The sequence below is a fragment of the Pseudomonas sp. FW305-70 genome, assembly GCF_058783925.1.
In genome coordinates this window covers 12252-56217 of the sequence record NZ_JBYSYZ010000041.1, presented here as the reverse complement: position 1 = coordinate 56217, position 43966 = coordinate 12252, and the positions used below count along the sequence as shown (strand labels likewise).

The 43966-nt window shown below is 60.5% G+C and carries 38 protein-coding genes and 2 pseudogenes; 16 read left to right on the top strand and 24 right to left on the bottom strand.

The window, feature by feature from the left end:
* Positions 1–82: 82 nt before the first annotated feature.
* Both AC3WN7_RS23845 and AC3WN7_RS23840 read right to left on the bottom strand, forming a co-directional pair.
* On the bottom strand, positions 83–874 hold the full coding sequence (locus tag AC3WN7_RS23845) for a phosphate/phosphite/phosphonate ABC transporter substrate-binding protein (RefSeq protein ID WP_102675620.1): 792 nt from the start codon (positions 872–874) through the stop codon (positions 83–85).
* Positions 875–1014: 140 nt separating this feature from the next.
* Complete coding sequence (locus AC3WN7_RS23840; protein WP_102675618.1) at positions 1015–1956, bottom strand: fatty acid desaturase; 942 nt, start codon at positions 1954–1956, stop codon at positions 1015–1017.
* A gap of 328 nt (positions 1957–2284) precedes the next feature.
* On the opposite strand from AC3WN7_RS23840, the gene AC3WN7_RS23835 reads away from it, so the two are divergent.
* Positions 2285–2704 carry a GNAT family N-acetyltransferase gene (locus AC3WN7_RS23835; RefSeq protein WP_102675619.1) on the top strand — a complete coding sequence of 140 codons (420 nt, stop codon included), beginning with the start codon at positions 2285–2287 and terminating at the stop codon, positions 2702–2704.
* Positions 2705–2827: 123 nt separating this feature from the next.
* Here the strand turns inward: AC3WN7_RS23835 and def are convergent, their stop codons facing one another.
* From def to AC3WN7_RS23820, 3 genes are all read right to left on the bottom strand, one after another.
* Entirely contained in the window at positions 2828–3367 is a 540-nt protein-coding gene (gene def, locus AC3WN7_RS23830) for a peptide deformylase (protein ID WP_015096556.1), read from the bottom strand.
* Between the two features lie 2 nt (positions 3368–3369).
* Positions 3370–4326: a YihY/virulence factor BrkB family protein gene (locus AC3WN7_RS23825; RefSeq protein ID WP_095967923.1), complete on the bottom strand. Its 957-nt coding sequence runs from the start codon at positions 4324–4326 to the stop codon at positions 3370–3372.
* A 176-nt stretch (positions 4327–4502) separates the two neighbouring features.
* Positions 4503–4694 (bottom strand): CsbD family protein, encoded by a 192-nt coding sequence (locus AC3WN7_RS23820; protein ID WP_102675617.1) that lies wholly within the window; start codon positions 4692–4694, stop codon positions 4503–4505.
* 202 nt (positions 4695–4896) lie between these two features.
* Here AC3WN7_RS23820 and AC3WN7_RS23815 point away from each other — a divergent pair, with 202 nt between their 5' ends.
* The gene (locus tag AC3WN7_RS23815) at positions 4897–5274 is read left to right on the top strand and encodes a hypothetical protein (RefSeq protein WP_008054262.1); all 378 of its coding nucleotides are present in this window, start codon (positions 4897–4899) and stop codon (positions 5272–5274) included.
* A 209-nt stretch (positions 5275–5483) separates the two neighbouring features.
* Here the strand turns inward: AC3WN7_RS23815 and fadD1 are convergent, their stop codons facing one another.
* On the bottom strand, positions 5484–7184 hold the full coding sequence (gene fadD1, locus AC3WN7_RS23810) for a long-chain-fatty-acid--CoA ligase FadD1 (protein ID WP_102675616.1): 1701 nt from the start codon (positions 7182–7184) through the stop codon (positions 5484–5486).
* Positions 7185–7565: 381 nt separating this feature from the next.
* Positions 7566–9254: a long-chain-fatty-acid--CoA ligase FadD2 gene (gene fadD2, locus AC3WN7_RS23805; protein WP_095967926.1), complete on the bottom strand. Its 1689-nt coding sequence runs from the start codon at positions 9252–9254 to the stop codon at positions 7566–7568.
* A 239-nt stretch (positions 9255–9493) separates the two neighbouring features.
* Between fadD2 and AC3WN7_RS23800 the strand changes: the two genes are divergently transcribed.
* Together AC3WN7_RS23800 and AC3WN7_RS23795 are read left to right on the top strand one after the other, a co-directional pair.
* Positions 9494–10438, top strand: coding sequence for an alpha/beta hydrolase (locus AC3WN7_RS23800; RefSeq protein WP_102675615.1), 945 nt, complete (start codon positions 9494–9496; stop codon positions 10436–10438).
* Positions 10439–10479: 41 nt separating this feature from the next.
* Positions 10480–10950: a MaoC family dehydratase gene (locus tag AC3WN7_RS23795; RefSeq protein WP_095967928.1), complete on the top strand. Its 471-nt coding sequence runs from the start codon at positions 10480–10482 to the stop codon at positions 10948–10950.
* Between the two features lie 146 nt (positions 10951–11096).
* On the opposite strand, the gene AC3WN7_RS23790 is transcribed toward AC3WN7_RS23795, so the two are convergent.
* The gene (locus AC3WN7_RS23790; RefSeq protein WP_095967929.1) at positions 11097–11564 is read right to left on the bottom strand and encodes a ferritin-like domain-containing protein; all 468 of its coding nucleotides are present in this window, start codon (positions 11562–11564) and stop codon (positions 11097–11099) included.
* A gap of 202 nt (positions 11565–11766) precedes the next feature.
* Between AC3WN7_RS23790 and AC3WN7_RS23785 the strand changes: the two genes are divergently transcribed.
* Complete coding sequence (locus AC3WN7_RS23785) at positions 11767–12003, top strand: DUF3820 family protein (protein WP_003227425.1); 237 nt, start codon at positions 11767–11769, stop codon at positions 12001–12003.
* Positions 12004–12023: 20 nt separating this feature from the next.
* Positions 12024–13205: an aminotransferase class V-fold PLP-dependent enzyme gene (locus tag AC3WN7_RS23780; RefSeq protein ID WP_102675614.1), complete on the top strand. Its 1182-nt coding sequence runs from the start codon at positions 12024–12026 to the stop codon at positions 13203–13205.
* A gap of 314 nt (positions 13206–13519) precedes the next feature.
* On the opposite strand, the gene AC3WN7_RS23775 is transcribed toward AC3WN7_RS23780, so the two are convergent.
* Genes AC3WN7_RS23775 through zwf form a run of 3 tightly spaced genes read right to left on the bottom strand, consistent with a single transcriptional unit; the run spans position 13520 to position 16372 of the window.
* Entirely contained in the window at positions 13520–14185 is a 666-nt protein-coding gene (locus AC3WN7_RS23775; protein WP_102675613.1) for a bifunctional 4-hydroxy-2-oxoglutarate aldolase/2-dehydro-3-deoxy-phosphogluconate aldolase, read from the bottom strand.
* A gap of 17 nt (positions 14186–14202) precedes the next feature.
* Complete coding sequence (pgl, locus tag AC3WN7_RS23770) at positions 14203–14916, bottom strand: 6-phosphogluconolactonase (RefSeq protein WP_095967931.1); 714 nt, start codon at positions 14914–14916, stop codon at positions 14203–14205.
* Complete coding sequence (gene zwf, locus AC3WN7_RS23765; protein WP_015096567.1) at positions 14903–16372, bottom strand: glucose-6-phosphate dehydrogenase; 1470 nt, start codon at positions 16370–16372, stop codon at positions 14903–14905. The genes pgl and zwf overlap by 14 nt, the downstream gene beginning before the upstream one ends.
* Positions 16373–16600: 228 nt before the next feature.
* Here zwf and AC3WN7_RS23760 point away from each other — a divergent pair, with 228 nt between their 5' ends.
* Positions 16601–17461, top strand: coding sequence for a MurR/RpiR family transcriptional regulator (locus AC3WN7_RS23760; protein WP_170948639.1), 861 nt, complete (start codon positions 16601–16603; stop codon positions 17459–17461).
* 108 nt (positions 17462–17569) lie between these two features.
* Here AC3WN7_RS23760 and AC3WN7_RS23755 read toward each other — a convergent pair whose 3' ends face one another.
* The 11 genes from AC3WN7_RS23755 to edd all read right to left on the bottom strand — a co-directional run bounded on the left by AC3WN7_RS23755 (position 17570) and on the right by edd (position 31301).
* Positions 17570–18448 carry a D-hexose-6-phosphate mutarotase gene (locus tag AC3WN7_RS23755; RefSeq protein ID WP_102675612.1) on the bottom strand — a complete coding sequence of 293 codons (879 nt, stop codon included), beginning with the start codon at positions 18446–18448 and terminating at the stop codon, positions 17570–17572.
* Between the two features lie 114 nt (positions 18449–18562).
* On the bottom strand, positions 18563–19909 hold the full coding sequence (locus AC3WN7_RS23750; RefSeq protein ID WP_102675611.1) for a carbohydrate porin: 1347 nt from the start codon (positions 19907–19909) through the stop codon (positions 18563–18565).
* A 206-nt stretch (positions 19910–20115) separates the two neighbouring features.
* Complete coding sequence (locus tag AC3WN7_RS23745) at positions 20116–21276, bottom strand: ABC transporter ATP-binding protein (protein WP_095967934.1); 1161 nt, start codon at positions 21274–21276, stop codon at positions 20116–20118.
* 4 nt (positions 21277–21280) lie between these two features.
* The gene (locus tag AC3WN7_RS23740; RefSeq protein WP_095967935.1) at positions 21281–22126 is read right to left on the bottom strand and encodes a carbohydrate ABC transporter permease; all 846 of its coding nucleotides are present in this window, start codon (positions 22124–22126) and stop codon (positions 21281–21283) included.
* Positions 22119–23027, bottom strand: a complete 909-nt coding sequence (locus AC3WN7_RS23735) for a carbohydrate ABC transporter permease (RefSeq protein ID WP_095967936.1) — start codon at positions 23025–23027, stop codon at positions 22119–22121. Before AC3WN7_RS23735 ends, AC3WN7_RS23740 begins: the two co-directional genes overlap by 8 nt.
* A gap of 201 nt (positions 23028–23228) precedes the next feature.
* Complete coding sequence (locus tag AC3WN7_RS23730) at positions 23229–24527, bottom strand: ABC transporter substrate-binding protein (RefSeq protein ID WP_015096571.1); 1299 nt, start codon at positions 24525–24527, stop codon at positions 23229–23231.
* A 117-nt stretch (positions 24528–24644) separates the two neighbouring features.
* The gene (locus AC3WN7_RS23725) at positions 24645–25904 is read right to left on the bottom strand and encodes a D-mannose isomerase (protein ID WP_102675610.1); all 1260 of its coding nucleotides are present in this window, start codon (positions 25902–25904) and stop codon (positions 24645–24647) included.
* Between the two features lie 236 nt (positions 25905–26140).
* Positions 26141–27568, bottom strand: a complete 1428-nt coding sequence (locus AC3WN7_RS23720) for an ATP-binding protein (RefSeq protein WP_015096573.1) — start codon at positions 27566–27568, stop codon at positions 26141–26143.
* Positions 27569–27599: 31 nt separating this feature from the next.
* Positions 27600–28331 carry a response regulator gene (locus AC3WN7_RS23715; protein WP_015096574.1) on the bottom strand — a complete coding sequence of 244 codons (732 nt, stop codon included), beginning with the start codon at positions 28329–28331 and terminating at the stop codon, positions 27600–27602.
* Between the two features lie 187 nt (positions 28332–28518).
* Complete coding sequence (locus AC3WN7_RS23710; RefSeq protein WP_102675764.1) at positions 28519–29478, bottom strand: glucokinase; 960 nt, start codon at positions 29476–29478, stop codon at positions 28519–28521.
* Entirely contained in the window at positions 29475–31301 is a 1827-nt protein-coding gene (gene edd / locus AC3WN7_RS23705) for a phosphogluconate dehydratase (protein WP_095967940.1), read from the bottom strand. Before edd ends, AC3WN7_RS23710 begins: the two co-directional genes overlap by 4 nt.
* Positions 31302–31521: 220 nt before the next feature.
* Here edd and gap point away from each other — a divergent pair, with 220 nt between their 5' ends.
* From gap to AC3WN7_RS23675, 6 genes and pseudogenes are all read left to right on the top strand, one after another.
* A complete protein-coding gene (gene gap, locus AC3WN7_RS23700; protein ID WP_007974423.1) occupies positions 31522–32523 on the top strand; it encodes a type I glyceraldehyde-3-phosphate dehydrogenase in 1002 nt (333 codons plus the stop codon).
* Between the two features lie 150 nt (positions 32524–32673).
* Positions 32674–33138 (top strand): methylglyoxal synthase, encoded by a 465-nt coding sequence (locus tag AC3WN7_RS23695; RefSeq protein WP_095967941.1) that lies wholly within the window; start codon positions 32674–32676, stop codon positions 33136–33138.
* Positions 33135–33272 (top strand): annotated as a pseudogene (locus tag AC3WN7_RS23690) (DUF454 domain-containing protein); the annotation flags it as partial. The gene AC3WN7_RS23695 and the pseudogene AC3WN7_RS23690, both read left to right, overlap by 4 nt.
* 201 nt (positions 33273–33473) lie before the next feature.
* Positions 33474–34754: pseudogene (locus AC3WN7_RS23685) on the top strand (methyl-accepting chemotaxis protein); the annotation flags it as partial.
* 102 nt (positions 34755–34856) lie between these two features.
* Positions 34857–35612: a methyl-accepting chemotaxis protein gene (locus AC3WN7_RS23680; protein ID WP_376739137.1), complete on the top strand. Its 756-nt coding sequence runs from the start codon at positions 34857–34859 to the stop codon at positions 35610–35612.
* 170 nt (positions 35613–35782) lie between these two features.
* Positions 35783–37132: a CoA transferase gene (locus AC3WN7_RS23675; protein WP_102675762.1), complete on the top strand. Its 1350-nt coding sequence runs from the start codon at positions 35783–35785 to the stop codon at positions 37130–37132.
* 112 nt (positions 37133–37244) lie between these two features.
* Here the strand turns inward: AC3WN7_RS23675 and AC3WN7_RS23670 are convergent, their stop codons facing one another.
* A complete protein-coding gene (locus AC3WN7_RS23670; RefSeq protein ID WP_102675761.1) occupies positions 37245–38108 on the bottom strand; it encodes a DNA-3-methyladenine glycosylase family protein in 864 nt (287 codons plus the stop codon).
* Positions 38105–39532, bottom strand: a complete 1428-nt coding sequence (gene arcD, locus AC3WN7_RS23665) for an arginine-ornithine antiporter (RefSeq protein WP_095967945.1) — start codon at positions 39530–39532, stop codon at positions 38105–38107. Before arcD (AC3WN7_RS23665) ends, AC3WN7_RS23670 begins: the two co-directional genes overlap by 4 nt.
* A gap of 443 nt (positions 39533–39975) precedes the next feature.
* On the opposite strand from arcD (AC3WN7_RS23665), the gene arcD (AC3WN7_RS23660) reads away from it, so the two are divergent.
* From arcD (AC3WN7_RS23660) to AC3WN7_RS23650, 3 genes are all read left to right on the top strand, one after another.
* Entirely contained in the window at positions 39976–41403 is a 1428-nt protein-coding gene (gene arcD / locus AC3WN7_RS23660; protein WP_095967946.1) for an arginine-ornithine antiporter, read from the top strand.
* Positions 41404–41436: 33 nt separating this feature from the next.
* On the top strand, positions 41437–42693 hold the full coding sequence (gene arcA / locus AC3WN7_RS23655; protein ID WP_102675760.1) for an arginine deiminase: 1257 nt from the start codon (positions 41437–41439) through the stop codon (positions 42691–42693).
* A 68-nt stretch (positions 42694–42761) separates the two neighbouring features.
* Complete coding sequence (locus AC3WN7_RS23650; RefSeq protein WP_007974406.1) at positions 42762–43772, top strand: ornithine carbamoyltransferase; 1011 nt, start codon at positions 42762–42764, stop codon at positions 43770–43772.
* Positions 43773–43966: the final 194 nt, after the last annotated feature.

Genomic DNA, 43966 nt, shown 5'->3' with positions numbered 1-43966 from the left:
GCCCGCTCCCACAGGTACTCCGAAACCCTGTGGGAGCGGGCTTGCCCGCGAAAAATGGACCTGTCGACCCGACATTTGCGCCCTATCGCAAATCTCCATATCCCAGCATCTCGGCCTCACGCTGATAATCGAGCACAACCTGATAATCGCTTTCAGTGGCGGGCAGCACCTGCAGCAAACCGAGGATTTCGGCAACGTCAGGCAACTCGCGCAACGCCTGATTCATCGCCTGCAACAACGTTTCAGCCTGCTCATCGCTGACCGTTGCGGCAGTAATGAACGGTAACGCAGGACTTAGCGCACTGCGAGCAATCACGCGCAAACCGGTCACTTCCTCCTCGGCGTATCGGGCCAGACAGGCAAATGTCACGCTGTCGATGGCCGCCAGATCGGCAAGGTCCTCGCGCAACCAGCGCAGGCTTTCGCGATGACTGCCGCTGATGCCGAGCTCGGCAAAAAAACGCCCGTCACGCTGCAACGGCGCCAACCGGTGGCGCAGTAGATTCATGCCGCTGTTGGAGTCATGGCCATTGATCACGCCTCGACTGCCGCGAAAATCCGCCAGGGTCTGTCGCGGATCATCGACGCGCCCCAGGATCAGACTGCAGTGATTGCCGCCGCGGCTGTCCGGCAGCTCGTAACGCGGTCGCCCCAGCACCCGGACCTTGCCGCGCAAGGCCGTCATCAGCGGATAGCCGCAGGTTTGGGTGAGCAGCAAATGCGGCGACAACCACATCTCCATCAGTGACAGGCCTGCGGCATCGCCGCGGGTTTCGCCCAGGTGCTCGAGGATTCGCGCCAGCCAGCGTTCGTTGGCCTGGTGGATGGGTTCGGGGGCGGTGTACATCAGCAATTCGGCGATGTGTTGGGTCATCATCGTATCTCCATACCACGAAGTTCCCTGTGGGAGCGGGCTTGCTCGCGAAGGCGTCGTCTCTGCCAACATCGATGCTGAATGACACACCGCATTCGCGAGCAAGCCCGCTCCCACAGGGTTTGGAGGTGATCTACGCATCAGTAAAACGGATGCCTCGGGCTGTCGATGGCCTTTACGCCGTATTCACGCCACAGCTGCCCATAACCCCGCACCAAAAACCCGCCGCTACGCGCCAGCCATTGCTCGCGGCGGGCCCAATAGGCGCGGGGCAGGTCGTACCAGGGCAACCCCGGCAACTCATGGTGCACCAGATGGAAATTGAGGTTCAGGAACAACCAACGCCACGGCCACGCCGCTTCATTGAGCACGGTACGTTGCTCCGGCGCCGCGTGAGGTCGATGTTCATAGTAGGAGCGAATCATGGCGATCGACAGCGCTGGCACACTGATCAGGAACAGGTAATGCCACACCGGCAACACGCTGTAGCGCGCGATGAACAGCAGCATCAACAGAGTCAATGCGCCATGGCTGAGCCACATCAACCAGGCCTGGCGCTCGCCGCTTTTCAGGCGTTGCAGTTCTTCCCGGGCCAGCGTCATCAAGGCGATTGGCGCACCGAGCAGAAAGCGCCCGAGCACGGTTTTGTTCAACCAGTGCAGGCCTTGTTCGAACAACGAACTGCCCTGCCACTGCTCGGCATTCAGGTAACGGCTTTCCGGATCGCGACCGGGGATGGTCAGGTCTTCATCGCGGTGATGCAGCAAATGGCTGTCGCGATACAAGGTGTAGGGATACCAGACGGCAAACGGTGCGTAGCCAAGGGTTTTGTTCAACAGCGGCCAGCGGGTCGGATGACCGTGCAGCAGTTCGTGCTGCACCGACAGCCACACCACCACCACGGGAATCAGCAACAACGTGCTCAACCACAGGCCCAATGAATCACTGGCCAGAATAAGGGCGAACCAAGCGCTGTACACGCCAATCAACAGCAACCAGGTCGGCCACTCGGTGCGGGCGGTGAGGCGTTGGCGCAGGGTTTCGATTTCTTCTCGGTGGGCTGCATCGAAATAATGAGGCATGGCATTGCTCGGATCGGGGACCAATCCTCTTCTGTGCAACGACGCCCGGATTTCTTGCAGATTATTTGCAATGTGATCGCTCCCGCATTGCGCGGGAGCGATCGGTCAGCGCAGGCTCAATGCCCGAACACATTGACCTTTTTGGCTTTCTTGTCGGCGCGCTTTTCGATAGCGGTTTTCGCCGGCTTTTTCTTGTCTGCTTTCTTTGAATCCATACCTTTGGACATGATGCGTACTCCACTCATGGGGATGTGAGATCAGGTATACACCTATCCCGGCGCGCGTGTTCTTTTATAATCGCCGCTTTGCCCACCGACAGTCCGAGACCATGCCCGACACCCATTACACCCTGCTTGACGAGCCGTTATGGCCATTGATGAACAAGTTCTATCGCGCTCACCAATCGTCGATGAAAGCCGTGCGCGACGCACAGCTCTGGGTGGCCCGGCGTGACGGAATCGTGGCCGCACTGTGTTTGCGTCCGGTGTCCGGCGGGCATTGGCTGACCGGGTTGTTTGTCGATCCGCAGTGCCGGGAACAAGGGGTTGCCGCCGGGTTGATTGCGGCTGCGGTGAAGGATTGCGAACTGCCGGTGTGGTTGTTCTGTCATCCGGACTTGCGCGGGTTTTATGAGCGACACGGGTTTACGTTCGATCCGCCGATGCCTTATGCGATGGTTGAACGGTTGAGCCGGTATGCGCGCAGCAAGCCGATGATTGCGATGGGGTTGGCGCCTTCTCAAGCCTGACGAAGATCGAATGTGGGAGCGGGCTTGCTCGCGAAGGCGGTGGGTCAGTCAATTCAGTTGTTGAATATCAAGCCGTCTTCGCGAGCAAGCCCGCTCCCACATTGGTTTTGTGGTGGATCTGGATTAATCGTCGGCGTTGGGATCCAGGTCCGGGAACATCACCTCGGTGAAGCCGAACTTGCTGAAGTCGGTGATGCGCGACGGGTACAGGCGGCCGATCAGGTGGTCGCACTCATGTTGCACCACCCGTGCGTGGAACCCCGAAGCAACGCGCACAATGGGCTCGCCCTTGGGGTCGACACCTTCGTAGCGAATCTGCTGGTAACGCTGCACCGCGCCGCGCAGGCCGGGTACGGACAAACAGCCTTCGAAGCCCTCCTCCATGATCGGGCTCAGCGGTGTGATCAAGGGGTTGATCAGGATCGTCTGCGGCACGGCCTCGGCATCCGGATAACGTTCGCTGTGCTCGAAACCGAAGATCACCAGTTGCAGGTCGACGCCGATCTGCGGCGCCGCCAGGCCAACGCCCCCCACACTCTCCATGGTCTGGAACATGTCATCGATCAGTTGCCACAGCTCGGGGCTGTCGAACATCTCGGCCGGCACTGGCGGGGCAATGCGCAGCAGGCGCTCGTCGCCCATTTTCAGAATTTCACGAATCATGATCAGGTTTCATCAATGGTCGGTTTGATTGAGTGATCGCGGCCCAGGCCCGAGACGTGGTGTTTTTCCTCATGGACGGGACCATGCTCGCCAGCCACTTTTTCCCCAGGGTCCTTGCCCTCTCGCGACATGTGTTCGATCACCGCGTTCATCTCCGCGCCCAGCAGCAGCACCGCGGCGGAAATGTAGAAGTACAGCAACAGCACGATGATCGCACCGATACTGCCATACATGGCGTTGTAGTTGGCGAACTCCTTGACGTACAAACCAAAGCCCAGGGAGGCAATGATCCACACCACCACCGCCAGCACCGAGCCCGGTGTGATGAAGCGGAATTCCTGTTTGACGTCGGGCATGACGTAGTAGATCAGCGCCACCGCGACCATCAGCAGAATCACGATCACCGGCCAGCGCGCGATAGTCCAGAGCGTGACGATAAAGTACTCAAGGCCGACTTGCGCAGCGATCCAGCCCATCACCTGCGGCCCGAGCACCATCAGTGCGGCAGCGATCAGCAGCATGCCGGCAATGCCGACGGTGTAGATGATCGACAACGGAAAGCGTTTCCACAGCGGGCGCCCTTCAACCACGTCGTAGGCCGCGTTCATCGCGCTCATCATCAGCCGCACACCGGCGGAGGCGGTATACAGCGCAATCACGATACCCACCGAAAGCAAACCACCCTTGGACTGCTGAAGCTGGTCGATCACCGGGTTGACCTGTTCCAGCGCCTGGGGCGGCAGCACCAGTTCCGATTGCAGGCGCAGCCAGGAGAAGAAGTCCGGCAGGTGCAGGAAGCCGATCAGGGCAATCAGGAACAGGATGAACGGAAACAGCGAAAACAGCATTTGATAGGCCAGCGCCGAGGCATAGGTCGACATCTCGTCGGCGATGAACTCGGTGACCGTGCGCATCATCACACGGTGCAGAGGCAGGCCTCTCATGTCCGGAAAAATCATTCGCGTCTCCATTCGCCGCATACGGAATTGGGTTGAAGTCGTGGCGACTCAGGGGCCGTTTTCTACATCAAATCAGCCTGTTTCGCGACTTTGAAACATTTTCCTCCCTCAAGTTCAGGCTGACACAAAAACGGCCATCTGAGGATGGCCGCTTCATAACTTTATTAAAGGCCGGATCACGCCTTGTCGATGCCTTTTTTCAGTGCATCCTTGGCTTTACCAACCGCCTGCTGGGCTTCGCCTTTCTTTTCCTGCATCACGCCTTCGGCGCGCAATTTGTCGTTACCGGTGGCCTTGCCCACCCCTTGCTTGACGTTGCCAGCGGCTTCATTGGCCATGCCTTTGACTTTATCGGTTGTGCTGCTCATGGTGATTCTCCTGTGAACGTTTCATTCGGAGGAAAAGTCGTTACACAAGGTTGACCGGGGGCTTTTGCAGGGAGTTTCATTTATTTTCATCACGACATTTCATCGTTCAGTGCAGGTTGCGCTTTATGTTTGCGGGCCAACCCCCGAGAATGCGCAACACGTTCAGGCCATGGCGCTGAAGATCCAATCCCGTAGGAATGTTATGAAACTCGATAAAAAGCAGGCCATTGCCCGCAGAAACCAGGAACTCGGCGGTGCTGTGCTTGGCGTCAACAACTGCCACTTCGCCGAATTGAACCGTAATCGCAACATCTGGTGGTTCGACCTCCCGGTGACGCGCCTGGCAATCGGTCAGTACGAGTGGATCCACCTGCTGATGCACACGCCGGCCACCGACGAGCTGCTGCACCTGAAAGTGCCGACCGTGTTCCTGCGCGAGAAACTCGAAGGGCTGGTGGTGCGCAATGAAGGCAAGCGCAAGGCTGCATTGAGCCTGGAACTGAGCGCCGACAAGGACTCCTTCCTGCAAGACATGCGCCCGGCGGGCACCAACGTCAACTTCGCGCCGTTTCGCCAATAATTCACAGAACTTTGTGGCGAGGGGGCTTGCCCCCGTTGGGCTGCGAAGCGGCCCCAAAACCCGCAACTGAGATTTGTCAGACACACCGAGTTGATCTGATTTGCGACGGCTGCGCCGCCGAACGGGGGCAAGCCCCCTCGCCACAAAAGCCCCCTGCCCCCAAGATTGGCCTCAACAAAAAGCCCCGCATCCGCGGGGCTTTTTGTCGATTACGCGGTGGCTTTCTTCGCGTTGATCTTCTTCAGCTCTTCATCGCGCAATTCACGACGCAGGATCTTGCCGACGTTGGTGGTCGGCAGTGCATCGCGGAACTCCACGGAGCGCGGGACCTTGTAGCCGGTGACGTTGGCGCGCATGTGCTCCATCACCTGCTCCTTGGTCAGGGTCACGCCTGGCTTGGCGACGATGAAAATCTTGATCGCTTCGCCCGATTTCTCGTCCGGCACACCGATGGCCGCGCATTGCAGCACGCCCGGCAGGGTCGCCAGCACGTCTTCGAGCTCGTTCGGGTACACGTTGAAACCGGACACCAGGATCATGTCTTTCTTGCGATCGACAATGCGCATGTAGCCGTCAGGCTGGATCAGCGCGATGTCACCGGTCTTCAACCAGCCTTCGCTGTCGAGGATTTCATCGGTGGCTTCCTGGCGCTGCCAGTAACCCTTCATGACCTGCGGCCCCTTCACGCACAGTTCACCGATTTCGCCCATCGGTTGTTCGACACCGGCATCGTTGATGATTTTGCACAGGGTCGACGGCACCGGAATGCCGATGGTGCCGATCTGGATGTTCTGGATCGGGTTGACCGTGGCCACCGGGCTGGTTTCGGTCATGCCGTAGCCTTCGCAGATGGCGCAACCGGTGACCGCCTTCCAGCGTTCGGCCGCGGCCAGTTGCAGGGCCATGCCGCCCGACAAGGTGACTTTCAGCGCGGAGAAGTCCAGTTTGCGGAAGCCTTCGTTGTTGCACAGGGCCACGAACAGTGTGTTCAAACCGACGAAGCCGCTGAACTTCCACTTCGACAGTTCCTTGACCATCGCCGGCAGGTCACGCGGGTTACTGATCAGGATGTTGTGGTTGCCGATCAGCATCATCGCCATGCAGTGAAAAGTGAACGCATAGATGTGGTACAGCGGCAGCGGCGTGATCAGGATCTCGCAACCTTCATTGAGGTTGGACCCCATCAGCGCCTTGCACTGCAGCATGTTCGCCACCAGGTTGCGGTGGGTCAGCATCGCGCCCTTGGCCACGCCGGTGGTGCCGCCGGTGTATTGCAGCACAGCGACATCGCTGCTGGCCGGATTGGCTTCCGCCACTGGCTGGCCCTGGCCTTTGCTCAGCACGTCGTTGAACTTGACGGCTTTTGGCAAGTGATAGGCCGGCACCATCTTCTTCACGTACTTGATGACGCTGTTGATCAGCAGGCGCTTGAGCGGCGGCAGCAGGTCGGCGACTTCGGTGACGATCACGTGCTTGACGCCAGTTTTCGGCACCACGGCTTCAGCCAGGTGCGCCATGTTGGCGAGGCAGACCAGAGCCTTGGCACCGGAGTCGTTGAATTGGTGTTCCATCTCCCGCGCGGTGTACAGCGGGTTGGTGTTGACCACGATCAGCCCGGCGCGGATGGCGCCGAAGACGGCAACCGGGTACTGCAACACGTTGGGCAGTTGCACGGCGATTCGATCGCCAGGCTGCAAATCGGTATGCTGTTGCAGATAAGCGGCAAACGCACCGGACAATTCGTACAGTTCACCGTAGGTGAGTGTCTTGCCCAGGTTGCTGAATGCCGGCTTGTTGGCGAAGCGTTGGCAGGATTGCTTCAACACTGCCTGAATATTCGGATACTCGTCTGGATTGATCTCAGCAGCAATCCCAGCTGGGTACTTATCCTTCCAAAAGTCTTCGATCATGGAAGCCCACTCCTCAGCAACGCGAATTCAGCACCGCATTTGATGCGATTATTATTGGTGTTTGGTCATTGGTGAATCTGGCTGATAGAAGGCCGAGAAGTCACAAAGCGCGCCGAGAGTAGCAGCTTTGCCAAGGGTCGACTAGAGCCAAAAGCGGCCTCTACGGTCACATTTGTGACTCAAGACTAGTGATTGGTCATTTTAGAGCAAAAATTCTATACCTCCCTGAAAGCCCCGAAAATCGGGGCTTCCGCGCTAAAACTGTAGGAGCGAGCTTGCTCGCGAAAAACGTCCGGACGACGCGATCATACAAACAGGGCGCGTTATCGTTGACGTCCATCGCGAGCAAGCTCGCTCCTACAGGGATCGGCCATTCACCGATCAGGCGATATCACGCAACTCCCGCCGCAGGATCTTGCCCACCGGCGTCATCGGCAGCGACTCACGCAGCACGATGTGCTTCGGTACTTTATACGCCGTGAAGTTCTCCTTGCAGTACGCCTTCAGCTCTTCAAGGCTGACGCCCGCTTCACGGGCCACCACGAACAGCTTCACCGCCTCCCCCGACCGTTCGTCAGGCACACCGATGACCGCACAGTTGGCGACGTTCGGGTGAGCCATCACCACGTCTTCGATTTCGTTCGGGTACACGTTGAAACCCGAGACAATGATCATGTCCTTCTTGCGGTCAACGATGCGCACGAAACCGTCCGGGTCGATCACCGCAATGTCACCGGACTTGAACCAGCCCTCGGCATCCAGCACTTCGGCCGTGGCTTCAGGTTTCTGCCAGTAGCCCTTCATGATCTGCGGGCCCTTGATGCACAACTCGCCGCGCTCACCCAAAGGTTGTTCGACGCCGTCATCGCTGATGACTTTCAGCGTGGTGCCCGGCACCGGCAGGCCGACCGTGCCGATCCGGGACTGCTCGCCATAGGGGTTGGTACACGCCACCGGCGAGGTTTCGGTCAGGCCGTAACCTTCGGTGATGCGGCAACCGGTCAGTTGTTCCCAGCGCTCGGCCGTAGCCTTGACCAGCGCAGTGCCACCGGAGTTGGTGAGCTTGAGGCTGGAGAAGTCCAGGGTCTTGAAATCCGGGTGATCCATCAGCGCAACGAACAGTGTGTTGAGCCCCAGCAGCGCCGAGAACCGCCAGTTCTTCAGTTCCTTGATGAAGCCGGCGATGTCCCGTGGATTGGTGATCAGCACGTTGTGGTTGCCCGTCACCATCATGCACATGCAGTTCGCCGTGAAGGCATAGATGTGGTACAGCGGCAGCGGCGCGATCATCACCTCCTGGCCTTCACGCAGCAGCGGCTGGCCGTCGCTGGCCGACTGGCTGAGGCAGGCCCGTGCCTGCTGCATGTTCGCCACCAGGTTGCCGTGGGTCAGCATCGCGCCCTTGGCCAGGCCGGTGGTGCCACCGGTGTATTGCAGCACGGCGATGTCGTCGAGGCCGACCTTCAGCGGCTTGATGCCCAGGCCACGGCCCATGCGCAATGCGCTCTTGAAAGAGACGGCCTGGGGCAAGGAATAGTCCGGGACCATCTTCTTGACCTTGCTCACCACGGTGTTGACCAGCCAACCCTTGGCGGTGGGCATCAGGTCACCCATCTTCGCTTCGATCAGGTACTGGATGTCGGTATCGGGGAGCACTTCCTGGACTTTCTGGCCGAACATGTTCAGGTACACCAGCGCCCGGGCACCGGAATCCTTGAACTGGTGACGCATTTCCCGCGCGGTGTACAACGGGTTGGTGTTGACCACGATCAACCCGGCGCGCAAGGCGCCGAACACGGCAATGGGGTAATGCAGGACGTTGGGCATCTGCACCGCGATGCGGTCACCCGGCACCAGGTCGGTGTGGGCTTGCAGGTAGCCGGCGAAAGCAGCGCTCTGGCGTTCCAGTTCGGCGTAGGTCAGGGTCACGCCCATGTTGCTGAACGCAGGGCGGTCAGCAAACTTCTTGCAGGAACGCTCGAACACCTCGATCACCGACTTGTAGGTTCCCAGATCGATATCCAGGGGTACGCCGGCCGGGCGTTTGTCATTCCAGAAATCAGGTTGCATTGTTCTTGTCCTCTTTACCTGAATCTATCCGGGGCCGCTTTTCTGTCATTTCTCCCTGATCCCTCAAAGGCTGAAAGCGAAAAGCGGAGCTTCACGGACACTAGCAGCTATGGCGATTCAGGCAAATATGCGCAAAGCCGTCATTGATCGTGTGAATCTTCCAGCCTTGCTGTGGGCTGATCAGACGCATGCAGCGGGATGCGCTATACAATGCAACGACTCAGTGCAAAGGAACCGCCATGATCCATGACACTTTCTGGCTGACCACGAGCGACCACAGCCGCCTCTTCGTCAACCAGTGGCTACCCGACGGCAGCCTCAAGGCAATGATTATGCTGGCCCATGGCATGGCCGAACACAGCGGCCGTTATGGAGCCCTTGCGGAAAAACTCTGTGATCAGGGCTACGGTGTGTGTGCGCCGGACCTGCGTGGACATGGCAAAACTGCCGAAAACGGGACCCTGGGGCATTTCGCCGATGACGATGGCTGGTGCAAGGTCGTCAGCGACCTGGCGTGCCTCAACCAGCACATCGGCCAGCAGCACCCTGGCACACCGATCGTGCTGCTCGGTCACAGCATGGGCAGTTACATCGCCCAGGCCTATCTGCTGCACCACAGTGCCAGCCTGCACGGGGCCATCCTCAGCGGCTCGAACTTCCAGCCCGTGGCGCTTTATCGCGCGGCACGGCAAATCGCCCGTTTCGAACGCCTGCGCCAGGGCGGCAAAGGACGCAGCGCATTGATCGAATGGCTGTCGTTCGGTTCGTTCAACAACAAATTCAAACCTGCACGCACGCCGTTCGACTGGCTCAGCCGTGATCCGGCGCAGGTCGACCTGTACGTCAACGACCCGCTCTGCGGTTTCCGCTGCACCAATCAACTGTGGATCGATTTGCTCGGTGGCTTGCAGCAAATCAGCAAAGCGTCCAATCTCGCCCAGATCGACCCGGGCCTGCCGCTGCTGGTGATTGGCGGTGAATGTGATCCGGTGAGCGAAGGCAAACGTCTCAAGGATCTGGCCGACGCGTTGCGGGCGGCCGGCAGCCAGCACCTGCAACTGACCGTTTACCCGCAGGCCCGGCACGAACTGTTCAACGAGAGCAACCGCGATGAAATCGTCGCCGATGTGCTGAACTGGATCGCCCAGGCCTTGAGCACCCCTCGGCCGCACCGAGCCGAATAGTTTTTTGTGGATTTTTTAATTCGTCACAGGAATTGAGACAGATGACCCAGGTTACCAACACCCCTTACGAAGCCCTCGAAGTGGGCCAGACCGCCAGCTTCAGCAAGACGGTCGAAGAGCGTGACATCCAGTTGTTCGCCGCGATGTCCGGCGATCACAACCCGGTGCACCTGGATGCCGAATACGCCGCCAGCACCATGTTCAAGGAGCGCATCGCCCACGGCATGTTCAGCGGTGCGTTGATCAGCGCGGCGGTCGCCTGCGAATTGCCTGGGCCGGGGACCATCTATATCGGTCAGACAATGAGCTTTCAGAAACCGGTGAAGATCGGCGACACCCTGACCGTGCGCCTGGAAATTCTGGAAAAGCTGCCGAAGTTTCGCGTACGCATTGCCACTCGTGTGTTCAATCAGCGTGATGAACTGGTGGTGGATGGCGAAGCGGAAATCCTCGCGCCACGCAAGCAACAGAGCGTGACGCTGACGGAGCTGCCGGCGATCAGCATCGGCTGATTGACGTGGGGTAAAAACAAACCTTGTGGGAGCGGCGGTGCGACGATTCGACTTGCTCGCGAAGGCGGCGTGTCAGTCACTATTAATGGTGACTGACACGCCGCCTTCGCGAGCAAGCCCGCTCCCACAGGTTTTATCGATTTGCCTTACGAACGCGCACGTGCCTGGTTACGCAGGGCCTTGACCTGATCGTGATTGCGTTGCGCACCATGGTACTGGCGCTCAACCAGGTCACGAATGCCCACCAGGTTGTGCTTGTTGATTTTCTCCATGGCATCCCGATAAGCCTTCAATGCATGGTCTTCACCGCGCTCGGCTTCATTGAGCACGGCCTCCTCGCCTTTGCCGGTGAACATCGACTTCACGTCGACCCAGCGACGGTGCAGGTCACCGCTGACGCTGGTGGAAGTTTCCGGATCGCCACCCATCGAACGCACCGCGGACTGCAACTCAGCAGCAGCCGTCGCACAATCGGTCGAACGCTTGATAAACAGGGTTTTGAGTTCGGGGTGCTTGATGTCTTCAGCGCAAGTCTTGAACCCGGCCTGACCGTCCTTGCTGGTTTCAATCAGGTCATTGAGTACAGAAATCGCTTCTTTATTCATGTCAGTCATTTTTCAATTCCTTCGGTTGATGAACGATGCAATGAGTACTGCACCCTGCATGCCAGCTCGGAATCGCTTAACTAATCGTTATTTTTCAAACAGTTATCTGTTAACAAAAAATCTGTATCCGCTTTATTTGCATGATCTGTCATTTGGCCTGCATGCAGAATGCCTGTATTTTCCAGACTGACTGAATCAAGACGACCGATCGATGAATCCTGAAAAGCTCGAACTGCTGATCACCCGTGAAATGCCCTTCGGCAAATACAAGGGTCGAATCATTGCCGACCTGCCCGGCCCTTACCTGAACTGGTTCGCCCGGGAGGGTTTCCCTCACGGCGAATTGGGCGGCCTGCTGGCCCTGATGCAGGAAATCGATCACAACGGTTTGTCGGACTTGCTCGAACCGCTGCGCGCCAAACACGGCAAACCGGCCCCGCGTCACTGAATCACCTACCGAGCCCCCTCATGCCTGACAACACCCGCCGCGCCCGTGATGAAGCCTTCTGGCAAACCTTTGCCGACCGCTACGATGTCGAACCCGGCCCGCTCAACCTGGAGAACGGTTACTTCGGTCGCATGTCGCGCACGGTCGTCGAGGAGTACCAACGCAACATCGAGCTGATCAATCGCAGCAATTCGGTGTACGTACGCCAGCGCTTCGAACAGGGCGACAGCCTGAAGATCCGCGCGCAACTGGCCAGGTTGACAGGCGTCCCCGGCGACAGCATCGCCCTGACCCGCAACGCGTCGGAAGGCTTGCAGTCGCTGATCCGCAACTACAACCGGCTGCAGCCCGGCGATCAGGTACTGGTTTGCGATCTGGAATACGACACGGTCAAAGGCGCCATGCGCTGGCTGGCGCGTAATCGCGGCGTTGAAGTGATCGAAATCGAGCACGCACACCCGGCCACCTTCGACAGCCTGCTGAACACCTACCGCGAAACCTTCGCACGGCACCCACGGCTGAAGCTGATGGCCCTGACCCACGTCACCCACCGCACGGGTCTGGTGATGCCGGTGCAGGCGATTGCGGCCGCTGCAAAGGAACATGGCATCGACGTCATCCTCGACGGTGCCCATGCCCTCGGCCAACTCGAATTTGACCTGACCGAACTGGGCATCGCCTTCGCCGGCTACAACCTGCACAAGTGGATCGGTGCACCGCTGACGCTCGGCTATATCTACATCGCCCCCGAACGCCTGGCCGACATCGACCCGGACATGGGCGAGATGCACTTCCCGCCCACTGACACCCGCGCCCGAACCTCATACAGCACCCCCAACATCCCGGCGCTGCTGACCCTGCCGCTGGTGCTCGAAGAACATTGGGCGATGGGAGGAGCCGCGGCCAAGGGCGCGCGGCTCAATTATCTGCGCAACCTGTGGGTGCGCGAAGTTCGCGAACTTCCGGGCATCGAGGTGTTGACCCCGGATGATCCACGGCTGTATTGCGGCATCACCTCGATGCGCTTTACCCAACAGGCCGATCAACAGGTGATGGTCGAAAGGCTGCTCAACGACTACAACCTGTTCACCGTGGTGCGCAGTGGCGCGGCTTGCGGGCCGTGCATCCGCGTGACACCGGGATTGACCAGCACTGCCGACCATATGCAGCAGTTGATCATCGCGCTGAAAGAACTGCGCTGAACACTCACCATTGTGGGAGCGAGCTTGCTCGCGATGGTCGTGAACGATAACGGGTGAAACCTGATGCCCAGTGTCGCCCTCGGGTTTTTCGCGAGCAGGCTCGCTCCTACAAGGGTTAGCGCCGAACCTGTGGGAGCGATGGCGTCGTGTCATTCAACACCCATGCAAACTGTCACACCGTCATCGCGAGCAAGCTCGCTCCCACAGGGGGTATGAGCCGATCCAGGCCATTTTTTTCAGGCAAAAAAAAACGGTGCACCGACCAAGCGCACCGTAAAGCCGTAGAACACACAACGAAGTGTAGGGTGAAGCGATCAGTCCAGCAGCGCCAGGGCCTCGGCGGTGCATTCCTGAATGCGGGACCAGTCGCCGTTCTTGATCCACTCCGGATCAAGCATCCAGCTACCGCCCACGCACATGACGTTTTTCAGCGCCATGTAGCTCTTGATGTTGGCCGGGCCCACGCCGCCGGTCGGGCAGAATTTCACTTCGCCGAACGGGCCGCCCAACGCCTTGATGGCCGCAACGCCACCGCTGACTTCGGCCGGGAACAGCTTGAAGCGGCGGTAACCCAGACCGTAGCCTTCCATGATGCCCGAGGCATTGCTGATGCCTGGCAACAGTGGAATCGGGCTGGCGACGCTGGCTTCCAGCAAGTCGCGGGTGATGCCCGGCGTGACGATGAACTGCGAGCCTGCCGCTTCCGCCGCCGCCAGCATCTGGCGATCCAGTACGGTGCCGGCACCGGTCACCAGCTCCGGACGCTGCTCGCGCAGAATCTGGATGGCCTTGAGGCCGAATTGCGAACGCAGGGTCACTTCCAGGGCCGTCAGGCCACCGGCCGCGAGCGCGTCGGCCAGCGGCAGGACGTCCTGCTCGCGGGCGATGGTGATCACCGGCAGGATCCGTGCTTTCGCGCAGAGGCTGTCGATCAGGGCAACTTTTTCCGCCATGGAAACGGTCGGGGATGGGTTTGTCATAGCGGCTGTTCCTTGGCTCATGGGCACCAGAAAATCTCTAACGTGGGTTGCAGAAATGCGCGCACCGGCATTGCGGCGACATCGTCGCCGGCCAGTGCGGTACTCAGGGTGGTCAGCTTGGACTGACCGGAAATCGATAGAACCTTGTGTTTGGCCGAGGCCAGCAGCGCGCGGCTCATGGTCAGGCGCTGATGCGGCACGGTCGGCGCCAGCATCGGCCAGCAACGACGGACGCCATCGGCCTGCAATGCCTCGGCAAGGTTCGGGCTGTTGGGGAACAGCGACGCGGTGTGGCCGTCATCGCCCATGCCGAGGATCAGCACGTCGATCACCGGCAGTTCGGACAGCAAGCGGTCGGCCTGCTCCGCCGCCTGTTCAAGGTTGGCGCTGGCGCTGTACAGGCTCAGGAACTGCGCCTTGGCCGCCGGACCTTGCAACAGATAACGCTTGATCAGGCCCGCGTTGCTGTCGGCGTGCTCCACCGGCACCCAGCGCTCGTCGGCCAGGCTGACCACCACGTTCGACCAGTCCAGGGACTGCCTGGCCAGGTGCTGGAAAAACGCCACCGGACTACGGCCACCGGAGACCACCAGGGTCGCAGTGCCCTGGGCGTCGATCGCGTCGCTCAGCTTTTTCGCCACACTCAGTGCCAGGCTTTCAGCCAGCAGCACCGGGCTCTTGAACCCATGGGCGCTGACGCCCTGCGGCAGTTTCAAATCAGATATCGCCATACCACGACCTCCCATCCCGCGTGATCAGAGCAATGGAGCTCATCGGCCCCCAGGACCCGGCCGCGTACGGCTTGGGCGCATCACCGGACTTTTTCCACCCGGCGATCAACTGGTCACACCACTTCCACGCGGCTTCGATTTCATCTTTACGGACAAACAGGTTCTGATTGCCGCGCATCACTTCCAGCAACAACCGCTCGTAGGCATCGGGAATCCGTGCGCTGCTCCAGGTGTCGGAAAAATTCAGCTGCAACGGACCGCTGCGCAGCTGCATGCCTTTGTCCAGGCCTTGGTCCTTGGTCATCACACGCAAGGAAATGCCTTCGTCCGGTTGCAGGCGGATAATCAGCTTGTTGCTGATTTGCAGGCGCTGCTCGGGAGCGAAGATGTAGTGCGACGGTTCCTTGAAATGGATGACGATCTGCGACAGCTTCTGCGGCATGCGCTTGCCGGTACGCAGGTAAAACGGCACGCCGGCCCAGCGCCAGTTGCGGATGTCGGCACGCAGGGCGACAAAGGTTTCGGTATCGCTCTGGGTGTTGGAATTGGGTTCTTCCAGGTACCCCGGCACCGCTTTGCCTTCGCTGTAGCCGGCGATGTACTGGCCGCGCACCACCTGGGTGGTCAGGCCTTCCGGGCTGATCGGCGCCAGGGCCTTGAGCACCTTGACCTTCTCGTCACGGATGCTGTCGGCGGACAGGTCGGCCGGCGGGTCCATGGCGATCAGGCAGAGCAGTTGCAGCAGGTGGTTCTGGATCATGTCGCGCAGCTGGCCGGCCTTGTCGAAGTACCCCCAGCGGCCTTCGATACCGACCTTCTCGGCCACGGTGATTTCCACGTGGGAGATGTAGTTCTGGTTCCACTGGGTTTCGAACAGGCTGTTGGCGAAACGCAGGGCGATCAGGTTCTGGACGGTCTCTTTGCCCAGGTAGTGGTCGATGCGGTAGGTGCGGTTCTCCGGGAAGAACTGCGCCACGGCGTCGTTGACCTTGCGCGAGGATTCCAGGTCCGAACCGATGGGCTTTTCCAGCACCACACGGGTGTTTTGCACCAGGCCGACCTTGGCCAGGTTCTCACAGATCGCGCCGTAGACGGCGGCCGGCGTGGCGAAGTAGGCAATGACCCGTTGCGTGGTACCGGCCACCTCGGCCAGGGCCACATAATCTTCGGACTTGAGGAAATCGACGTGCAGGTAGCTCAGGCGCGCCAGAAAACGCTCGACCACGGCTTCGTCCAGCTCTTTGGCACCGACATAGCGGCGCAGCTCGGAGGCGATGAACGTCAGGTGTTCCTGCTCGCTGCCCGGCTCACGGGCCAGCGCGATGATTCGCGTGTCCTCGTGCAACAGGCCGGCGCCGTCGAGTTGATAAAGGGCAGGAAACAGCTTGCGCAAGGCCAGATCGCCAAGGGCGCCGAACAAGGCAAAGGTGCACGGTTCAACCGTAATCGAGAGCATGATGTTTGTTCTTTTATCAAGTTAAGCTACAAATACCTTTTTTCAAGGCATCACTCAAGGGAAAATGTAGTAATAACCACAACATTTTCGCAAAATACAGATTCCGAGTGGTGGTCGGTCGGAGCCATCAGTAGGATAGGCCACCGTCATGGGCCTCACCAAAGGCCCTTTTTGCATTAGCCGCGCGCTTATCCGCGCCGGTGAATCAAGGATACTTATATGGACCGCGTGCGAAATTTACTGGAGCAGATCCAGAATCGCCTTGAAGAGCTGAACAAGGCCGAACGCAAAGTCGCCGAGGTGATCCTGCTCAACCCGCAGCAGGCCACCCGCTTCAGCATCGCCGCCCTCGCCCAGGCCGCCTCGGTCAGCGAACCGACGGTCAACCGTTTCTGCCGTTCGTTCGGCGTCAGCGGCTACCCCGAGCTCAAGCTGCAACTGGCCCAAAGCCTGGCCAGTGGCGCCGCGTACGTCAGCCGCGCGGTGGAGGCCGATGACAATCCGGAGGCCTATACCCAGAAGATCTTCGGCAGCGCCATCGCCTCGCTGGACAGCGCCTGCCAGGCACTGGACCCGAACCTGATCAGCCGCGCCGTCGACCTGCTGATCCAGGCCCGGCAGATCCACTTCTTCGGCCTCGGCGCCTCGGCCCCAGTGGCACTGGATGCGCAGCACAAGTTCTTCCGCTTCAACCTCGCCGTCACGGCCCACGCGGATGTGTTGATGCAGCGCATGATTGCCTCGGTGGCCCATACCGGCGAACTGTTCGTGATCATTTCCTACACCGGGCGCACCCGCGAACTGGTGGAAGTGGCGCGTATCGCCCGGGAAAACGGCGCCTCGGTGCTGGGCCTGACCGCCGAGAACTCGCCGCTGGCCAAGGCCAGCACCCTGAGCCTGAACATTCCGCTGCCGGAAGACACCGACATCTACATGCCGATGACGTCGCGGATCATCCAGCTGACCGTGCTGGACGTGCTCGCCACTGGCATGACGTTGCGCCGGGGCGTGGATTTCCAGCCGCATTTGCGCAAGATCAAGGAGAGCCTGAATGCCAGCCGGTATCCGGTGGGTGACGAGTTCAACTGACCGATCCTGAATCTTGGTTGCTTGAAAGGACGCCTTCGCGAGCAAGCCCGCTCCCACATTTGGAATGCATTCCCTCTGTGGGAGCGGGCTTGCTCGCGAAGGGGCCAGTCAAGACACCGCAAGATCCTGAATTCCCCCCCCCACCCGCGCCTGCAAACTCAGATGCGCCCGCTCCCCAGGTTTCAGACACAGGCTGTCGGTGCCCCCGCTTGCTGCCTCTACGCAAACGAATTCGGATATCTCGTTCCAGGTCACGCCGAGCAACGGCCGCGAACCGGGATGCCACACCACCGTGTCGGCCGTTTCGCCCGTGTCGATGCACAACGCCCGCTGCCAGGCGTGGTCGTTGAGCTGTAATTCGCCATCATGCTGGAACACCCGCTGGCAACCGCCGTCCACGCGCAACTCGCCTTCCTGCTGACACACCTGTCGGCTCAACTGGTCATAACCCTGCGCTCCTTCGAGCCCAGACAGCGCTATCTCACTGACATCGCCAATACGCCAGTAAGCATGCAAAGCCTGGCTCATCTGGCACGGCATGTCGTCCTGATGCTCGGTGCTCAGGCGCAAGTCCATGCGCTCACCCAGATGGGCGTGCAGATCCACTTGCCAGTCACACAACTTCAGCTGCCAGTGCAACCGCACGCCTTCGTCGTCACTGCTGCTGTCGAGCAGCTTCCAGTCGAGCAGTCGCGCCCAGCCATGGGACGGCCAGGCGTTTTCGCTCGGATGCCGGCCATACCAGGGCCAACATACCGGCACACCACCGCGAATGGCCCCGACCTGCGGCCACTTTGCCGCGCACCATAGCCAGGGCTTTTGCCCCTTGGGCTGGAAGTGCAACAACTGCGCGCCCTGCCGACTGAACACCGCCTGACACAGCGGATGATCGATCACCAGCACGTCGCGCATCTGATAGCGCTCCCACGCGAAAACCGGACGTTCGCGCAAGGATTTGAAGAAGCGTTGTAGCGGATGCTCAAGCATGTGCCACGGTCCTGAAAATCATCTGTCACCGGGGTGCGCGGCCCGCAAAAAAAAGCGGACAGCCATGGCTGTCCGCAAATATGCGCACATGGAGGGAAGCTTATCGCAGACGCGTTAGAACACCGACTGAATTTTCAGGCCGGCCACCAGCGCGTTGTCGACTTCATCCACACCACCCGGGTGAGTGACGTATTGCAGGTTGGGACGTACGGTCAGCCAGTTGGTCACGTGGAAGCCGTAGTTGATCTCGTAGTTGTATTCGGTTTCACGAATGGGCGAAAACAGCGGATTGTCGTATTCCGAAACACCGTTGGCCACGTTGGTCAGTTCAGCGTTTTTCTTCACGTCATCGTTGACATGGATACGGGCGAAACCGATGCCCACGTCATCCTTGGGACGCGCGTCGAACGGGCCCTTGTACACGAACATCAGCGACTGGTAGTTGTCGATGAAGTTGGTGTCCTTGTCGTGGAAGGTGGCGTTGGCCGCGATGTTCAGACCACGGGATGCATCGCCATTGTGGCTGGTGAGTTGCTGCTGCGCGACGAACCAGTAGCCGTGCTTGCTATCGTGGACGCGATAAGGGTTGCCGGTGGTCGCGGCATCCTGGCCGTTGTCGTCCTTGAGAACGTCGTCGGCATTGGCGGTACTTTTGTAGTAACCGACACGGTATTCGCCCGGCAGGTTGTTGACCTTCGGCGACCAGACCAGCTCGACCGGCAGGACGGTGCCATTGGTGCCACTGCCGCTGAGCTTGAAGCCGTTACCGTGCTCCAGTTGCGACGTGTTCTGGTTGTACGCGCCGATCTGGGCGTAGAGCTCGTCATTGATGTGGTACTTCACGCGGATCGCCGCCTGGCTGACCGGCCAGTTGTACCAGATGTTGGTGGCCCAGTTACCGACCTGGGATCCGCAGAACGCCAGGTTCTGGAATTCGCACGGGAAGGTGTTGAAGTCTTCACCTTCACCGAAGTAACCGGCCTTGACGTCCAGCTTGTTGTCGAAGAACTGGTGCTGAATCCACAACTGGGTCAGACGCACCATGTGGCCACGACCGTAGACTTCCTGGGAGGAACTCAAGGTGCCGGCACGCGGGTCGCCGATACGGTCGTTGGAGATGTTCTCGCCGTTACGGTTGGTGAGCTGGATCTTGGCCTGGGTGTTGTCCCAGCCGAACAGTTTTTCCAGGTCCAGCGCCGCGCCCAGGCCAAACTGGTCGGCGTAGCGCGCGGTCTTGTCATCGTTGAAGCCGCCATGCAGGTTGCCGCCGACTTCACCGACGTAGTCCATCTTGATGTCGATGCCTTGCTCGATCAGCCTGGTACGCTCGCCACCCCAATCGCCCGTCATCCACCTGGAGTCGGAGCTGAACGCTTCATCGGCCATCGCATTGCCGGCCAGAACCAGTGCTGCCGCTGCTGAAACCTGGCAGATCAACCGGGCCTTGTTCTTCATCTTCATCCCTACTTCCTCGTTTTATTGTTATTAACTTTTCTTTTTTTAACGCGGTTACATCCGGTGCAATGCGCGACAGGCCGCGCATTGCGAATCCCCCCCTGTAGGAGCGAGCTTGCTCGCGAGAAACCTGAGAACACCGTGGGGTGTCAGGTTTCCAGTGTCATCGTTGACGTCCATCGCGAGCAGGCTCGCTCCTACAGGTTTGTTCTTCAGCGGCCTTTGAATTGGGCAACGTTGGCGCTGTGCGCTTCGGTTTTCGGCACGCCTGCGACCCCCAGTCGCTCACCCGTTTTCGCATCGAACAGCAGCACTTTCGCCGGATCGAATTGCAGGGTCAGGGTCTCCCCCACCGCCGGTGCCACGTCCGGCGCCAGGCGGCAGCAGACCTTGGTGTCGTTGAGGTTGACGAAGACCAGGGTGTCCGGCCCGGTCGGTTCGGTGACCTGGACTTCGGCACGAATGGTCGGCAAACCGTTCGCTTCACCGTTGGCCAGAATGATCTGTTCAGGGCGCATGCCGAGGATCACTTCGCGATCTTCGAGACCTGCGTCCTGCATGCCCAGCGGCAGCTCGCAACGGGCCTGGCCGCTGTCGAGCAGCGCCAGCAGGCGACCGTCCTTGCGCTGCAGGCGCAGCGGAATGAAGTTCATCGGCGGCGAACCGATGAAGCTCGCCACGAAGAGGTTGGCCGGGTTGTTGTAGATGTCCTTCGGTGTACCGAACTGCTGGATGATCCCGTCCTTCATTACCGCCACCTTATCGCCCAGGGTCATGGCTTCGATCTGGTCGTGGGTCACGTAGACCGTGGTGGTTTTCAGGCGCTGGTGCATCAGTTTCATTTCGGTGCGCATCTCGACCCGCAGCTTGGCGTCGAGGTTGGACAGCGGCTCGTCGAACAGGTAAATCTTCGGCCGCCGCGCCAGGGCACGGCCCATCGCCACACGCTGTTGTTGACCACCGGAGAGCTGGCCGGGCTTGCGGCTGAGCAGGTGTTCGATCTGCAACAGCTTGGAAACCCGAGCAACTTCTTCGTCGATTTCCGCGGTCGGCATTTTGCGGATCTTCAGGCCGAAGGCGATGTTGTCGCGCACGCTCATGGTCGGGTACAGCGCGTAGGACTGGAACACCATGGCGATGTCACGATCCTTGGGGCTCATGCCACTGATGTCGGCGTCATCCACCAGGATCGCGCCGCCACTGATGGTTTCCAGCCCGGCGATGCAGTTCATCAGCGTGGATTTACCGCAGCCCGACGGGCCGACCAGGATCAGGAACTCACCGTCATCGATTTTCAGTTCGATGTTTTTCAGGGTGTCCGGCAAGCCGGGGCCGTAGGTCTTGTTGACGTTGCGTAATTCGAGAGTTGCCATCTTTCTACCCCTTGACCGCGCCGGACGTCAGCCCACGCAGGAAATACTTGCCAGCGAATATGTAGACCAGCAGTGTCGGCAGCCCGGCGATCATCGCGGCGGCCATATCAACGTTGTATTCCTTGGCCCCGGTGCTGGTGTTGACCAGGTTGTTCAGGGCCACGGTAATTGGCTGGGCATCGCCGCTGGCGAAGACCACGCCGAACAGGAAGTCGTTCCAGATCTGGGTGAACTGCCAGATCAGGCAGACCATCACGATCGGGATCGACATCGGCAGCAGGATTTTCAGGAAGATCGTGAAGAAGCCTGCGCCATCGAGCCTTGCGGCCTTGACCAACGCATCCGGAATGCTCACGTAGTAGTTGCGGAAGAACAGCGTGGTGAACGCCAGGCCGTAGACCACGTGCACCAGCACCAGGCCGGTGGTGGTGTTGGCCAGGCCGAATTTGCCGAGAGTGAACGAGGCCGGCAGCAGCACGGTCTGGAACGGCAGGAAGCAGCCGAACAGCAACAGGCCGAAGAACAACTGCGAGCCACGGAAGCGCCACATCGACAGCACGTAGCCGTTCATCGCGCCGATGAAGGTCGAGATCAGCACCGCCGGCACGGTGATCTTCACCGAGTTCCAGAAGTAGCCGCCGACCACGTCCCAGGCCTTGACCCAGCCGATGCCGTCGATCACGGTCGGCCAGCTCAGCAGGTTGCCGGTGCGGATGTCTTCCGGGGATTTGAAGCTGGTCAGCAGCATCACCACCAGCGGGATCAGGTACACCGCCGCTGCCAACAGCAGGGTGGCGTAGATCGCGATGCGGCTGAAACTGATGCCCGATTTTCCGAGTTGATTAGTCATGGCGTTTGCCTCGCAGCTCGGAGTACAGGTACGGCACGAGGATGGTCAGCACGGCACCCAGCATCAGCATGGCGCTGGCCGAACCAATGCCCATCTGGCCACGGCTGAAGGTGAAGGAATACATGAACATCGCCGGCAGGTCGGATGAATAACCCGGGCCGCCCGCGGTCATCGCCGCGACCAGGTCGAAGCTCTTGATCGCGATGTGCGCCAGGATCATGAAGGCACTGAAGAACACCGGACGCAGGCTCGGCAGGACGATCTTCAGGTAGATGGTCGGCAGACTCGCCCCGTCGACTTGCGCGGCGCGGATGATCGACTGATCGACACCGCGCAGGCCGGCCAGGAACATCGCCATGACAAACCCGGAGGCTTGCCACACGGCGGCGATCACCAGGCAGTAGACCACGCGATCCTGATCCACCAGCCAGTCGAGACGGAAGCCTTCCCAGCCCCAGTCACGCAGCATCTTGTCCATGCCCAGGCCAGGGTTGAGCAGCCATTTCCAGGCGGTACCAGTGACGATCATCGACAGCGCCATCGGGTACAGGTAGACGGTGCGGATGAAGCCTTCCTTGCGAATGCGCTGGTCCAGCAGCACGGCGAGGAACACGCCCAGCACCAGGCTGATGCCGATGAACATGCCGCCGAACACCGCGAGGTTCTTGCTCGCGACCCACCAGCGGTCGTTGTCCATCAGGCGCATGTATTGCTGCAGACCGACCCACTTGTAGCTCGGCATGAAGCTGGAGTTAGTGAAGGACAGAATGAACGTCCAGATGATGTAACCGTAGAAGCCAACCAACACGATCAGCATGCTCGGCGCGAGTACCAGTTTGGGTAGCCAGCGTTGCAGCGCATCGAACGGTGAGGCTTTGCTGAAAACCGCCACAGAGCTCATCGGGATAATCCAGGTGGAGAAGTGAAATCCGGACAGAGTTCCCCCCTGTAGGAGCGAGCTTGCTCGCGATGGAATCAAGAACACCGGGTTCTGTCTGGATGAGCGCGGTGTCTGGTAGTCCATCGCGAGCAAGCTCGCTCCTACAATTGGGGCGGAGCTCTCTCTGGGGTTTGCCGCAGGATTACCTGCGGCGATTACGAGTTACTGGGCGGCTTTGACAGCCGAAGCCAGTTGGGCGCTGGCCTTGGCCGGGTCAGCGTTCTTGTCGTTCATGAAGTTGGTGACCACGTCGAAGATCGCGCCCTGCACGGCCAGGGAGGTGGCCATGTTGTGCGCCATGCTCGGTTGCAGGCCGCCAGTCTTGTCGTCCGCAATGAAGTCCTTCGCCGACTTCTGGGCGCACTCGTCGAAGCCGAGCTTGTCCATTTCGCCCAGCATGTCGTTACGCACCGGGATCGAACCCTTGTTCATGCTGAAGACTTTCTGGAAGTCGGTGCCCAAGGCGACCTTGGCCAGGTCTTGCTGGGCAGCGATGTCACCCTTGCGATCAGCCTTGAGCTTGAACACGGCCAGGGAGTCGATGTTGTAGGTGAAGGCCTTTTCAGTGCCCGGGAACGCTACGCACAGGTAGTCCTTGCCCGCGACTTTCCCGGCCGCCGTCCACTCGCTTTTCGCCCAGTCGCCCATCATCTGCATGCCGGCCTTGCCGTTGATGACTTCAGCGGCAGCGATGTTCCAGTCACGACCGGCGCGGTTCGGGTCCATGTAGGTGGTGATCTTTTTCAGCTCGGCGAACGACTGGGTCATTTCCGGGCCGGACAGGGTTTTCTGATCCAGGTCGACCAGGGCTTTCTTGTAGCCGTCGACGCCCATGACCGAGAGCACCACGTCTTCAAACACGGTGCTGTCCTGCCAAGGCTGACCGCCGTGGGCGAGCGCAATGAAGCCTGCGGCTTTGAGCTTGTCGCCGGCGGCATAGAATTCTTCGAGGGTGGTCGGGGCTTTTTCGATCCCGGCTTTCTTGAACACTTGCGGGTTGATCCACAGCCAGTTGACGCGGTGGATATTCACCGGCACGGCAACGTAATCACCTTCGTACTTCACGGTGTCGGAGACTTTCTTCGACAGCAGGCCATCCCAGTTTTCCGCCTTGGAAACGTCTTTCAACGCGTCGGTGCTGAGCAGGCCGGTGCTGCCCCACTCCTGGATGTCCGGCCCCTTGATCTGCGCAACGCCTGGCGGGTTGCCGGCTACGGCGCGACTCTTGAGTACGGTCATGGCTGTGGAACCGCCGCCACCGGCGACTGCGCCGTCCTTCCAGGTGAAGCCGTCTTTTTCGACTTGAGCCTTCAGGACATCGACCGCTGCTTTTTCACCACCGGAGGTCCACCAGTGAACGACTTCAACGGAACCTTTGGATTCGGCGGCCAGGACACTGAGGGGGAGCGCAGACAGGGAAGCGAGAGAAATGACAGTAGCGAGGCGAGAAATCGCATTCATCTAGGAGCACCTTTCTTGTTGTTATGCATGCAAGTCTGTTGCTTGCGCTGCATAAGATTCTAAACAGGGGATATCCCCTCGCAGGTAACGAAGGGATGCGCGAATGTCACCGCATGGTTACATAGAACCGCTCTGGGACAACTGCGCCAGCGCCGTGGCCATGCTCGGTGACAGCGCCAGGCGCGGAATCAGCACGGCTTGCCAGGCATGGTAAAGGTCGGGCTTGCCGGGCCAGATATCGGCACTCGGGCGGTTTTGCGGATCGAGTTCGTGATACCAGCTGCCATCACAGCGGTCGATGAAATGACTGTCACAGAAATCCCAGAACAGGCGGTACCACTGCTCGTACTGCACTTCACCCGTGCGTTTGATCAGCGCACTGGCGGCGGCACTGGCTTCACAATGGGTCCAGTGCAGGCGATGGCGGACCACCGCTTTGTTGTCCCAGTCCAGGGTGTAGACAATCCCCGGCGCGCCATCGATGTTCCAGCCGTGTCGACAGTTGTGCTCGAAGAGTTTTTGCGCGTCGGTGACCAGCCAGCCCGGCGTGAGCATCCCCGCGCTCACCCGCGAAGCTTCGAGATGCAGCAACAGCCGCGCCCACTCGAAACCGTGGCCCGGGGTGGTGCCGTAGGGGCGAAAACCGTCCGCCGGATTGTCACGGTTGTAACCCCGCAGTGGCTGCCAGTGGCGGTCGAAATGCTCGATCACCAGGTAATCGTTGGCAGCGGCGTGACCATGGATCACGCGTTCGACGATGCGCTGGGCGCGGCACAACCAGCGTTTGTCTTGCGTGACATCGGCCAGGGCGAGGAAGGCTTCGGTGGCGTGCATGTTGCTGTTGGCGCCGCGATAGGCTTCCTCTTCACTCCAGTCGCGATTGAAGGACTCGCGCATCGCGCCTTCTTCTTCACTCCAGAACCAGGTGTCGATGATGTCGATGGCATCATCGAGCAAGGCTTGCGCACCGGGACGCTGTGCGACCACCGCCGAACTGGCGGCCAGCGCGACGAAAGCATGCAGGTAGGCGTTCTTGCCGGTGTTGCCGTCGCGATGTTCGGCAGTGGCGAACCAGCCGCCGTGAACCGCATCGCGCAGTGGCCCGCGCAGTGCTGTGACGCCGTGATCGACCAGCTCGGCAAAGCCCGGCAAGCCCTGGATATGGGCCATGGCGAAGCTGTGGGTCATGCGAGCGGTATTCATGGTATGGGCTTGCGCATCGGCCGGGAGGCGACCCTTTTCATCGAGGTTGCCGAAGCCTTCAGGGAGCCTGGAAGCCTTGGCAAAGCTCAACAGGCGCAGGCCTTCGGCGGCGAGCCATTGCTGATGGGCAGGTGCGATCAGCCAACTGCTGAAGGCGGGTTGGAGGGTGTCCATGGCGTACCTTTTTTGTTGTTATGACTGAGGGGCAGCATAAACAACGGAAGGCGGCGGGCTTGTAACGAAGGGGGTGGGTTATGTCACCAGGTTGTGACATTTATCTTGAGGGATGTGTTGAATCTTCTAACGCCTTCGCGAGCAAGCCCGCTCCCACAGTTGATCGCATTCCATCTGGATGAACTCGGTCAAATGTGGGAGCGGGCTTGCTCGCGAAGAACGATAACGCGGTCTGACTAGTCAACGCTGCGTGGCAATTGCAAGGTCACCCGCAACCCGCCTTCACGCAGGTTCTGCAAGCTGACCTCGCCGCCATGGCTATGGGCAATGTTGCGGGCAATCCCCAACCCCAAGCCATAACCCTGCTGCTGCCCGGCCAGACGGAAATGCGGTTCGAACACCTGCTCCAGCCGCTGCTCCGGCACGCCGGGCCCTTCATCATCGACATGCAGGATGAACGCGCGGTCATCGTCATCGATGTGCAGGTGCGCGTTCTGCCCGTACTTCAACGCATTGTCGATCAGGTTGCCGATGCAGCGCTTGAGCGCCAGGGGTTTGCCCGGATACGCCGCCAGCGCCCGCCCCTGCTGGGTCACGCGACCATTGCCGTTGGGGGCCAGGTACGGTTCCACCAGACAGTCGAGCACATGGTTGAGGTCCACCGGCTCGATGTTCTCGTGGATGTCGGTGTCCTTCACGCATTGCAGCGCGCCCTTGACCAGCAATTCGAGCTCGTCCAGATCGCGCCCGAACTTGGCTTGCAGCGTTTCGTCTTCGAGCAATTCAACGCGCAGGCGCAACCGGGTGATCGGTGTGCGCAGGTCGTGGGAAATCGCGCTGAACAACTGGCTGCGCTCGGTCAGGTAACGGCTGATGCGCTCGCGCATGGTGTTGAAGGCGCGCCCGACCTCGACCACTTCACTGCCACCGCCCTCGGCCACCGGCTCCACGTCGGCACCCAGCGACAGATCGCGCGCGGCCCGCGCCAGGCGCTTGAGCGGCCGACTCTGCCAGTGCACCAGCAGGCCGATGAACAACAGCAGAAAGCCGCTGGTCAGGACGATGAACCACACCTGCTGCGCCGGCAGGCCCTGCTCTTCAAGACTGGTGTAGGGCTCGGGCAACAGCGAGGCGATGTACAGCCATTCGCCCGGCGCCATCTGGATCTGCGTGACCAGCACCGGCGGGTTCACCGGTTCCAGGGTCAACGCGTAGTGCGCCCAGGAGCGTGGCAACTCATCGAGTTTCAGGCCGCCATTGAAGATGCGCAGGTCTTCCGGGCTGACGAAGGTCACCGAGATGTCCGTGTCCTGGCCGAGGGACTGGCGCAACACCTCGTCCACCGCCTTGAGCACCGCCTCTTTGCGCGGGGTGATGGGCAGCACTTCCATACCCAGGGGTTTGTCGTTGAGCGTAACCACGAACCGGGTGCCGCCCATGCTGCGCAACTGATCGAGCACCAGAGGCCGAAACGCCACCGGCAACGAACGGAAATAACTGACACTGGCCGTCATCGAATGGGCCAGGCTGCGGGCGCTGGTGACCAGGCCCTCGAGTTGCGTGGCGCGCAGTTGCGACACCCAGATCACGCTCGACAGCGCCTGGGCGAACAGCACGGCCAGCAAGGTCAACAGCAACATCCGCCCGAGCAGCGAACGCGGCATCGGCACCCTGGCGGCGAGCTTGCGCAACATCTCAGTGGCCATTGCCGGCAACCACATTGGCCGCCAGTTGGTAGCCGCTGCCGCGCACGGTGCGGATCAACCGTGGCGGTTTTTCCGTGTCGCGCAGGCGCTGGCGCAACCGGCTGACCGCCATGTCGACGATGCGATCCAGCGGCATCAGTTCACGGCCACGGGTCGCGTTGCCGATGGTGTCGCGGTCGAGGATTTCCTGCGGATGGTCGAGGAACAGTTTCAGCAGTGCGAAGTCGGCACCCGAGAGAATCACCTCTTCGCCATCGATGTGAAACAACCGATGGCTGACCATGTCCAGGCGCCAGTCATCGAAGGCCAACACCTCACCGCCGCTCCGTTCCTGACCGAACTGCGCGCGGCGCAGCAACGCCTTGATCCGCGCCTGCAATTCCCGTGGGCTGAACGGCTTGCCGAGGTAATCGTCGGCGCCCAGTTCCAGGCCGATGACACGGTCGGCTTCGTCGGAACTGGCGGTGAGCATGATGATCGGCACCTGCGCCTGGCGCGGATGCTGGCGAATCCAGCGACACAGGCTGAAGCCGTCTTCGTCGGGCAGCATCACGTCAAGGATCACCAGGTCGGCCGGCGCCTCGTTCAGCGCCTGGCGAAACCCGGCGCCATCGGCAGTGGCACGCACCTGAAACCCGGCGCGAGTCAGGTAGGTGTCCAGCAACTCGCGTATCTCTTGATCGTCATCGACCAACAAAATCGACTTGTTGACTGAGCTCACTTCGAAGGCATCCTTGTTGTTTGAATTGGGCGGATTATGCCTGATGCACCATTTTTACAAACACCACAAAACCACTGTAGGAGCGAGCCTGCTCGCGATGGACTTGAAGGCACCGCGTGCATTCAGAATGCCCGCGTTATCGTTGACGTCCATCGCGAGCAGGCTCGCTCCTACAGGTAATCGGGTTTCAAGCTGGGTTTGATTGTTCCAAGGCCACACCCGCACCCATCAAGCCCGAATACGGCGCCGTCACCAGCCACACCGGAATCCCCTTGAAGTAATCGCTCATGCAACCCTTGTCGGCGAAGCAGCGGGAGAAACCGCTTTCGAGGAAGAAATCGGCAAACCGCGGAATCACCCCGCCAACGATGTACACGCCACCGCGCCCACCGGTGGTCAGCACATTGTTGCCCGCCACGCGACCGAGCCAGCAGCAGAACTGCTCAAGCACTTCCACGGCAATCGGGTCGCCCGCCAGCCCGGCGGCGGTGATGGCTTCCGGCGTGTCGAGCACCGGTGTGTGCCCATCCACTGCACAGATCGCCCGGTAGACGCGGGGCAAGCCGCCGCCGCTCAACGCGGTTTCAGCGCTGACGTGGCCGATCTCGTTGAAGATGTGCTGCCATAGTTGGGTTTCACGCGGGCTACTCAACGGCAGGTCGACGTGACCGCCCTCACCTGGCAACGCAGCAAACCGGCCCTCGCCCAGATCGAGCAAGGTGCCGACGCCCAGGCCAGTGCCCGGGCCAATCACCACAGCCGGGCGCAACGGCTCCGGCACGCCTTCGCAGACCACGCGGAATTCGCCGGGCTGCAAACGGGTCATGCCCAGGGCCATGGCCGAGAAGTCGTTGACCAGCAACAGTTGATCCACCTGCAAGGTCTGGCAGAAACCCTTGCGGCTCAGACGCCAGTGATTGTTGGTGAACTTGAACTCATCGCCACTGACGGGACCGGCCACCGACAGGCACACCGAACCGATCGAACCCGGCGCCAGCCCCAGACCTTTGAGGTAGAGGCTGATCGCTTCTTCCGGGCTGGGGAAATCCGCCGTTGCCAGCACCTGGACCGATTCCAGCTGCTGGTTTTTCCACAACGCGAAACGTGCGTTGGTCCCACCGATGTCACCGACCAAAGCCAGTTTCAATTAAGCGTCTCCAGGGCAGAAGTGAAGGCGCTGGCGCCCTGCTCCGCCGAGCTGAAGGCCATGCGCATGAAACCAAACAGCTCGCGACCGGTGCCGATGTTGTTGCCCAACAGGCCCTTGGCCGGTGTGCGCGCTGCGAATTCTTCGGCGTCCACCTTAAGCTCCAGGGTGCCTTTGACGCCATCGACGCGGATGATATCGCCCTCTTGCACCCGCGCCAAAGCGCCGCCGACATAAGCTTCGGGGCTGACGTGAATGGCCGCCGGAATTTTCCCCGACGCACCGGACATGCGTCCGTCAGTCACCAGCGCCACTTTGAAGCCGCGGTCCTGCAACACGCCGAGGAACGGCGTCATCTTGTGCAGTTCGGGCATGCCGTTGGAGCGCGGCCCCTGGAAGCGCATCACCGCGACAAAATCCTTCTCCAGCAAACCGGCCTTGAACGCATCGGCCAGGTCCTGCTGATCCTGGAACACCATGGCCGGCGCCTCGACGATCTGGTTTTCCACGGCGACGGCGGAGACTTTCATCACCCCGCGACCGAGGTTGCCTTCCATCACCCGCAGGCCACCTTCGGCAGAGAACGCGCGGGCCACCGGCCGCAGGATGGTTTCGTCGAGGCTGTCGGTCACGCCTTCGCGCCACACCAGCTCGCCGTTGTCGAGGAACGGCTCCTGGGTATAGCGGCTCAGGCCATGACCCATCACGGTGTTGACGTTTTCGTGGAGCAGCCCGGCTTCCAGCAGTTCGCGGATCAGGAACGACATGCCGCCCGCAGCCTGGAAGTGGTTGATGTCGGCTTTACCGTTCGGGTAGACGTGGCTCAGGGTCGGCACCACCTCGGAGAGGTCGGCCATGTCCTGCCAGGTCAGTTGAATGCCCGCCGCCATGGCGATGGCCGGCATGTGCAGGGTGTGGTTGGTCGAGCCGCCGGTGGCGTGCAGCGCGACAATCGAGTTGACCAGCGAACGCTCGTCGACGATTTCGCCGATCGGCATGAAGTCGCCGTTCTGCTTGGTCAGGCGCGTGACCTGATGCGCGGCTTCGCGGGTCAGGGCGTCACGCAGCGGCGTGTTCGGATTGACGAAGGACGCACCCGGCAAGTGCAGGCCCATGACTTCCATCAGCAACTGGTTGGTGTTGGCGGTGCCGTAGAAGGTGCAGGTGCCAGGGCTGTGGTAGGACTTCATCTCCGATTCCAGCAGCTCTTCGCGGGTCGCCTTGCCTTCGGCGTATTTCTGCCGCACGTCGGCTTTCTGCTTGTTGGAAATGCCCGAGACCATCGGCCCGCCCGGCACGAAGATCATCGGCAGATGGCCGAAGCGCAGCGCGCCCATCATCAGGCCCGGCACGATCTTGTCGCAGATGCCGAGCAGCAGCGCGCCGTCGAACATGTTGTGGGACAGCGCCACGGCGGTGGACAGCGCGATCACTTCGCGACTCGGCAGGCTCAGCTCCATGCCCGGTTCGCCCTGGGTCACGCCATCGCACATGGCCGGTGTGCCTCCGGCGAACTGGCCGACGGAGCCGATTTCGCGCAGGGCTTTCTTGATCAGTTCGGGAAAGACCTCGTACGGCTGGTGCGCCGAGAGCATGTCGTTATATGACGAAACAATCGCGATGTTCGCGGCGTTCATCATCCGCAGGCTGTGCTTGTCGTCGCTGCCGCAACCGGCCACGCCATGGGCGAAGTTGGCGCATTGCAGCTTGCCGCGCATTGGCCCGTCGCTGGCCGCACCGCGAATCAATGCAAGGTAAGCCTCACGCGTGGCGCGACTGCGGGCGATAAGCCGTTCGGTGACCTCAAGGACGCGGGGATGCATGTGTAGAACTCCAGGCTAACGGATGTGGCGACCTGATTGTCTATGCTGATCAAAGGCCGGTGTCGATGGGATGACAGACGGTTTTCTTGATCGGTTGGACCAGTTGATTCAGGTCACTCGTTGTAGATTGAACAAAATATTGCCATCAAAAAGGCTTGTTTTCTATTTTTTTGCGAATAATCTTGTAATTCCAACAACAAAACGACGGTAGCGCCGCACTATGACTCTTCGAATCGCAATCAATGGTTTTGGCCGCATCGGCCGTAATGTCCTGCGCGCACTCTATACCCAGGGCTACCGTCAGGATCTGCAGATCGTCGCCATCAACGACCTGGGCGACAGCGCGATCAATGCTCATCTACTCAAGTACGACACCGTTCACGGCACGTTCGATGCCGATGTCCAGCACGACCAGGAGAGCCTGACGGTCAATGGCGACCGCATTTCGGTCAGTGCCATCCGCAACCCGGCCGATCTGCCCTGGGCTGCGGAAAAGATTGATGTGGTGTTCGAATGCACCGGCCTGTTCACCGACCGGGCCAAAGCCGCCGCGCATATTACGGCCGGCGCGCGCAAAGTGATTATCTCGGCCCCGGCCAAAGGCGCCGATGCCACCGTCGTTTACGGGGTCAACCACGACATTCTGCGCCAATCGCACCAGATCATCTCCAATGCATCGTGCACCACCAACTGCCTGGCCCCGGTGGCCCAGGTGCTGCACCGCGAGCTGGGCATCGAAAGCGGCTTGATGACCACCATCCACGCCTATACCAACGACCAGCACCTGACCGACGTCTATCACGTCGATCCGTACCGCGCCCGTTCGGCCACCCAGAACATGATTCCGAGCAAGACCGGTGCTGCTGAAGCGGTGGGCCTGGTGCTGCCGGAACTGGCGGGCAAATTGACCGGCATGTCGGTGCGCGTCCCGGTGATCAATGTGTCGCTGGTGGACCTGACCGTGCAGCTCAAGCGTGAAGCGTCGGCCGATGAGGTCAATGCGTTGATGAAAGAGGCCAGCCAGCACTCGAAAATCCTTGGGTACAACACCCTGCCGCTGGTCTCCAGCGACTTCAACCACAACCCCCTGTCGTCGATCTTCGACGCCAACCACACCAAGTCCAGCGGCAAGCTGCTCAAGGTGTTGGCCTGGTACGACAACGAATGGGGCTTCTCCAACCGCATGCTCGATAACTGCCTGGCGCTGTGCAACGCAGAATAAGCAGCACGCCCCCCTTCTTTGTAGGAGCGAGCTTGCTCGCGATGGTCGTTAACGATAACGCGGGGAACCTGATGCCCCCGCGGGGTTCTACAGTCCATCGCGAGCAGGCTCGCTCCTACAAGTTGCGTGTCATGTCTGGAGCAACAATCCATGATCGGCATCAGCTTTACGCAAAAGACCATGGCGGCGCGCAAGCGTATCGCCCTGGTTGCCCATGACCACTGCAAGGCGTTCTTGCTCGACTGGGCCGAACGGCAGAAAGGCAAGCTGGCCCGGCATGATCTGGTTGCAACCGGCACCACGGGGTTGTTGTTGCAACAACGCCTCGACCTGCCCGTGGAGAGCATGATCAGTGGTCCGCTGGGTGGCGATCAACAGCTCGGTGCGCAAATCGCCGAGCAGCGGGTCGACATGCTGGTGTTTTTCTGGGACCCGTTCGAGCCACAACCCCACGACCCGGATATCAAGGCATTGCTGCGGGTCGCGGCCGTGTGGAACATCCCGGTGGCGTGCAACGAATGCAGCGCTGACTACCTGCTCAGCAGCCCGTTGATGGATCAGGCGCATCCCCATCGGATTCCCGATTACGCGAGCTATTTGCAGGGGCGCGCGTAAAGCTTCAGTTATGTGCCGGTCTGATGCTGTTGACGCTCGAACACGACTGGCCGATCTACCTGGCGATTGCCGGGATGGGGCTGGGCAACCTGTGGATCGGGTCACGGCCGGAATCGCTGCCGCAACCCTCCTGAATTCACCCCGCGTTTTTTCCTCTTTTTACCCCCGTTTTCGGCACATTTTTCTGCGCAAACGTTCAACCACTACCGTTCGTCGGTAGCCCATTCATGTAACCTGGCCTTCACGCCGATGTGCATTGATCGGCGCTAAATGGATTTAGCGAGTGAGCCGCAACGGCTCACAGCCAACACTTCATCCATTCGCGAGTTCGCCCTATGTTCGACTCACTGTCCATCCGCCTGAAAATCGTCCTGCTGTCCGGTCTGTGCCTGCTGGGGGTAGTCGCCCTGATAGTGGGCATGAACATCTACCAGACCAATCAGAACGATGACCTGGTCAATGATTCCAGCAGCAGAATGCTCACCGCCAGTGTGCAGGACCTGCTGCAGGCCAAGGCCGCCGAGCAGGCGGTGCGGGTGCAGAAGACGTTCGGCGAAACCCTGACAGTGGTGAGCGCCCTGGCGGACCAGATCCAGGACATGCGCAACCTGGCCGCCAAGCGTTCCCTTGAGCCCGGCGCCTTGCGTGAAGAGTTGAACCAGAGCCTGAAAACCGCCTTCGAACGCAACGGCAAGGTGCTGGGCATCTGGCTGGCATTCGAACCCAACGGCCTGGATGGCAAGGACAGCGAGTTCGTCAACGACGCCGCCCGTCAATCCAACGAGGCCGGTCGTTTCGCCACCTACTGGAGCCGTGCCGGGGGTGAGTCGCTGAACACGATCATGGTCGAAGAGGACATGACCAAAACCACCCTGAACCTCAGCGGCACGCCGTACAACGTCTGGTACACCTGCCCTCGGGACAGCAAGCGCATCTGCCTGCTCGACCCCTACGCCGATACTGTCGGCGGCAAGGAGGTGTTGATGACCACCATTTCCATACCGCTACTGGTGGACGGTAAGTCCATCGGTGTGGTCGGTATCGACATCGCCCTCGACGCCCTGCAAGCGGCGGCGGTCGACTCTCAGCGCGACCTGTTCAACAGTGCAGGGCACATGCTCATCGTTTCCGGTACTGGCGTGCTGGCCGCCTACAGTGTCGATGCCGGTAAGGTCGGCAAAAGCATCGGCGACACCCTGGGTGCCGACGGCAAGGACATCCTGCAACTGCTTGGCAGCGGTGCACCGAAGATTCTCCAGCAAGGCGACCTGATCCGTGCGGTGTACCCGGTCAGCCCGATTGCCGATGCCAAGGCCTGGGCCGTGGTGATCGACTTGCCCAGACAAGTGCTGCTGGCCGACTCGGTGAAGCTGCAAGCGGTACTCGACGATGCCCAGCAAAGCGGCACGATCAAGGCCTTGTCGGTGGCGGTGATTGCCGGTGTGATCGGCCTGCTGCTGATGTGGCTCACCGCGTCCGGGGTGACCCGACCGATCAACAGCGTGGCGCAAATGCTCAAGGCGATTGCCAGTGGCGACGGTGACCTGACCCAGCGCCTGCACTACAGCAAGCAGGACGAACTGGGCGAACTGGTGAGCTGGTTCAACCGCTTCCTCGACAAGCTGCAACCGACCATCGCGCAGATCAAGCAAAGCATCACCGATGCCCGTGGCACGGCCGACCAGTCTTCGGAAATCGCCCGCCAGACCAGTGAAGGCATGCAGGTGCAGTTCCGCGAAATCGACCAGGTCGCCACCGCGTCCAACGAGATGAGCGCCACGGCCCACGATGTCGCCAACAGTGCCTCGAACGCGGCCAACGCCGCCAAGGGTGCCGATCAGTCGGCGCGCGACGGCATGTCAATCATCGAGCGCAGCACCCGCGACATCAATCAACTGGCCGACGAAGTCAGCAAGGCCGTGACCGAAGTCGAAGCCTTGGCGGTGAACAGCGAACAGATCGGCTCGGTGCTGGAAGTGATCCGCAGCATCGCCGAACAAACCAACCTGCTGGCCCTCAACGCGGCGATTGAAGCGGCCCGTGCCGGCGAAAGCGGTCGCGGCTTTGCGGTGGTCGCCGATGAAGTGCGCAACCTGGCCAAACGCACCCAGGATTCGGTGGAGGAAATTCGCCTGGTGATCGAACGCATCCAGTCCGGTACCCGTGGCGTGGTCGCCACCATGCACTCGAGCCAGACCCAGGCCCACAGCAACGCCGGGCAGATCCAGCAGGCGGTCCAGGCCCTGAGCAAAATCAGCGACGCGGTCACCGTGATCAGCGACATGAACCTGCAAATCGCCAGCGCTGCCGAGCAGCAAAGCGCCGTCGCCGAAGAGGTCAACCGCAATGTCTCGGCGATCCGCACCGTCACCGAAACCCTGACCGGCCAGGCCACCGAGTCGGCGCAGATCAGCAGCCAGCTCAACACCCTGACCACACACCAGATGAAGTTGATGGATCAGTTTCGGGTGTAAGTAGCACCACCGGAAACTGTGGGAGCGGGCTTGCTCGCGAATGCGGTGTATCAGTCACCATCATCGTTGAATGATGGATCGTATTCGCGAGCAAGCCCGCTCCCACAGGTTTCATCTGGCTTGTCACCTGATTTGATCTAAGATCTGGCTCTCGCTCCGGAGGGCCTTCGATGACTGATCTGCTCACGTCCATTCAAGCCGCACTCGGTTTGCCTCACACCCCGATTCCATTCACATCTACCGGCGCCCTGCCCTCGGCATTTGCCGTCACCGAACTGGCTTGCGCGAGCATCGCCGCCGCCGGCCAGGCCGCCAGCGAACTGCTGCTCCAACAGACCGGACGCCGGCCCGACCTTGAGGTTGACCGACGACTGGCGTCCTTCTGGTTCGCGACCTCGATTCGCCCGGTCGGCTGGAGCGTTCCACCGCTGTGGGACCCGGTCGCCGGTGACTACGCCACCCGCGACGGCTGGATTCGCCTGCACACCAATGCGCCCCATCACCGCGCCGCTGCCGAACGCGTGCTCGGTGCCTGTGCCGACCGTACCGCAATGGCCGGCAAAGTGGCGCAATGGGCGAAAAGCGAGCTGGAACAGGCGGTGGTCGATGCCGGTGGTTGTGCCGCCGAAATGCGCACCTGGGATCAATGGCAGGTCCATCCTCAAGGCCAGGCGGTCAATGCCGAACCCTTGGTTCTGTTCGCCAACCACCCAAGCCAGAGTCACAAACCGTGGACAGGTTCAGTGACTCGACCACTGGCCGGCATCAAGGTGCTGGACTTGACCCGGGTACTGGCAGGCCCCATCGCCAGCCGCTTTCTGGCAGGCCTGGGCGCCGATGTCCTGCGCATCGATCCGCCGACCTGGAACGAGCCGGGGGTGGTGCCGGAGGTCACATTGGGAAAACGTTGCGCGCGTCTTGATCTGAACGACAAGTCCGACCGCGGCGTATTCGAATCCCTGCTCAAGGACGCCGACATCCTGCTCCACGGCTATCGTGCCGATGCGTTGGAGCGACTTGGCTTGGACACGAATCAACGCCGACAACTGAACCCCGGCCTGATTGATGTTTGCCTCAACGCCTATGGCTGGAGTGGCCCCTGGCAAAATCGCCGGGGCTTCGACAGCCTGGTACAGATGAGCAGTGGCATCGCCGAAGCGGGCATGCGCTGGAAGTCGGCAAACAAACCGACGCCATTGCCGGTGCAGGCACTCGATCACGCCACCGGGTATTTGATGGCGGCCAGTGCGATCAGGTTGTTGGCGCAACGGTTGAGCGGCGGTACTGGCGGCTCGGCGCGATTGTCGTTGGCGCGCACCGCGAAGTTGTTGATCGAGCAGGGGGCCGGCCCGGATGAGTCGTTGCGCGCGGAAGATGTGCAGGATCAGGGGATGATCGTGGAGCAGACACCCTGGGGGCCGGCGCATCGGTTGCAGGTGCCGCTGAAGATCACGGAGACGCCGTTGCAATGGGCGCTGCCGGCAACAGAACTGGGTTCACATCCCGCGCAGTGGTGGTGACCGTCAGATCGCCTTCGCGAGCAAGCCCGCTCCCACATATTATTGCGATCACCTGTGGGAGCGGGCTTGCTCGCGAAGGCGTCAGGACTATCGATACAAATTCCGGATCAACTCAGTCCGCCCGACTCAACGAAGTCCAAAGAAGCTGCGCCGCATACCCGCGATAGGGCCGCCACCCTTCAGCCCGCGCCAACAGTTGCTTCGCCGTCACCGGCCCACCCTCCAGGGCCGCCAACGCATTGACCAGCCCCACATCGCCATTGGGAAAACCATCCATCTCCCGCAACTGGCGCAACGCAATGTATTGCGCCGTCCAGTCACCAATCCCGTGCAACGCCAGTAACCGCGCTACGCCCCCCTCCCGACCGGGCTCGAACAATCGCGGGTCATCGAGCAATGCCTGAGCCACACCCGACAAGGTCCGGCCTCGGCTTTGCGGCATGCCCAACGCAGCCAGATCGGCCTGCGCCAGCACCTGCGCCGTGGGGAACACATGACTCAAACCCGCTAACGGCTTACCCAGTGGCACGCCATATTGCGCCACCAGTTTCCCCGCCAGGCGAATCGCCGCCACCACCGTAATCTGCTGCCCCAGCACCGCGCGGATCGCCAGTTCCAGCCCGTCCCACGCCCCCGGCACACGCAGTCCGGGACGCTCGGCAATCAACCGGGCCATCAGCGGATCACCCGCTAAATGCCGATGGATGGTGGCGAGGTCGGCATCGAGATCGAACATCCGCCGCACGCTTGCGACGATGTCGGGCACGGCGCTCGGGTCGGGAAAGTCCAGCCTCAGCTCAAGGGCGTCAGACGTGGCAGGCCGGATAGAAAAGCTGCCGTGCATCCCCTTCAGATCGATGCTGCGCGAGTAGACGCCGTCGGCAACCGTTTCCAGTCCCGCAATCGCCCGAGCCGACAAAAATCCCAGCATGGCCGGCCAGTCATAGGGTGGCTGATACGCCAGCAACAGCTTCACAGACTCAGCAACCCGCTATACAGCCCATAAGCCGCCAGCCCGGCGCCGCCGATGACCGCGGTGAAAATGCCTTTCTCGAGCGTCGTGAACAATGGCATGCCCTGTTCATGACGCGCCTTGGCAAACAGGATCACACCCGGCGCATACAACAACGCCGACAGCAGCAAATATTTCAAGCCGCCGGCGTACAGCAACCACACCGCGTAACTCAAGGCGATGACGCCAACCAGCAAATCCTTACTGCGCTCGGCGCTTGCCTGCTGGTAGGTTTCCCCGCGCACGCACAACAACACCGCATAGGCCGCCGACCACAGGTACGGCACCAGAATCATCGATGACGCCAGGTAAATCAGACTGGTGTAGGTGCCGGCGGAAAACAGCGTGATCAGCAGGAACAACTGGATCATCGAGTTGGTCAGCCACATTGCATTGACCGGCACACGGTTGGCGTTTTCCCTGGTCAGGAATGCCGGCATGGTCTTGTCTTTCGCCGTGGCGAACAGGATTTCGGCGCACAGCAGCGCCCAGGACAGCAACGCACCCAACAACGAGATCGCCAGGCCGACGCTGATCAGCAATGCCCCCCAGGGGCCGACGATATGCTCAAGCACCGCCGCCAACGAGGGGTTCTGCAGTTTCGCCAGTTCCGGCTGGGTCATGATCCCCAGCGACAACACGTTCACCAGCACCAGCAGTGCCAATACCCCAATGAACCCGATCACCGTCGCCCGGCCCACGTCGGAGCGTTTCTCCGCCCGGGCCGAATAGACACTGGCCCCCTCGATACCGATGAACACGAACACGGTGACCAGCATCATGTGCCGAACCTGATCCATCACACTGCCGAATTCCGGGTTGTTACGCCCCCAGATATCGAGGGTAAAGATATCCGCCTGGAACGCCACGGCGGCAATCACGATGAACATGATCAACGGCACGATCTTGGCCACGGTGGTCACCTGGTTGATGAACGCCGCCTCCTTGATCCCGCGCATCACCACAAAATGCACGGTCCAGAGCAGCACCGAAGCGCAGGCGATGGCGATCGGCGTGTTGCCTTCGCCAAAGACCGGAACGAAATAACCAAGGGTGCTGAACAGCAGCACGAAATAGCCGACGTTGCCCAGCCAGGCACTGATCCAGTATCCCCAGGCGGACGAGAAGCCCATGTAGTCGCCGAACCCGGCCTTGGCATAGGCATACACCCCGGACTCCAGCTCCGGCTTGCGATTGGCCAGGGTCTGGAACACGAACGCCAGGGTCAGCATGCCGACGGCGGTGATCGCCCAACCGATCAGGATCGCCCCGGCATCGGCCCTGGCCGCCATGTTTTGCGGCAGGGAAAAGATCCCGCCGCCGATCATCGAACCCACCACCAGGGCGATCAATGCGCTCAGGCGAAGCTTGTTCGGTGATTGCGACATCGTTGCATCTCCATTTTTCCAGGGGGCGACAACTGCCGCGAGATCGTCACATATCGGGCGTCAACTAAACTGTTGAAGCGTAATAACGTTTATTGGATAACGCCAATATATGTCTCTTTACTTGCACAAAACGGCTATTAGAGGCGCCGATATAATCATTTGTTGTATACGTTTTGCCAATACATCCATTTCGTACAAAAAACCCGTGAGGAAGATTGGCGAATTCTGAAAAACCAACTAGCGTCATAATTCGAAACAAAGTACAAAAGTACTGAAATTATTCACAGAAAGGCTCTAGATCAAGCATTACAAGCAGCCGCCTTGCAAGTGATAGCACTCCGCCACGAAACTGGGAACGCTTTCATTTAGTGATCCAAGTCAGCTGATTGGATAGCCAACGGAATTAGTCTGTTGCCTCTCTTCTCCTGCATTGGAGTCATGCAATGTCTGAAGCTCCCGGAAAACTCAAACTCGGCGCACTGGTTGCATTAGTCGTCGGTTCGATGATTGGTGGCGGGATCTTTTCCTTGCCGCAAAACATGGCCGCCAGTGCCGATGTCGGTGCCATTCTGATCGGTTGGGCAATCACCGCCGTCGGCATGCTCACCCTGGCGTTCGTGTTCCAGACCCTGGCCAATCGCAAACCCGACCTGGACGGCGGGGTCTACGCCTACGCCAAGGCCGGTTTTGGCGACTACATGGGCTTCTCGTCCGCCTGGGGATACTGGATCAGTGCCTGGCTGGGCAACGTCGGCTACTTCGTCCTGTTGTTCAGCACGCTCGGCTACTTCTTTCCGATATTCGGGGAGGGGAATACCCCTGCCGCCGTGATCGGTGCCTCGGTGCTGCTCTGGGCCGTGCATTTCCTCGTACTGCGAGGCATCAAGGAAGCCGCGTTCATCAACCTGGTGACCACCGTCGCCAAGATCGTGCCGCTGGTGCTGTTCATGTTGATCGCGTTGTTCGCCTTCAAACTGGACATCTTCACCGCCGACATCTGGGGCCTGAAAAACCCGGACCTGGGCAGTGTGATGGACCAGGTGCGCAAGATGATGCTGGTCACCGTGTGGGTGTTCATCGGCATCGAAGGCGCGAGCATCTTTTCAGCCCGGGCGGAAAAACGCAGCGACGTGGGTAAAGCCACCGTGATCGGCTTTGTCACCGTGCTGTTGTTTTTGGTCCTGGTGAACGTGCTGTCGCTGGGGATCATGACCCAGCCGGAACTGGCCAAACTGCAGAACCCGTCGATGGCGGCGGTGCTGGAGCATGTGGTCGGCCACTGGGGCGCAGTGCTGATCAGCGTCGGCCTGATCATCTCGCTGTTGGGGGCGTTGCTGTCGTGGGTGCTGCTGTGTGCGGAGATCATGTTCGCCGCTGCCAAGGACCACACCATGCCGGCGTTCCTGCGCAAGGAAAACGCCAACCATGTACCGGTCAATGCCCTGTGGCTGACCAACGCCATGGTGCAGATCTTCCTGATCATCACCTTGTTCTCGGCCAGCACTTACCTGTCGCTGATCTACCTCGCCACCTCGATGATCCTGGTGCCGTACCTGTGGTCGGCGGCCTACGCACTGCTGCTGGCCGTGCGGGGCGAAACCTACGAGGGCGCCTCAGGCGGTCGGCAGAAAGATCTCATCATCGGCGCCGTGGCCCTGGTCTACGCGGTCTGGCTGCTGTACGCCGGCGGCACCAAATACCTGCTGTTGTCCGCCCTGCTCTACGCCCCCGGCGTGATCCTGTTCGCCAAGGCCAAGCTGGAAATCGACAAACCGGTTTTCACCAACGTCGAGAAGCTGATTTTCGCTGCGGTGGTCGTCGGCGCCGTGGTGGCGGCCTACGGTCTCTACGACGGCTTCCTGACCCTGTAATGCAATTGTTTTGTCATCTGGAGGATCACTGTAATGACCACGGAAAAAGTTAAGTACGGCGTCCATTCCGAAGCCGGCAAACTGCGCAAAGTCATGGTTTGCTCCCCAGGCCTTGCCCATCAGCGGCTGACCCCGAACAACTGCGATGAACTGCTGTTCGATGATGTGCTGTGGGTGGCCCAGGCCAAGCGCGACCACTTCGACTTCGTCACCAAGATGCGCGAACGTAACGTCGATGTGCTGGAAATGCACAACCTGCTGACCGACATCGTCGCCATCCCCGAAGCCCTGGACTGGATTCTGGAGCGCAAGATCACCGCCAACTCGGTGGGTCTGGGCCTGATCAACGAAACCGTGTCGTGGCTGCGCAGCCTGGAGCCACGTCACATCGCCGAGTTCCTGATCGGCGGCGTATCGGGCGACGACTTACCGACCAGTTTCGGCGGCAAGGCCATCGAGATGTTCCGCGACTTCCTCGGCCACTCCAGCTTCATTCTGCCGCCGCTGCCCAACACCCAGTTCACCCGCGATACCACCTGCTGGATCTATGGTGGCGTCACCCTCAACCCGATGTACTGGCCGGCGCGCCGCCAGGAGACCCTGCTGACCACCGCCATCTACAAATTCCACCCCGAGTTCACCAATGCCGACTTCCAGATCTGGTACGGCGACCCGGACAAGGACCACGGCAACGCCACCCTTGAGGGCGGTGATGTGATGCCGATCGGTAACGGCGTGGTGTTGATCGGCATGGGCGAACGCTCCTCGCGCCAGGCCATTGCCCAATTGGCCGTGAACCTGTTCAAGAACAAGGCCGTCGAGAAAGTGATTGTCGCCGGCCTGCCAAAATCCCGCGCGGCGATGCACCTGGACACCGTGTTCAGCTTCTGCGATCGCGACCTCGTCACCATTTTCCCGGAAGTGGTGAACCAGATTGTCGCCTTCACCCTGCGTCCCGATGAAAGCAAGGCAGGCGGCATCGACATCCGACGCGAAGAAACCAACTTCCTCGACACCGTGGCCCAGGCCCTCAACCTCAAAGCGTTGCGCGTGGTGGAAACCGGCGGCAACAGCTTCGCCGCCGAACGCGAGCAATGGGACGACGGCAACAACGTGGTGGCCGTGGAGCCGGGCGTGGTCATCGGCTACGACCGCAATACCTACACCAATACCCTGATGCGCAAGGCCGGGGTGGAGGTCATCACCATCAGCGCCGGCGAACTCGGCCGGGGACGGGGCGGCGGCCACTGCATGACCTGCCCGATCATCCGCGATCCGATCGACTACTAACCTATTACCTTGGCCCGCACTTACCGAGTTCGGGCCAAGGGGATAACCGACACCTTAGGAGATCCAAAATGGCGTTCAACATCCATAACCGCAATCTGCTGAGCCTGGAACACCACACCCCTCGCGAATTGCGCTACCTGCTCGACCTGTCCCGCGACCTCAAGCGTGCCAAGTACACCGGCACCGAACAGCAGCATCTCAAGGGCAACAACATCGCGCTGATCTTCGAAAAAACCTCGACCCGCACCCGCTGCGCGTTTGAAGTCGCCGCCTATGACCAGGGCGCCAACGTCACCTACATCGACCCGAACTCCTCGCAGATCGGCCACAAGGAAAGCATGAAGGACACCGCCCGCGTGCTCGGGCGCATGTACGACGCCATCGAGTACCGTGGCTTCAAGCAGGAAATCGTCGAGGAGCTGGCCAAGTTCGCCGGCGTACCGGTGTTCAACGGCCTGACCGACGAGTATCACCCGACACAAATGATCGCCGACGTGCTGACCATGCGTGAACACGCCGACAAACCGATCCACGAAATCAGCTACGCCTACCTCGGCGACGCGCGCAACAACATGGGCAACTCGCTGTTGCTGATCGGCGCCAAGCTCGGCATGGACGTGCGCATCTGCGCACCCAAAGCCCTGTGGCCGGCGGACGACCTGGTCGCCCGCTGCAAACAGTACGGTGAAGAAAGCGGCGCGCGCATCACCCTCACCGAAGACCCGAAAGCGGCGGTCAAGGGCGTCGACTTCATCCACACCGATGTCTGGGTGTCGATGGGCGAACCGGTTGAAGCCTGGGCCGAACGCATCCAGCAACTGCTGCCGTATCAGGTCAACGCCGAACTGATGAAAGCCACCGGCAACCCGCGCACCAAGTTCATGCACTGCCTGCCGGCGTTCCACAACTGTGATACCAAGGTCGGCAAGCAGATTGCCGAGCAGTACCCGCACCTGAGCAACGGCATCGAAGTGACCGATGACGTGTTCGAGTCGCCGGCCTGCATCGCCTTCGAGCAAGCGGAAAACCGCATGCACACCATCAAGGCGATTCTGGTGTCGACGCTGGCTGATCTTTAACGGCTGACTCGGCTCCCACTGACGGAAAAGGGTCAATGTGGGAGCGGGCTTGCTCGCGAAAGCGGAGTGTCAGTCGACATCAATGTTGACTGATGCACCGTCTTCGCGAGCAAGCCCGCTCCCACACTGGTCCGGGTTCCACAGAAAGACCGCGTTGCTTGCAACCTCTTTGCTTAGAAGGACTGACACCATGC

Excerpts from the sequence above, each read along its gene's own strand:
- AC3WN7_RS23745 (WP_095967934.1), bottom strand. The coding sequence starts at position 21,276 with ATGGCAACTCTCGAATTACGCAACGTCAACAAGACCTACGGCCCCGGC.
- AC3WN7_RS23835 (WP_102675619.1), top strand. The coding sequence starts at position 2,285 with ATGCCCGACACCCATTACACCCTGCTTGACGAGCCGTTATGGCCATTG.
- AC3WN7_RS23650 (WP_007974406.1), top strand. The coding sequence starts at position 42,762 with ATGGCGTTCAACATCCATAACCGCAATCTGCTGAGCCTGGAACACCAC.
- AC3WN7_RS23815 (WP_008054262.1), top strand. The coding sequence starts at position 4,897 with ATGAAACTCGATAAAAAGCAGGCCATTGCCCGCAGAAACCAGGAACTC.
- AC3WN7_RS23695 (WP_095967941.1), top strand. The coding sequence starts at position 32,674 with ATGATCGGCATCAGCTTTACGCAAAAGACCATGGCGGCGCGCAAGCGT.
- AC3WN7_RS23750 (WP_102675611.1), bottom strand. The coding sequence starts at position 19,909 with ATGAAGATGAAGAACAAGGCCCGGTTGATCTGCCAGGTTTCAGCAGCG.
- AC3WN7_RS23845 (WP_102675620.1), bottom strand. The coding sequence starts at position 874 with ATGACCCAACACATCGCCGAATTGCTGATGTACACCGCCCCCGAACCC.
- zwf (WP_015096567.1), bottom strand. The coding sequence starts at position 16,372 with ATGCTCTCGATTACGGTTGAACCGTGCACCTTTGCCTTGTTCGGCGCC.
- AC3WN7_RS23790 (WP_095967929.1), bottom strand. The coding sequence starts at position 11,564 with ATGACTGACATGAATAAAGAAGCGATTTCTGTACTCAATGACCTGATT.
- AC3WN7_RS23795 (WP_095967928.1), top strand. The coding sequence starts at position 10,480 with ATGACCCAGGTTACCAACACCCCTTACGAAGCCCTCGAAGTGGGCCAG.
- AC3WN7_RS23740 (WP_095967935.1), bottom strand. The coding sequence starts at position 22,126 with ATGACTAATCAACTCGGAAAATCGGGCATCAGTTTCAGCCGCATCGCG.
- edd (WP_095967940.1), bottom strand. The coding sequence starts at position 31,301 with ATGCATCCCCGCGTCCTTGAGGTCACCGAACGGCTTATCGCCCGCAGT.
- arcA (WP_102675760.1), top strand. The coding sequence starts at position 41,437 with ATGACCACGGAAAAAGTTAAGTACGGCGTCCATTCCGAAGCCGGCAAA.
- arcD (WP_095967945.1), bottom strand. The coding sequence starts at position 39,532 with ATGTCGCAATCACCGAACAAGCTTCGCCTGAGCGCATTGATCGCCCTG.
- AC3WN7_RS23800 (WP_102675615.1), top strand. The coding sequence starts at position 9,494 with ATGATCCATGACACTTTCTGGCTGACCACGAGCGACCACAGCCGCCTC.
- gap (WP_007974423.1), top strand. The coding sequence starts at position 31,522 with ATGACTCTTCGAATCGCAATCAATGGTTTTGGCCGCATCGGCCGTAAT.
- AC3WN7_RS23785 (WP_003227425.1), top strand. The coding sequence starts at position 11,767 with ATGAATCCTGAAAAGCTCGAACTGCTGATCACCCGTGAAATGCCCTTC.
- AC3WN7_RS23775 (WP_102675613.1), bottom strand. The coding sequence starts at position 14,185 with ATGACAAACCCATCCCCGACCGTTTCCATGGCGGAAAAAGTTGCCCTG.
- AC3WN7_RS23725 (WP_102675610.1), bottom strand. The coding sequence starts at position 25,904 with ATGGACACCCTCCAACCCGCCTTCAGCAGTTGGCTGATCGCACCTGCC.
- AC3WN7_RS23780 (WP_102675614.1), top strand. The coding sequence starts at position 12,024 with ATGCCTGACAACACCCGCCGCGCCCGTGATGAAGCCTTCTGGCAAACC.
- AC3WN7_RS23735 (WP_095967936.1), bottom strand. The coding sequence starts at position 23,027 with ATGAGCTCTGTGGCGGTTTTCAGCAAAGCCTCACCGTTCGATGCGCTG.
- def (WP_015096556.1), bottom strand. The coding sequence starts at position 3,367 with ATGATTCGTGAAATTCTGAAAATGGGCGACGAGCGCCTGCTGCGCATT.
- AC3WN7_RS23755 (WP_102675612.1), bottom strand. The coding sequence starts at position 18,448 with ATGCTTGAGCATCCGCTACAACGCTTCTTCAAATCCTTGCGCGAACGT.
- AC3WN7_RS23730 (WP_015096571.1), bottom strand. The coding sequence starts at position 24,527 with ATGAATGCGATTTCTCGCCTCGCTACTGTCATTTCTCTCGCTTCCCTG.
- AC3WN7_RS23720 (WP_015096573.1), bottom strand. The coding sequence starts at position 27,568 with ATGCCGCGTTCGCTGCTCGGGCGGATGTTGCTGTTGACCTTGCTGGCC.
- AC3WN7_RS23840 (WP_102675618.1), bottom strand. The coding sequence starts at position 1,956 with ATGCCTCATTATTTCGATGCAGCCCACCGAGAAGAAATCGAAACCCTG.
- AC3WN7_RS23675 (WP_102675762.1), top strand. The coding sequence starts at position 35,783 with ATGACTGATCTGCTCACGTCCATTCAAGCCGCACTCGGTTTGCCTCAC.
- AC3WN7_RS23680 (WP_376739137.1), top strand. The coding sequence starts at position 34,857 with ATGCAGGTGCAGTTCCGCGAAATCGACCAGGTCGCCACCGCGTCCAAC.
- pgl (WP_095967931.1), bottom strand. The coding sequence starts at position 14,916 with ATGGCGATATCTGATTTGAAACTGCCGCAGGGCGTCAGCGCCCATGGG.
- arcD (WP_095967946.1), top strand. The coding sequence starts at position 39,976 with ATGTCTGAAGCTCCCGGAAAACTCAAACTCGGCGCACTGGTTGCATTA.
- AC3WN7_RS23820 (WP_102675617.1), bottom strand. The coding sequence starts at position 4,694 with ATGAGCAGCACAACCGATAAAGTCAAAGGCATGGCCAATGAAGCCGCT.
- fadD1 (WP_102675616.1), bottom strand. The coding sequence starts at position 7,184 with ATGATCGAAGACTTTTGGAAGGATAAGTACCCAGCTGGGATTGCTGCT.
- AC3WN7_RS23825 (WP_095967923.1), bottom strand. The coding sequence starts at position 4,326 with ATGATTTTTCCGGACATGAGAGGCCTGCCTCTGCACCGTGTGATGATG.
- fadD2 (WP_095967926.1), bottom strand. The coding sequence starts at position 9,254 with ATGCAACCTGATTTCTGGAATGACAAACGCCCGGCCGGCGTACCCCTG.